Raw genomic sequence first — 57,671 nt, forward strand, 5'->3', positions numbered from 1 at the left:
AAAGTATGACCATCTTTAGTAAGCTGTTTAGCACCACTGCTACCATCGGCAGGAAATTGCCAAATTTCCTGTTGGCCGCTCATATCGCTGATGGCGTAAACCGACTTGCCGTCCTGACTCAGAATGGCATTGCGTACACGATAAGTGCCAGGAAGCGCGACTTGCACTAACCGCGAGCCATCAGTCCCAGCAATCGCCACATGACTGCGGGCGGTAATCACCACTTTATCGCCAGCAAGGGCAAGATTAGCGGAGGTCGCATAATCCATCGGATCTTTTACCCAATGTTCGCGACGTTGGGCAAAATCGGAGGTTAATTCAATATCTAATAATGAGTCTTTGGCGGAGGCGATATCAAAAACATGAATATCTGCGCCCTGCTGGAACACCACTTTGCCTTGATCCATACGGGCAGCGCGCATTTGCCAATCTTTATACTGAGTCAACTGTTTAGCATCACTGCCATCAAGCGCCATTGACCAGAGATTGTCATTACCATCGCTATCGCTAATAAAATAGAGTCTGTCTTGCCATAGCATAGGTTGGCGGACCGAGCCTTGGTGCTGCTTGCTAAGTAATTGTGCCTCGTCTTTACCACCCAGTTTAAAGCGCCATAATTCGCCCTTAGCACCGCCGCGATATACCTTTGCATTATCGCCCGTCACCTGCAGGCCGAAACGGGTAAAATAAACATACTGATTATTGGCATCGATCACCCCTTCCACCGCATCGGCTAAGGGCAGATCGGTTGTGGTTAAGCTCTCGGGATTGACAAGACGCAGCATCCAATTATTCGCTGGGCCAAAGCCAGTGTCGGTGGAATAAAGCACCTCTCCTTTACTGGTCCACCCTTGCACGCGCACTCGGCTGTTTTCGAAACTCACGCGTTTGGCCACACCACCAGCCACAGGTATCACATAAACCTCACTCGCGCCCTCATAATTGGCCACATAAGCCACCCATTTACCATCGGCAGAGATGGCTGCGCCGAGCTCTTCAGCAGGCAAGGTAGTTAAGCGCGTCGCCGCCTTTTGGCCTAGGGTTTGCGTCCACAGGTCCCCTTCAGCGGTAAACACTAAGGTCTGGTCATGCAACGCTGGCGCGCGGTAATAACCTTGATTGCTAGTCGATTGTGCTGCAAATACCTGTGCTGCAGACAAAGTGCCAAGGGCGAGCATGCAGCAGGCAACGGAGTGACGAAGTTTCATGTGTAATCTCTATCCTATTGTTATTGTTAGCAATGGACTTTCTAGTGGGCAAAATTCACCAATAATGACCCAAAGTCTAACCCAGTAACCCAACAAGCTAGCAGAAATTGATAGAGAGAGCAGTAACTTAAAATAAGAGATGTTTTAGCAAATGTGTCATAGACTTATCATTTTGCATACTCATTAGAATAGCGCTTATCTTGCTATATCAAACGTTAATAACCCAGCATACAAGCGATAAAATAGGCCATATTGATTGCTGATTTTCGATTGCTGTGCCAGCGAAATTTGCTGCCACTTATAGACAATTCGCGCAATTTCACCATTGATTGTTAACGCCTTAATGGCACGATTAAATTGCGCTAACTGTAGGGGAGACATACTCTGCTTACTAAGCATTAAGTGTATCGGATTATGGTCCAATATCGGTTTAAGTGCTGATAACCTGATCCCTTGGTGTTGACTAGCAATATAGGGCATCGCTATAGCATCCCCAATCATCAGATCCGCTCTGTCATAAGTGAGCATTTGCACTGATTTGTCGACATCAGGACTCAGTATCAATAAGTTTTCCAGTGCTAAACGTTCTCGAGTGTTCTCATAATCGGCACCATACCAACCACTGATTGGCACTAATAGCCGCAACTTTTGAGTAAAAATATCCTGCCATCGTTCTAACTTAACATTGTCTTTGTTTTCATCTAATACGAATAAGCGCACTTCTTCATCACGGTAGGGATCTGAAAAAAATGAATATTCTTCACGCTCGACGGTTTTTGTAGCACCCATCATTATATCTAGTGAGCCACTTTTCAGCATTTGATGTGAACGCTTCGCTGGGACATTGATAAAGTTAATCTCACATCCCAAAAACTCAGCAAACGCACGCAGTAATTCAACATCCAGTCCTTGAGCCTCCCCCTGCATATCTTGCCAGGCATAGGGAGGCCAATCGTTATAACCGACTTTAATGGGATTCGAACAAGCGGAAGAATTCGCCTCGGATGGAACACTCCAAGCGGGGAAAATAAAAATACATAACAGCAAGATATGGCTAAACTGAAAAATGCACTTTGGCATTATCGTTGCCCCGTCGCGAGTTATTCTTCGATGATTTTACGGCTTAATACTCAGTTTTTACGGCTTAATGCTATGTAAGTTACTACGGCTTATTTATGACTCGATCTAAGCTTAGTCGGCATCCCAACTTGATGCCATCAAGTTGCTCAGTACAGTCCATTGGTCGAACTAGCGTGAACAATAATAAAAACATCTATACAAAAGGAGTCAAACGACTCCCTTTGTATTTCATCTAGTTAGTATTTATCGTCGTTTACAAGATTAGGGCGTGTTGACGTTTCAGGGTTATTTTTGCAGCAATTAGGCTAATGTTTATGCAAGGCAAAGTCCGTGCTGTGTAGCATTCTACGTAAACGGACGATAACGCTGCAGAAACTTCAGCCAAGTGCTGCCCAAAGGGTTCGTCTGGCAGGCACTTGCTCTTTGTCACTTGTCACTTGTCACTCGCCATTTGAGTAGAATAACTACACTTCATTCCTCGCTTCGTGAGCATGAGCTTGCCAGAACGAACAAAATTTAATCTCGAAACGTCAACACGCCCTAGTTTAATACCGCAAATAAATGGTTTTTTAGCTGGGCAAAATCAGCTGGTAATTCAGCCGATAATATTGTTTTGTGCTCTACCACTTTTAATTCAGGCGGCAGAGGTAAGTTAAGGGCAAGCTCCCTATCAACCACATCCTTAAACTTAGCGGGATGGGCTGTGCCTAAAAAGATCCCCACTTCGTCAGGCACTAAATTCAGAGTTAACGCTTTAGCCGCAATTGCTGCATGGGGCTCAGACACATAACCCTTTGCATGTAACTCCGCCAGCGCCTCCGAAGTTTGCGCTTCCGACAGGCGAATCCCCACTAGGTCCGCCAATGGCCAACCGAGTTTCTCGCAAATGGCCTCGACGCGCGGCCAGTTACTTGGCTCACTGACATCCATCGCATTGGACATAGTTGCTTGAGTAGGATTAGGCTGCCAATCACCGCTCTCTAAATAGCGTGGCACAGTGTCATTCGCATTAGTAGCAGCAATAAAACGTTTAACCGGTAAGCCCATGGCTTTGGCAAACAAGCCTGCGGTGAGATTACCAAAATTACCACTGGGCACCGCAATTACAGGGTCTGCTTCATGGCGCTGTTTCGACTGAGCAACCGCTTCAAAGTAATAACAAATCTGTGCAAGTAAGCGGCTGATATTGATTGAATTTGCCGAGTTTAAATGCAAACCATCTCGTACATCGCTATCTTCAAAAGCCTGTTTGACCAAATGCTGGCATGCATCGAAGTCTGACGCCACCGCGACTGTGTGGATGTTCTCACCTAAAGTAGTGAACATTTTTTCCTGTAATTCACTGATTTTGCCCTTAGGATAAAGCACCACAACATTGACTTTATCAAGACCGTAAAAGGCATCGGCCACCGCCGCCCCAGTATCCCCTGATGTTGCCGTTAAAATGGTTAAGCGCGAGTCTTGAGCAAAGACATTGATGCATTGCGCCATAAAACGCGCCCCAAAATCCTTAAATGCTAAGGTGGGCCCATGGAAGAGTTCAAGGCACGAGCGCTGCTCATCGACCGCCACTAAGGGTAAATCAAAGTTAAAGGCACGCTCAACCAGTTGATCTACCGCGTCTTGCCCGAGCTCAGAGGCGAGCCAAGCACCGAGTACTTTTTTACTACGCTCGACAAAAGGCATCGCTAAAAGCGCCTCAATATCATGCAACACCGGGATTTGAGTTGGGAAAAACAGCCCTCTGTCTTTACCGAGTCCTAATTGCACCGCCTCTTTAAAGCTCACTGTCTGCGAAGGGTGTTTTAAATTATATAGTTCCATGCTCACTCGACCTTATTAGTGCCCAGCCTTTTAGGGCTAATGCGTTAAAAGTAAAAAATTAATCTACCCTGCGCGTACCTAGCTCATCGAGGCGGCAAACATGGGCAAAGCCGCCCGCCTCGGTCAGATAATTGGCCTCTAACCATGCTTTGGCAGCATTGGCGGTGGCGAGATCGTCGGTCACCGAAAACAGGGTTGGCCCGCTACCGGAAATACCTGTGGTTAACATGCCTAATTCGGCGAGTGCTGCTCTGGCATTGTCATAACCCGGAATCGCCGCTGCGCGGTAAGGTTCGGCTAGCACATCCTTTAATACTTGAATCGCAAGCTGGGCATTTTGCTGATAAGAGGCATGTACAAAAGCACTTAAATAACGGCCAAAATCGATGACCACAGACTTATCGTATTGTTCTGGCATGAGTTTACGCATCATGGCCGTAGAGAGTGAAATCCCGGGGTACGCCACCACCCAATACCATTGTTTAAAACTGGGGATCGCCTCGCAGATAGCACCAGGCACATTGAGCATCAGCTGCATGCCGCCTAAATAACAGGGTGCAACGTTATCGTAATGCACACTACCGCTGATCTTGCCCTCAAACTCACCCATCAGCTCAAGCAGTGCTTGCTTATCGTAGGGGCGACCAAAATGTTCGTTCAGCGCGTAAAGCGCTGCAACCACAGAGCTGGCACTCGAGCCTAAGCCACTGCCGACGGGCAAGTTTTTCTCTAGGGTTAATGCCACACCTTGGTTTTCTTTCCCAAGGGCTTTTAAGAAAAACACCGCGCATTGATGGACGATATTCTCCTCGGGATTGCTGGGTAACTTATGCGCCCACGCTCCCACTTGAGTGAGGCTCACCCCAGCATCCGCTGCAGCAATCGTGACTCTATCGCCCAGTAAACTGCCATCGATGGGCGCAAGTGCTGCGCCCAATAAATCAAAACCCACACCCACATTACCCATAGAGGCGGGAGCGTAAACGGTCAAACTCATACACTCACCTCACGAGTCCAATTTAAGGTTCTTAATACATCGGCAAAGGCACCTGCCGCAGTCACTTCTGTGCCCGCACCATAACCACGTAGCACAAAGGGAATCGGCTGATAATAACGGCTGTAGAATGCCAAGGCATTTTCACCGCCTTTTACGCTATAAAGTGGATCGGTAGCATCGACTTCGGTGATACGCACATAGCACGCGCCTTCTTCAATCTGCCCCACATAACGCAGCACTTTACCCTGCGCTTTCGCCTCAGCCACTCGCGCCGCAATCGCCGCATCAGCCTCGGGTAAACGCGCCATAAAACTTTCCACATCGCCTGAATCATCAAAACCTACGGGTAAGACTGAGTCGACAACAATATCATTTAGTTCAAGTTTCAAACCCACTTCACGGGCCAAAATCAGTACCTTACGCGCCACATCCATGCCACTTAAATCATCGCGAGGATCAGGTTCAGTAAAGCATTTTTCCCGCGCCAGTTTAGTCGCCTCAGAAAGTGACATCCCCTCATCGAGTTTACCGAAGATAAAGGATAAGGAGCCTGACAAAATGCCATTAAACTTGTGCAATTTATCACCGGCGAATAACAGTTTTTTCAAGTTATCGATAACGGGTAATCCTGCGCCCACGTTGGTCTCATACAGAAACTGCCGACGTTGCTTTAATGCTGTTTGACGCAAAGCTTGGTAATAGGCGTAATCGCGAGTGTTAGCCTTTTTATTCGGCGTCACCACGTGCATGCCCGCGTTCATCACCTCTAAATACTGGTTCGATACTTGATCGCTTGAAGTACAATCCACCAGCACAGGGTTTAATAACTGTTGCTCTTTCACCCACGCCAATAGCGCATGTATATCGCTTGGCTGCTGGCTATCGGCAAGCAGGTTTTGCCAATTGTTTAAATCGATACCTGCACTATCGAGTAACATCTTGCTTGAATTCACGATACCGCAGACACGGATGCTAATGTGCTGCTCTTTTAGCACGCTCGCCTGTTGTTTGATCTGCTCCAGTAAGCCTGCGCCAACGTTACCGCAACCCACTAAAAACACATCTAAATACTGCTGCACATCGAAAAAGCCCTGATGACAGGCGGCAACCGCATGTTTGGTCTTACGCTGTTCGATCACAGTTGAAATAGAACGTTCAGAAGAGCCTTGGGCAATCGCGATAATATTCACACTCGCCTGTGCTAATGCTTGGAAAAACCGCGCCGCCACACCTTTATGGGTACGCATGCCATCGCCAATTAACGAGACAATGGCTAAGTCATGGCGCATTGCAATCGGTTCTAGCAAGTCACTTTTAATTTCTAACTCAAACTCTTGCTCAAGCGCCGATTTCACCTTGGCGGACTCACTGGTCGCCACACAAAAGCTGATGCTGTATTCACAAGAACTCTGGGTGATGAGTGACACGGAAACACCACTACGGGAAATTGCCGCCAGCGTGCGGCTCGCCATGCCGACCATGCCCTTCATGCCGGGGCCTGATACATCAAACATGGTTTGATTATCCAGATTAGAAATGGCCTTCACCTGCAAACCGCTTTCATCGGCCTGATTCGATACTAGAGTACCTGGCGCATCGGGGTTAAAACTGTTCTTGATATAACAGGGAATATGAAACTGGGCGATAGGTGCAATGGTTTTAGGATGCAGCACCTTAGCCCCAAAATAAGACAGCTCCATCGCCTCTTGATAACTGAGCTGTGACAACAATTTAGCATCGGTGACAACCCGAGGATCGGTGTTGTATACGCCGTCAACGTCGGTCCAGATCTCACAACTTGAAGCATCTAAACAAGCGGCCAGCACGGCAGCGGAATAGTCAGAACCGTTACGGCCTAAGGTCACGACCTTGCCGTCTTCATCGGCGGCAGTAAAGCCGGGCATCACCCAAACCCGTTTTTCATTGAGGGCAAGATTTTTGAATCGCGGTTTACTGACGGCAATATCCACCACAGATTCGAGCGGACGACCACGGCCTAAAAACAGCTCACGCGGATCTAGCTGCGCCGAAGTGATGCCTTTTGCCAGCATGACTTGCTCCATCAAAGCAGCAGACAAACGCTCACCCGCAACAACGATCTCGGCGCGTACTCCGTCAGGGCATTCCTGCAGCAGCGTAATGCCGCGTAATCTGTCCTGCCAACGCGCAAGCTGCGCACTCAGTCCGGCGAACAACACTTCGCTTTGACTGCTCGAGAGTCCAGAACTGACCGCATCCTGATAGAGCGAAGTAAACACCCGCTCAACATGTTGAATGACTGGCGAATAATCTTCCCCTTTCACCGCCACATCGACCATTTCTAGCAGAGCGTTTGTCACTGTTGCAGGCGCAGAGAGCACTGTCGCGACCGGCTCAGCTTTCGCTGCCTTGGCAACAATATCCGCCGCCATTGAAAATCGCTGCCAATTTGCAAGCGAGGTACCACCAAATTTCATCACTTTCATCTTGATCTCCTGTACCGCGCCCGACTAAGAAACATAAGCTAAAAACAAAAAAGCCCGCTTCTTTGTGGGAAGCGGGCTCGTCGTTAAAATTCTTTAGGGTGTATCAGCCCGCCCCCACTCTGGTTGTAGTGGTGGTTGTAATAATGGTAATTACTACGAAACCAAGGCTATGCATACGTTTAGACTTATCTATGTCAATGTGATGTTAAACAGAATTGCCTTTTTCACCTAACCTTGTCAACCCCCAAACTGGATTATTTATGCACAAATCTTTCACTTGAGTAAATTAGTGATTCAAGATTAATAAATATCAAGTTTTCATAGGCTAAAAATACGTTTTCATCAATACAAAACTGTTTACGTAAACGTAATGCCAGACAATTACACTCAATTTAACCTATTAAAAAATAAATAATTTATAATGATATTTTTTCATCATTCGAAAATTAAAGCATTTCAGTCTATTTCCGCACATAACAAAGGGCAACTCATAAAAAACCACAATTCATATTTTGTATCGTCTTAAATCTCAGTAAATCGAACTCACAAAAAGCTGTGCGATATCTAACATAAGCAACTTCAAATTATCGCCAGCACCCTAAAAGCGCGTTATTATGCGCGCACATTCCGAACCGGAGGCGATATGAAGATCACCCAACACAGCGCGGTAACCATTCATTACCGTTTATCAGATCAAGAAGGCAGACTTTTAGAAGACTCTTTTGATGCCGAACCAATGTTGTATCTGCATGGTACAGAAAACCTAATCCCAGGATTAGAAGCCGCATTAGAAGGTAAAATTAAGGGCGAAAAACTGGACGTGACGATCAGTGCCGAAGAGGCCTATGGTCCGTACCATGATGGCCTTCGCCAGGCAGTACCATTAGAAGCATTCGGTGATATCGAAGACATCGTGCCAGGTATGCGCTTTATTGCAGAAACCGAAATGGGCCAGCGTCCAGTTCAAGTCATCGAAGTTAAAGATGATGTTGTGATTGTTGATGGCAACCATCCATTAGCAGGCCAAGCACTCAGCTTTAGCATTGAAGTCATCGATGTACGTGAAGCGACAGCTGAAGAAATTGCCCATGGGCATATTCATGCACACGGCGGATGTGGCAGTCATGGACACAGCCATGAACATGACCATGGCGGCGGATGCTGTGGTGGCTCAGGTCATGATGTTGGTGGTTGCTGCGGGGGTTCTGATGACCATGGGCATCACCACCATGACCATGATCACGAAGCTTGTGACACACCTAAAGCGGGATGCGATGGCAACGGTGGCTGCGGCTGTCGCGGCTAATGTAGGTTCACAAGCCTAATAGCCCTCCCAGAGGAGCTGATAAAAAAGCACTTCCTTAAATAAGGAGGTGCTTTTTTTATCGCCAAATGATTATAATCAGCAGGTAAATAGGGAAGTTTAAAATCAAACAGCATTTTCAGCTAAAAAAACAATATTTTCAAATCGATATAAACATCACGCAACGGAGTGCATATGTTAGCAAAACCAGTATATGAAGTTTTACCCTTTGGCTATATGGTACTAGGCTGTTTAAGCTTTATGCTGCTAGAACCTGATTATGCGCTGATTGCTGCTCTTGTTGTGTTTGTTTTGGGCGCCAGAATTTACAATTTACGTTCTCAAAATCGCCGAACCGATCCTGTAAAACGTCGAAAATCTGGATATCTACCTAAGACAATTTACGATTTATTGCCTTTTATTTATCTCTTTTCTGCCTTAGCTATTTTTAAATTTTTCCCTAAAAATCTTTATCCTTTGTTGGCCATTATGTTACTCAGTTATAGTTTTTATATTCTCGTTAGACGCTCCATCCACCGCCGACATAAAATACCGACAACTCCCCAGTTTTAATCAAATATCTAGTCTAATGGAGACCCAATAATTAACTGATAAGCTGTTGGATTTTATCCCTATGGCTAGGTGCCATATTCTTTAAATAGTTAGAACAACGGGTAATAGTCGCAATACTCACCTGATACTCGGCAGCAATTTGTCTCTGGCTCATTTCTCCATTTAGCAATAGCTGGAAGACTTTTAGCCGACCGGCAATAGCGCTGCGCTCTTCCTCGGTCAGCAATAAATGAAACAATACCGACAGCTCTTCATAATTCCCATGGCTCAAAATTTTTTCTAATACTAAGTCCCAATTGGCTCGCATAATCGCCCCATAAGTATTGTTTAAGCATTACAACGGCAGTTTAGCAGATTTACTCTACCGGCAAATAACTTGTTACGTTTATCCCTCTTATCTAGACAAAAACTGACAAATTTGCTTCTAGTACATTGAGTTAATTTGTGTACAATAGCAGAGCAATGTCACACTTCGACGCTAATTTGTGAGAATACGATGAAAAAATTACTCCTAACTCTCGTTGCCGGTACCTTATTGGCTTCAACTGCTCAAGCACACAATTTTGAAGATGCAAAAGATGCGATTCAATATCGCCAATCTGGATTCAGCTTAATTGCTTATAACTTTGGTGATATGGGCGCCATGATGAAAGGTAAAAAGCCTTTCGATGCTGAAACCTTTGCGATGCGCGCAAAAAATGTCGCTGCGCTTTCACACATCCCTTTCGAAGGCTTTATTGAAGGTTCAGATAAAGGCGATACCGAAGCCCTAGCCAAAGTATGGCAAGACAAGGCTGACTTTGACGCTAAGATGAAAACCTTCCAAGAAAATGCTGCAATTTTAGCGACTGTTGCTCAGAAAGGTGACCAAGCTGAAATCAAGCAAGCCTTTATGGATACTGGCAAGAGCTGTAAAGGCTGCCATGACGTTTACAAAAAAGATTAATGTTCTCGTAATCTCTTGTAAAAAGCCTGCAATATGCAGGCTTTTTACTCCTGAGCATCCGCTAAAGCACTTGCACTACAGGCCACATCAAATAAGTAAATACAAGCCCTGCGATGATTAGCAGCAGGATTAATGCCAGCCACAGTGATTTAAAAACCAACTGAGACTCTAACTTTGCGTACTCAAGCTTAGATACACGCTTGTAACCGCTAACCATCGCACCTACTAACTTGTCACCTTTAAGCGCGTGCACAATAACTGCCAACACATGCACGGCAGTTAAGGCCAAGATCAGGTTAAAATTCATCTTATGTAACCAAGTGAGAAACGAACCTGTATCAGCACTCACATAGCTGTATAGCGGACCTTCGGTAAACACATCATCGGTAGCAAACAGTCCAGTGATTAGCTGTAAGCTAATAATGGCAATCAACACAATTACCATATAACCGCCCATCGGATTATGTCCTAATACCACAGACACGCCCTTTGTTCGAACTTCGTTTAAATACTCAAACACAACCCTAGGGTGGTGCACGAAGTGGCTAAATCTGGCTGTATCACTGCCAATTAAGCCCCACAAAAGACGAAAGCCAATCAAGATCAACAGACTATAAGCAAAGATCTGGTGCCATTGCATTTCGCCCACTTCGGCGCTCCACCACAATAAGGCCATTAGGGCCACCATGCCCCAGTGAAAAAAGCGTATGGGTAAATCCCAGACCTTAACTTTGATATGTTCGGTTTCCATAATACCTGCCACTCGACGAAACAATGAAATAAGTGAAGGTATTTTATCGGGATCTAATGAAAAACTTAAAGTAAAGATAGGTAAATGATAGGAAAGACTGCGGAGTTATCCCATCAAATATGGCCTGTTCTGATAGCCAATACAAGCCTTTTCGGCTAAGAATCACCGAGATTTGTCTAAGCGATCAAATATCCAACGAACAGTATCTAACCGGACAAAATATGTGATTTAGATCTCGTTTTTAAAGGTGTAGATTGGTAATCTGAAACTGAAGAAAATAAATAGAAGGTTCGACATATGCTAAAGATTACGAGCAAGCAATTAGAAGTAACTGCCCCAATCCGTGAACGCATTGAAAGCCGTTTGGAGAAACTTTCTAGACATGATGTGCAGTTGATTAATCCCCATGTCATTATTACCGAGGAGAAACCTGGTTTCAAAATTGAAGCGTCGGTTGGCATCCCAAATGGAGAACTTTTTGCTCAAGCTAAACACGATAATCTTTATGCAGCTATCACTGCTATGGGTCAAAAATTAGAGAAGCAACTTAATCGTTTAACCCACAAACCTGAAGCACAACGTTTTACATCCATTGCTCATCCCGAAGAGGCTATTAATGTCGAGGATGATTACGAGGAGGAAGATGCAGCTTAAGTTACTCGATGTTAGTGCGAGACCACATCACTTCGAGAGCATAAAAGTAGATAAGGTTTAATAGGTCACATTTTTTAGCAAAAGTTTGATAGGCTATCCTAATGGCCAGTAAAAAGAGTGTGAAGCTTTAAATAACTACTACACTTTACTAAGTGACAGCAGAATCGAAGTGATGTGAATTTCAGCTTAATAGCATTTAATACCACCACAAGAAGGAGTACGCCGCCATACAAAACTCACACTCAAAAACAGTGACACAGGTAGTCACATAAAGCATTAAAGCAGCCACATAAATTCGGTAACGCCAAGCTGTAATGTTTATGCGTTTCCCATCTGATTATCAAATGAGATGAGAGGTTACTAAAAGTACAAACCGATGACCAAAAACTAACGACAAATGCACTAAGGGGTGTTAACTCACGAGTCGATCATTAAGGAGTAACCTACTACATCATATTGCCAGTTTAAGTCTTACACACTCTTCAAGCCCAAATGTAACAACCAAGAGGAGGACGTTAGCAATAGAGCCACATAGGTACCATGAAAGGCCACTTTAGGTGAATTAGCTTCTTAACAGTCAAACAATATGAGGAGGTTAATAGCGTTATCGGTAATATGAGCAAGTGGGCATATTACAAATAGTGAGTAAAAAGAATTTAGATAACACGGAACAAGGCGAGCTGCTTAACAGCAAAATACCCAGTACCTTTTTGAGTACTAACTATCGGCCAGATTTCTTTATCTATGTTCTAAAGTGTAATCGTAAGTGAAAATGTAAGCGAAAGTTGTAAGTTGAAAAATGAGTTAACATGCTGAATAAACAAATCTAATGCAATATCTGTTTGTTTATTCACAAAGCGTCAATGAATCCTTTAATAACAATGCTCAATAACCTAGGAGGAATAGTTTGTTTGACCAGTCTTTCAACCAGCGCACCTTCGGGTGCGCTTTGCTTTTATACTCGATAGTCGTTCAACCATTTATATAAGCACTTAGTATTAAGCTTGTTCTCAAATTGGTGAACATTTCGCACAGTAACTGTTTAAGTGAGACACCTGTCCCCCGTAGCTTAATCTACCGCTAAAAACCCCAGAGCGAAGCGTTAACCCAGCTCGAGTTTTAGTGTAGACTTACCCGTTCGTCCATAACTCAAAGCAAGGCATTGAAATCATGACTCAAGCGCTGTTTTATCTACTGCCGCCGATGGGCGTGAACACGGCCTTTAGTGACATGTATCAATTGGCTTGCCGCTTGGCCCAACAGGGATTTATAAACCAGCAGCAGGTCTATATTCACTGTCAGGACAAGAACATCGCCTTCAAAATCGACGAGTTACTATGGCAGTTTGAACCCAGTGCATTTGTCCCCCATAACCTCAAAGGTGAAGGCCCAACCACGGGTTCCCCCGTTGAAATCGGTTTTGATCGACTTGGACCTAACAAAAGTCGTCAACTTCTGATTAATCTTGCAGACCAAGTACCGCCATTTGCGGTAAACTTTGGTCAAATCTTCGATTTTGTAGCTAATGACGACCAACATAAGGCGATAGCACGTGAACGCTACCGCCAATATCGTGGCTTAGGGATTGAATTAACAACCCAAAATTTAGCAACACATCCACTTAATTTAGCTTGAGACAGATACGTTCCCATGGAAAAAACATACGATCCTCAGTCCATTGAGCAGACTCTTTACCAAAACTGGGAAGAGCAAGGTTACTTTAAGCCCCACGGCGATGCCTCACAGGGCAACTATTGCATCATGATCCCACCGCCCAATGTGACGGGCAGTCTGCACATGGGTCACGCTTTCCAAGATACCATCATGGATACCCTGATCCGCTACCAACGTATGAAGGGTAAAAACACCCTGTGGCAAGTCGGTACTGACCATGCGGGTATTGCGACTCAAATGCTGGTTGAGCGTAAGCTTGAAGCCGAAGAAGGCAAGAGCCGCCATGATCTTGGCCGCGATGCTTTTATGGAAAAAGTCTGGGAATGGAAAGCGCAATCGGGCGGCACCATCACTAAGCAGCTACGTCGTATGGGCGCCTCTGTGGATTGGGACCGTGAGCGTTTTACCATGGACGAAGGCTTGTCTAAAGCCGTTCAAGAAGTGTTTGTCCGTCTCTATGAAGATGATTTGATTTACCGTGGTAAACGCTTAGTAAACTGGGATCCCAAGCTGCATACCGCGATTTCTGATCTCGAAGTGGAAAACAAAGAAAAGCAAGGCCACATGTGGCATCTGCGTTATCCATTAGCCGATGGCGAACTGACTGCTGACGGTAAAGATTACCTCGAAGTCGCCACCACGCGTCCAGAAACTATGTTAGGCGATAGCGCGGTTGCAGTTCATCCAGACGATGAGCGTTATCAAGCACTGATCGGCAAATTTATTCTGCTGCCTATCGTTAATCGTCGCATCCCAATCGTTGCCGATGACTATGTGGACATGGCTTTTGGTACAGGTTGCGTGAAAATCACCCCTGCCCACGACTTTAATGACTATGAAGTTGGTAAGCGCCATAAGCTGCCCATGTTCAACGTGTTGACCTTAGATGCGGCCATTCGCGCATCAGCCGAAGTCGTCAATACCGATGGCACCATCAACACCACCTTAGATGGCAGCCTACCTGAGCGTTTCGCAGGTTTAGATCGTTTCAAAGCCCGTGATGCAATCGTGGCAGAGTTTGAAACCTTAGGTCTGCTCGAAAAAATCGCGCCACACAGCCTAAAAGTGCCCTACGGTGACCGCTCAGGCGTAGTTATTGAGCCGATGCTGACCGACCAATGGTACGTTGCCGTTGCGCCTATGGCGAAAACTGCCATCGAAGCCGTTGAAAATGGCGATATTAAGTTTGTGCCGCAGCAGTACGAAAACATGTACTTCTCTTGGATGCGCGACATTCAAGATTGGTGTATCTCTCGCCAATTATGGTGGGGTCACCGCATCCCCGCTTGGTACGATGCGAACGGTAAAGTTTATGTGGGCCGCACCGAAGCTGAAGTGCGTGCTAAGCACAATATCGATGATGCTATCGCCCTGCGCCAAGATGAAGACGTACTGGATACTTGGTTCAGCTCTGCCCTGTGGACATTCTCGACCTTAGGCTGGCCTGACAATATTGAAGATTTAAAAACCTTCCACCCGACCGATGTGCTGGTCACGGGTTTTGACATCATCTTCTTCTGGGTTGCCCGTATGATCATGATGACCATGCACTTCATCAAAGATGAAGACGGTAAGCCACAGGTACCATTTAAAACCGTTTATGTGACTGGTCTTATCCGCGATGAAGCGGGTAACAAGATGTCAAAATCTAAGGGCAACGTACTTGACCCATTAGATATGATCGACGGTATCGATTTAGAAGCCCTCGTTGAAAAACGCACTGGCAACATGATGCAACCTCAACTAGCCGCCAAGATCGAAAAGAGCACCCGTAAAGAATTTGAAAATGGTATCGAAGCCCACGGTACTGATGCCCTGCGCTTTACCCTAGCGGCAATGGCCTCAACTGGCCGTGATATCAACTGGGACATGAAGCGTTTGGACGGTTACCGCAGCTTCTGTAACAAGCTTTGGAACGCGTCACGTTACGTGCTCATGAATACCGAAGGCCAAGATTGCGGCCCGAACTCACCGGATTACCAAGGCGGTGAGATGGAACTGTCACTGGCGGATCGCTGGATCATCGGTTTATTCAACCAAACCGTAAAAACCTACGACGACCACATGGCAAACTACCGCTTCGACCTTGCGGCTAACACGCTGTATGAGTTCACTTGGAACCAGTTCTGCGATTGGTACTTAGAGTTAACTAAGCCAGTGCTGCAAAACGGCAATGAAGCGCAAATGCGTGGCACCCGCCATACACTGGTCAATGTGTTAGAAGCGATGCAACGTCTGATGCACCCAATGATGCCGTACATCACTGAAACCATCTGGCAACGCGTTAAACCACTGACAGGCGCCCAAGGCGACACCATCATGCTGGCACCATTCCCAAGCTATGATGCTGCCAAAGTAGATGCGACCGCGATGGCCGATCTCGAGTGGGTTAAGCAAGTCATTGTTGCGGTTCGTAATATCCGTGCAGAGCTCAATATAGCGCCTTCTAAGCCATTAAATGCCCTACTGCGTGGCGTGAGTGCCCAAGACAAAGCCCGTGTTGAAGCTAACCAAGCCTTCTTCACAACGCTTGCGCGCTTAGAAAGTATGACAATTCTTGGTGAAGGTGAAACGGCGCCAATGTCGACCACAGGTCTGATTGGCGAAATGGAATTATTAATTCCGATGGCAGGTCTGGTGGATGTAGCGGCCGAAATGGCTCGTATCGACAAGCAGCTTGAAAAGCTGACTCAAGAGATTGCCCGTATCGAAGGTAAATTATCCAATGAAGGCTTCGTGGCAAAAGCACCGCCAGCCGTCATTGATAAAGAGCGCGCTAAGATGGCCGATCTCAGCCGTGATATGGACAAACTAAAAGAGCAAAAAGCCGAGTTTGCTAAGCTAGAAGCCTAATCACGACATCTACGCTAAAAAGGGCTGTATTTTACAGCCCTTTTTATTTCCCCTGTTCCATCCTAAATCGCGTTAACACTCTTCAAACCTCTCTCAGAACTCGCCCCCCTAAGACCCAAAGAAGCTCATCGATCCCTTGTTCCATGCTTATCTCCCCTTCTCTCTTTTACGGCAGATATTGCTAGCCCATTGCTATCTCTTTATCACACGTAAAATAGCAAGCCAGAGCGATAAACATCATCGCTTAAGGCGTTGGCATTTCAACAAGCATAACGTGGCGTAAAAGACGGGCTATCAATGCGTAAAGCTCAACAAGAGATAAGGATTGAAGCAATATAATCCAGAAAAATCCCATAAAAAAAGCCCTGCAATTGCTTGCAAGGCTTATCTAAATCTAACTAAGTAGATGGTGCGCGTGGAAGGATTCGAACCTCCGACCGCCTGGTTCGTAGCCAGGTACTCTATCCAGCTGAGCTACACGCGCTTAAAACACTTACTTGAAGCACTAATTACAAAATTTCGTCTGAAATTCAAACCTGATGAGTTAAACATAACTGATGCAGAAATGGTGCGCATGGAAGGAGTCGAACCTCCGACCGCCTGGTTCGTAGCCAGGTACTCTATCCAGCTGAGCTACACGCGCAGTTTTTTATTTGTAAGAAATGGCGGAGAAGGAGGGATTCGAACCCTCGATGGGAGATAAAGCCCATACTCCCTTAGCAGGGGAGCGCCTTCGGCCACTCGGCCACCTCTCCGTTTTCTTGGCGCACATATTACTGTTTGACGAAAATAAGTCAAACCCTTTTTCTGAAACCGATTCCATTTGAACTGTTTTTAATCACATTGCGGTTATATCAAGCCAATGTGTTGATTTACGCCAATCTTTCGGTTTCAAAAATAAAAAAGTCAGTTTAAAAACTGACTTTTTTATCTGACTAATACTCGCATAAGCTTCGTATTAAAAGTTACCGCCTTCTGAAGGCGTACCTGATTTTTCAGATTGAATGCGTTGATAGATTTCTTCACGGTGAACAGAAACCTCTTTCGGTGCATTCACACCGATACGCACTTGATTGCCTTTTACCCCTAGCACTGTAACTGTGACTTCATCACCAATCATCAGTGTTTCGCCAACACGACGAGTCAAAATCAGCATTCGATAGCTCCTTTATGTCTTAATTCAGCTTACACACGGCACTCATCCGGTAGATGGGCTTATTATAGGGTCAGCTGAGTACAAATTAATAGTATTCAATACTCAAACAGTTATTTAATTACACCTTATTTAGCTCGAATGCGTGATGCAACGCTCGAACTGCCTTGTGTAAGTCCCTTTCATCGATCACAGTTGACAATTTACTCTCCGATGTCGAAAGTAACTTAGCATGGATTGTTTCGTTACCCAATACATCTAACATCTTAGTCAATAATCCAACTTTTGCCTGTAAACCTTTGCCAACTAAGGACACTTTTGCACGTTGACGCTCAACATTCAATTGGCCTAGATCAAGACTTTCGCTTAAAACTTCAAGCTCATGCAATAAAACATCCACTTTCGTCTCGGCCAACATAAAGCTGACAGACTCCGCTGGTGACGTTTCATTCAATTTCAAAGGAGTAATAAACTCAACGTCTATCTCAAGCCGAGCCAAACAGGCTAATAAGGCTTGATAACGCTCACTGCTGGTAAATAACCCTTCAATGCTCAAGGTTGCTAAGGCCTTATTGATCGCTATTCCTTGTACGGATGCGGGCATCGCAAGCTCAGACTCATCACCAAATTGAATTAATGTGCCCTGACCAGCTTCAAAACTCGACAACACCCGCAGCGGTACTTTAAACCGTTGTGCATATTCGACCGAGTCAGGATGAAGCACCTTAGCACCGAGCTTAGCCATTTCGAGCATGACATCAAAACCAATCACATCGAGACGTCTAGCACTGCTGTCGATATTAGGGTCTGTCGTAAAAACGCCTGGTACATCGGTAAATATTTGACACTCATCGGCTCTTAACGCCGCCGCTAGCGCCACAGCCGTCGTATCCGAACCACCACGACCTAAAGTGGTGACATCGCCATTAGGATCGATCCCTTGAAATCCTGCCACAATAGGCACGATGCCTTGTTCCAGCAAGGAGGTTAAGTACTCCGTATCAACACTTTCAATACTCGCCCGACCAAATTGGCTATTTGTATGGATTTGCACTTGATCGCCTGTCAGGGATCTTGCCTTAATACCGCGGCGTTGCAACGCCATCGCCATTAACGCAATACTGATTTGCTCACCCGTAGAGACAAGCATATCGAGTTCCCGCGCACTTGCGCGGGGATCGATTTGCGCCGCAAGCGCAAATAGCCTATTTGTCTCTCCTGCCATAGCAGAAAGGACCAATACTTGCAGCTCACCACTGTGAGCGGACTTTGCAATCTGCTCAGCAACCACTTCGATGCGTTCAATCGAACCCACCGAGGTGCCGCCAAACTTCTTCACAAAAAGCTTGCTACCACTAAGCTTTCGTTTTTCGAGCACAGCAACCTCTTAAGCTAAACGCTCAGTAATCCAAGGTAATACTTGAGATAGAGCCGCATCCAGATTTTCTGGTTGGCTACCACCCGCTTGAGCCATATCTGGGCGACCACCACCTTTACCGCCCACTTGTGCAGCAACCATAGCAACCAGTTCACCAGCTTTGACTTTACTAACTAAGTCATTGCTCACACCCGCGATAAGGTTCACTTTGCCTTCCTGAGCAACACCGAGCAGGATAACGGCAGATTTCAGCTTTTGCTTTAACTCATCTTGCAGGCCGCGCAGTGCACCCGCCTCAACGCCTTCCAGCTTCTTAATCAGCACGTTAACGCCATTAACCACAACCGCATCACCCGCTAAATCCGCACTCGCTGCCGCAGCTAACTTATCTTTCAGTTGCTGCATGTCTTTTTCAAGCTGCTTCATTTTATCCAGCTGGGCTTTAAGCTTGGTCACAACGGATTGAGTATCGCCTTTAAGTAGTGCTGCCGCTTCCTCAAGTTGTGCCTGTTGCTGTGCCACATAGGCCATCGCTGCCGCGCCGGTTACCGCTTCGATACGGCGAACGCCCGCAGCGATACCCCCTTCAGAGGTAATTTTGAACAGACCAATGTCACCGGTACGGCCAACATGGGTACCGCCACACAATTCGATAGAGAAATCGCCCATGGTGACAACACGCACCTGAGCATCGTACTTCTCACCAAAGAGTGCCATAGCGCCTTTTTCTTTGGCTTCATCAATCGCCATTTCAGCGACTTTCAGCTCATGGTTGCGGCGAATTTGGGTGTTAACTAACTCTTCAACCTGTTTCAGCTCAGCAGGTTTGACTGCTTCGAAATGAGAAAAGTCGAAACGTAAACGCTCAGGGTCAACTAACGAACCTTTTTGAGTAACGTGAGTACCCAACACTTGACGCAGCGCAGCATGTAATAAGTGAGTCACAGAGTGGTTTAACTGAGTGCGGTGACGTAGCTTTTTATCCACTTTCGCTTCAAGTATTTGACCAACGCTTAAGCTACCAGCCATTAAGGTCCCTTTGTGGCCTGAAGCTTGGCCAAACTTTTGCGTATCGCTAACAGCAAACTCAATACCTTGAGCCACTAATACGCCCTTGTCACCGACTTGGCCGCCCGATTCAGCATAAAAAGGCGTTACATCGAGCACCACTACGGCATCATCACCCGCATTGATTGCAGGAACTGACTCGCCGTTCAGGTAAAGCGCGGTGACTTTAGCATTGCCAGTAAGTTCTGAGTAACCACAGAATGCGGTTTCAGCATCGATCTTAAGTGCTGCGTTGTAATCGGCGCCGAAGTTACCCGCGGCTTGAGCACGGCTACGTTGTTCAGCCATCGCCGCTTCAAAGCCCGCTTCGTCGACGATAATGTTGCGCTCACGGCATACGTCAGCGGTTAAATCCACTGGGAAGCCATAGGTATCGTACAGTTTGAAGACTGTTTCACCGTCTAAGGTGTCGCCCTGCAATTCGTTTAACGCGCTATCCAGAATGCCTAAACCACGCTCAAGCGTACGGGCAAACTGTTCTCTTCAGCTTTAAGGGCTTTTTCAACAATCACTTGAGTATCGGCTAAACCTTTAGCGGCATCGCCCATCACTTCGATTAGCGTCGGAACTAACTTGTAGAAGAAGGCTTCAGTTGCCCCTAACTTGTTACCATGACGCACGGCACGGCGAATAATACGGCGCAGTACATAACCACGACCTTCGTTCGATGGCATCACACCATCTGCAACTAAGAAGGCGCATGAACGAATATGGTCGGCAATCACGCGCAGTGACTTGTTAGATAAGTCTGTCACGCCGATGATTTCGGCTGCTTTGGCGATCAAGGCGCGGAAAATATCGATTTCGTAGTTTGAATGAACCCCCTGCATAATCGCAGCGATACGCTCAATCCCCATACCAGTATCGACTGAAGGTTTTGGCAGCGGCAACATCTCACCAGAGGCTTGACGATTGTATTGCATGAATACGATGTTCCAAATTTCGATGAAACGATCGCCATCTTCCTCTGGGCTACCAGGACGTCCACCCCAAATGTGGTCGCCGTGATCATAGAAAATTTCGGTACAAGGGCCACAAGGACCAGTATCGCCCATTTGCCAGAAGTTATCTGAAGCATATGGCGCGCCCTTGTTATCACCGATACGGATGATATTCTCAGCAGCAACGCCAATCTTTTTATTCCAAATTTCAAAGGCTTCATCATCTGTTTGATAAACAGTTACACACAGACGATCCTTTGGTAGCTTCAATACTTCAGTCAGGAAGGTCCAACCAAAACGAATCGCATCTTCTTTGAAGTAATCACCAAAGCTGAAATTACCCAGCATTTCGAAGAAAGTATGGTGACGCGCGGTGTAACCAACGTTATCTAAATCGTTGTGTTTACCACCCGCACGGACGCAGCGTTGGGCAGTGGTCGCACGTGTATAGCTACGTTTGTCCATGCCAAGAAACACGTCCTTGAACTGGTTCATACCGGCGTTGGTGAATAAAAGCGTGGGATCATTGCCTGGTACAAGAGAACTACTGTCCACAACTTGGTGACCATTGCTGCGGAAAAATTCGAGGAAAGCACTTCTAAGCGCTGCTGTCGTTTGATACATGAAATCGTCCTGAATTGGGTAAGCATGACCAGCTACACCATAAGGTAGCCGTATTTCTATTTGCCCAGCATTATAAGCAGACTGAAGAAAGACGACCAGCCTTGAATAGCGATATCGCGCTTCGGAGTCTAATATTTTCGATGAGTTTTCATCTAATACAGGGCTTATCACAACAACCCAAGGTGAAAGTGGTGAAAAAGGACTAATTCTGTGAGGGAGATGAACTGAGTTAAGAATGATAAGCACAAACTTACCAGGGCAAGTTTATATGATTACATTAGGTCGTGTTGACGTTTCAGGGTTATTTTTGCAGCAGTTTGACTGGCTTTTATGCAAGGCAAAGTCCGTGCAGTGTAGTTATTCTACATAAACGGACGATAACGCGGCAGAAAAGCCAGCCAAATGCTACCCTAAGGGTTCGTCTGGCAAGCCCTTGCTCTTACTTTCTGTCATAAGAGCCGCTCGTCATTTGAGTAAACTACACATCATTCCTCGTTTCGCGAGCACGAACTTGCCAGAACGAACAAAATGTAATCTCGAAACGTCTACACGCCCTAGTCATCATTATCTTCCAAAGGATCATAATCTAAGGCATAGGTGACTTGTTCGTAATTAAAGCCTTGGCTCAGTAAAAACCGTACTCGTTTGGCTTTTTCTTTTGCAATTTGCTCGCGGGATAGTGAGCCTTTTACTTCAAGCACTTTAGGGACCGTATACTTTTTGATTGCTTTCGTTTTTGCCAACTCAAACCAATCATGCTCATTTGCAGATAAGGCAGCTTCGATACAATCTTTAGTAAGCCCCTTTTGAGCAATAGCTTGACGAATGCGTATTGGTCCATGACCACGGGCAATGTGGCTTCGAACGAGAAGCTCGGCATAGCGCTTATCATTGATAAATCCTGACGCTTCACAATCATCAAGCACAGGATCGATATCAGCGACCTCAAAGCCTTTTTCGAGCAGTTTTGTGCGGATTTCTTGGCGGGAATAATCGCGGCGCGCTAACAGCGCGACCGCAATTTGACGGGCAGACTGGCTCAGAATACTTCGCCTGTTTCTAAATCAATATTCCCCTCGATATTATCATCATCGGATGCTGATGATGCCAGTGCACTTGGGTTACTCAATAATAACTCACGCAATGTCTTATCGATTTCAGCGGCAATGGCTGGGTTTTCAGTCAAATATTTACCCGCATTGGCACGGCCTTGACCAATTTTATCGCCCTTGTAGCTATACCAAGCACCAGCTTTCTCAATCAGTTTATGGGCTACCCCTAAATCGACTAACTCGCCAGTACGGTTGATACCTTGACCGTAAAGGATTTGAAACTCAGCTTGCTTAAATGGTGCAGCCACTTTGTTTTTAACCACTTTGACACGAGTCTCGTTACCAACCACTTCATCGCCTTCTTTGATAGCACCAGTACGGCGAATATCTAAACGAACAGAAGCATAGAATTTCAGAGCATTACCACCCGTTGTGGTTTCTGGGTTACCAAACATCACACCAATCTTCATACGAATTTGGTTGATGAAGATTAACAGTGTATTCGATTGCTTGAGGTTACCCGCTAACTTACGCATCGCTTGGCTCATCATACGCGCCGCTAAGCCCATATGTGAGTCACCGATTTCGCCCTCAATTTCTGCCTTGGGTGTTAATGCCGCGACCGAGTCAACGATGATCACATCTACCGCGCCAGAACGGGTTAACGCATCACAGATCTCAAGAGCTTGTTCACCGGTATCGGGTTGTGAACACAATAAGTTATCAATATCTACGCCTAACTTTTTCGCGTAGATAGGATCGAGAGCGTGCTCCGCATCGATAAAGGCACAGGTTTTACCTTCGCGCTGAGCAGCGGCAATCACTTCTAATGTCAGAGTTGTTTTACCTGATGATTCAGGACCATAAATCTCAACAATACGGCCCATTGGTAGGCCGCCCGCACCGAGGGCAACGTCAAGGGAAAGAGAACCAGTAGAAATGGTCTCAACATCCATAGAGCGGTCTTCGCCCAGCTTCATGATGGAGCCTTTACCAAATTGCTTCTCAATTTGGCTCAATACTGCAGCAAGTGCTTTCTCTTTGTTTGGATCGACCTTCATTCCTATTCCCTCATCTAGACAGCATCAGTACTGTCAAAAGTGATATTCAATTTAATAAAGCGGGTGATCAAAAAGCGAGGCTCTTTGTCGTAATCTGCTGACTAGTATACTGTACAATCATACAGTATCAATACCTGTGAATGAATTATTTTTCAGTCAGAAAATTTTTCCATTTAGACAAGCTTTTACCCACCCATCCTGCAGATTTATCAAGATATCAGTGAATATCCACGCTTTGAGGATCAATTTTCTGTAAATTGTTGCTAAGATTGGCGCCAATTGATTTTAGACAGTAATAGTGCAAATCAACTGATTTTATCTCCCATTACTGTATGACTTTATTCCCTATTTCAGGGCCGGCATAGCGGACGATAACGATTTAATGAATCCTATAGATACCGATGATTTAGAAAAACATACCCCGATGATGCGTCAATATTTGACCATGAAAGCAGAGCATCACGACATGCTGCTGTTTTATCGTATGGGTGACTTCTATGAACTCTTCTATGATGACGCCAAACGAGCCTCTGAATTATTGGGCATTTCCCTTACGGCCCGAGGCAAAAGTGGTGGCGACCCGATCCCGATGGCGGGTATCCCTTACCATGCAGTTGAAGGCTATCTCGCAAAATTGGTTCAAATTGGCCAATCGGTTGCGATTTGCGAACAGATTGGCGATCCTGCCACCTCAAAAGGTCCGGTTGAGCGTAAAGTCGTACGCATTGTCACCCCAGGAACCTTAACCGATGAAGCGCTATTGCAGGAGCGGCAAGACAATCTGTTGGCCGCGGTTTATCAAGGCAAAGTGGGCTTTGGCTATGCGACTCTAGATGTGTCTTCTGGCCGTTTCGTGATTGCCGAATTAGAGACGAAGGAGTCCCTCGAAGCCGAGTTGCAACGTACGAATCCGGTCGAAATTCTTTATAGCGAAGATTTTGGTGCACTGGAGTTATTGCATCATTTTAAAGGCAAACGTCGCCGCCCTGAGTGGGAATTTGATTACGATACCAGTATCAAACTGCTGTTGGCCCAGTTTGGCACTAAGGATTTACACGGTTTCGGCATAACCGATGCTCGCCTATCGCTGCAAGCGGCAGGCTGCTTGATGCAGTACGTAAAAGACACCCAGCGCACCGCCCTGCCCCATATCAATGCTATTACCCGTTTTAATCAAACCGATACGATTGTCTTGGATGCGGCAACGCGCCGCAACCTCGAGCTGACACAAAATTTGAGTGGTGGTCGGGATAACACCCTAGCAGCCGTGCTCGACAATACTGCCACAGCCATGGGCAGCCGTATGTTACAACGCTGGATCCATCAGCCGTTGAGGGACCATGCACAGATTTTTGCTCGCCAAACGGCGGTCAATGAGTTGCTCGCGACCGCGGCCCATGAGTCATTGCATGAGCAGCTTAAAGCCCTAGGTGATATCGAACGTATCATGGCAAGACTGGCGCTTCGTACCGCTCGTCCACGGGATTTTGCCCGCCTACGCCAAGCATTAAACCTATTGCCTCAATTACAGCAATCATTAGCACAGTTAAGTGCTCCCCATACGGTGAAACTAGGTCAACTCTTAGGCGAGTTTCCCGAAGAGCAACAACTGCTTGAGCGCGCTATTGTCGATAACCCGCCCATGCTTATCCGTGATGGCGGCGTAATCCGTGAAGGCTACAATGCCGAATTAGACGAATGGCGTGGCTTAAGTGAAGGTGCCAGCGATTATCTAGTACAACTCGAAGCGCGGGAAAAAGAACGCACTGGCATTGCTACGCTGAAGGTAGGCTACAACCGAGTCCATGGTTACTACATTGAAGTCAGCCGTCTGCAATCACAGCAAGTGCCATTAAATTACCAACGCCGTCAAACCCTTAAGAATATGGAGCGTTATATCACGCCCGAGCTTAAGGAATATGAAGAAAAAGTGCTGTCGAGCCAAGGTAAGGCGCTCGCTCTTGAAAAACAACTGTGGGACGAATTGTTTGATTTAATCCTCCCCAAATTGCATGAGCTACAAGCCTTTGCCAGAGCAGCCGCCGAACTCGATGTGCTCAGTAACTTTGCCGAACGTGCCGAAACCTTAGGCTATACCTGCCCAGAACTGAGCAGCGAAATCGGGGTAAAAATTGAAGCGGGTCGTCACCCTGTGGTTGAGCGTGTGAGTCAAACGCCTTTTATCGCCAACCCTGTCACTCTGCACAATCAACGCCGGATGTTGATTGTTACAGGTCCAAACATGGGCGGTAAATCGACCTACATGCGTCAAGTTGCACTGATCACCCTAATGGCACACATTGGCAGCTTTGTACCCGCAGATCGCGCCATTATTGGTCCTATCGATCGAATTTTTACCCGTATTGGTGCCTCAGACGATCTCGCCTCAGGCCGTTCAACCTTTATGGTGGAAATGACTGAAACGGCCAATATTCTCCATAATGCCACTGCGCAGAGTTTAGTCTTGATGGATGAAATTGGTCGCGGCACATCAACCTACGATGGCCTGTCATTAGCCTGGTCTGCGGCTGAGTATTTAGCACAGCAAGTCGGCGCGATGACGCTGTTTGCGACCCATTATTTCGAGTTAACACAGTTACCGGAACTCATGGCTGGGGTCTATAACGTGCACCTCGATGCGATTGAGCACGAAGACACCATCGCCTTTATGCACGCGGTGCAAGAAGGTGCGGCCAGTAAGAGTTACGGTTTACAAGTTGCGGCCCTTGCTGGTGTACCAGCTCGGGTGATTAAGGCGGCAAAACATAAACTACATCAGCTTGAGAGTCGCGACCATCAAGTAGAGGGCACAAAGGCACCGATTCAAACCTTGTTAGCCCTGCCGGAGCCAGTGGAGAATCCGGCCATAAGCAAGTTAAAAGCCATCAATCCAGATAACCTGACCCCAAAACAGGCACTGGATTTACTCTATGAGCTTAAACGCTTGAGTTAAATAGCTTTGTTCATCGTAACTTAATAATAAAAACGCCCACAAAGTGGGCGTTTTTTTATGGGTTGATTAAACAACCTTAAGCATTAGTTTCTAAATAAAGCCTCTACAGATAGCCCTTGCGCCCCCAGCAAATCGCGCATGCGTTTTAGGGCTTCCACTTGAATTTGGCGAACACGTTCACGGGTGAGGCCAATTTCAGCACCGACGTCTTCAAGGGTTGAGGGTTCATAACCTAACAAACCAAAGCGGCGCGCTAACACTTCTCTTTGCTTGGTATTGAGTTCGTTAAGCCATTTCACCACTGAGTTTGAAATGTCTTCATCTTGTACTTTGTAGTCAGGGCCTACGTTGTCGTCATCGGCCAGCACATCGAGTAACGCCTTGTCGTTATCGCCACCTAAGGGGATATCGACAGAGGTGATCTTCTCATTGAGCTTCAGCATACGGCTGACGTCAACACTGGATACTTGCAGTTTTTCGGCAATTTCTTCTGCCGTAGGTTCGTGGTCAAGTTTTTGCGCTAATTCCCGAGCCGTACGTAAATACACGTTGAGTTCTTTTACCACATGGATTGGCAAGCGAATCGTGCGGGTTTGATTCATGATGGCACGTTCAATCGTTTGTCTGATCCACCAAGTCGCATAGGTTGAGAAGCGGAAGCCTCTTTCTGGATCGAATTTTTCCACCGCACGGATCAAGCCAAGATTACCCTCTTCGATTAAATCCAGCAGCGCTAAGCCACGATTATTGTAACGACGGGCAATTTTAACCACGAGTCGCAGGTTACTCTCAATCATGCGATTACGGGATTTTTCGCAGCCTTTTAAGGCCTTACGGGAAAAGTAAACTTCTTCTTCTGCGCTAAGCAGTGGGGAAAACCCTATTTCACCTAAATAGAGCTGGGTGGCATCAAGATTTTTTTGCAGGTCATCTTGAACCTGTTGTTCGAGTCCTAGTTCTTGAACTAAATCAGCGGCAATATCCTCTTTATCGAGATCAAACTCTGCGGTATCTACGGAAAAATCTACTAGTTCTTCTGCGGCAGTGCTATTTATGCGGCTCATGATCAAATCTCCCAAACCTAATGTAAACTGCTTGAATTACTGCAATTTTTTATCCTCCATGCCAACAAGGCCCTAAACAATCATTGCTTAGGTAAATAGTTAAGTGGGTTAACAGACTGACCGTGGTAACGGATCTCGAAGCGAAGCATTACCTGATTAGTACCTGTACTGCCCATTTTTGCAACTGTCTGTCCAGCGAGGACATGTTGCTTTTCTTCGACTAAGATCTGATCTGCATGAGCATAGGCACTAAGGTAATCGTCACTATGTTTAATAATCACTAAATTACCGTAACCCCTAAGAGCACTACCTGCGTATACCACCCGCCCATCTGCAGCGGCTTTGATGATATCTCCGCGTTTTCCTGCGATCTTAATTCCTTTATTTCCCTGCTCATTGGCAGAGTATGTCCCAATCAATTTACCTCTTACAGGCCATTGCCACTGGCTTACACTATCGGGTAGTGTCGATGTCGGAGCAATTATTAAAGGGTTAATATTTTGTTGGGAACTTGTTGCAGAATACGCAGGCTTTGCTTTCTGATCAAGTGTTTTTTTCGGTGTTTCACTAGATACAGAATTCTGAGAAAAATCATCACTAACTGATTGTTTTTTATTTTTATTATGCTGATATCCACCTTTATTTACCGAATTAATTCCACCTAAAGTCGTAGAAGGTTTACTATTTTGATTATGGTCATATGTTAAATACAAAACCTGACCAGGATAGATGGTATACGATTTATCTAATTGATTAATTTTAGCAATTTCGGCGTAATCTTTGCCTGCAGCCCAAGAAATAGAGTAAAGAGTGTCGCCTTTCTTAACTTTATATGAATTGGATTTAATATTGCCTTTGTTGTGCTTTGAATAATTGTGGGAAAGACTTTCGACAGGTGCGGGGCGACTCGCCTGAAAGCTACAGCCCGCAAGCAACAACAGTAAACTGAGGTTTAAAAGTAAACCCGCATTCAACAATAAAAACTCCTTTTTGGGGCTATCTTACTGTTTTAGTAATTTATAAATCGATAAACGCGCTATGCAAGCTCACCATTTACTAAAGGAACAAATTTGACTGTCTCTATCACTTCAGAACTAAAACTATCCAAGTGACGCGTAATCCGCATCAATTGCTGCGTTTCTTCACCCACAGGGATAATTAATACACCGCCTTCGGCTAACTGGGATAATAACGCTTCAGGAACCTTTGCGGCAGCTGCGGTGACCATAATGCCATTATAGGGACTACGATTCTGCCAGCCCTGCCAGCCATCGCCATACTTAAAGGAAACATTATGCAGATCGAGCCGCTTTAATCTTTGCCTTGCTTGGATCTGTAACGTCTTTATACGTTCCACAGTGCAAAGCTCTGGTACTAATTGGGCGAGAATCGCCGCTTGATAACCTGAGCCCGTTCCAACTTCAAGCACCTTATGTGGCTGATGCTGCAGCAGTAACTCAGTCATTCGCGCGACGATATAAGGCTGAGAAATGGTTTGCCCTTGACCAATAGGTAAGGCTGTATTCTCATAGGCTTTATGGGCTAACGCATTATCAAGAAACAATTCGCGTGGTGTATAGGATATTGCCTTAAGCACGGCTGGATTGCGGATCCCCGCATCCTGAAGCTTTTTCGCTAAATTCACCGCCGATGTTAAGGCAACTCGAGTCATATTTTATCTACCCAATTTTGCAATATCGATAATTGTTTATACGCGGTCAAGTCTACGGTTAACGGAGTGATCGACACATAACCATGAGCAATGGCATGGAAATCGGTACCTTCACTCGCATCTTGTTCAACACCCGGTGGGCCGAGCCAAAAAATTTCTCGTCCTGCGGGATCTTGCGTACGCACAATGCCTTCAGCTTTATGCCGCGCTCCAAGGCGCGTCACTCTTATGCCTTTAATCTCATCCAACGGTAAATCCGGCACATTGATATTGAGGATCTGATCACTGGCAATCGGGTGCGCTAATAGCCCCTGCACGATTCGCCGCGCGTAAACGGCGGCAGTGTGATAATGCTTAAAGGCTTTGCCATTAAGCGAAATCGCTACCGCGGGGAAGCCTAAAAAACGCCCTTCCATTGCCGCCGCGACCGTACCCGAATATAAAGTATCATCCCCCATATTCGCGCCAGCATTGATGCCCGATACCACCATATCCGGCTCACCATCACAGAGCTCCCGTATGGCTAAGTGGACGCAATCTGTTGGTGTACCGTACACCGAAATATAACCATTATCTAACCTATTAATTCTTAATGGATTAGTCAAGGTTAAAGAGTTACTTGCACCGGAACAATTACGATCAGGTGCGACCGTCATCACAGTGGCGATTTCGGCAAGCGCCTCCGTTAAGGCTTTTATTCCCGGCGCATTCACCCCATCATCATTGCTGACAAGGATGCGGATCATAAAGTGGACTCGCCATTATCGATTAGATTGACCTCTGCAACATCGCTTTCAGTTGCAGTATTTGCCTCAGGAGCATTCGTATCCGGCGTAACTGTTGCTTGCCATTGCAGCTCTTTCACATCTTGATAATCAACCAGCTCTCTTAACAGCGATGTCGCAAAGCTACCCGCAGGTAAAATAAACTCGAGTACCAATCCATCCGCGGTTTGCTCGTATTTAAGTCCTTGAGGTTCCAGTAGCAATGGGCGGCGTTCCTGCTCAAGACCTGCGTGCTCAAGGCCGTAGCAATCGTCGCCCAGCTCAGCCATGGCTTGGGTTTCAACCTCGGCGGCTTCGCCCTGCGGCAGCATTTTTCCGCGACCCCAAAGTGGCGCAGAAAGTTGAATATCCTTCTCAATCAAACGTTTTAATACCACTAAATCCCATTCAGGCGTAACGAAAAAGCTTTTGCTGCCCGCCAGCATCACGCAATCCCCCGCTAAGGGTTTAGTGCCATAATTGGCTAAACGATAGGAGACAACGGTATTGAATAGATTGGAGCGCACCGCAGACAGATACATGCTGCGCTTATTACGGTCTTTCACCTTTTTGCCCGCCAACATTTGCCGTCCCATCACCAGGTTTTTACCATCATGCCCAAAACGCTGCTCACCAAAATAATTGGGCACACCTATTTGGCTGACTTTCTCGATGCGGCTGATAATGTCTTCCACGTTTGTGACATTGCGCAGGGTAAGGATAAAACGGTTGCCCAAGAGCGCGCCAATACGTAATTTTTTGCTGTGGCGACTACTGGATAATATGGTTAGACGGTCGCTATTAAGCTCACTCCATACTGGCGTTTCTTTACCAGGGATGCGAATACCGAACCATTGCTCTGTGATGGCATTTTTATCTTTTTGTCCTGCATAGGTCACTTCTTTGGGATGAACCTTAGCGAACTTTGCCAGCATTTCAGCCACTTGTACCGTGTTCAATCCATCCTTACGAATGTGGACTAAATGATGTTCGCCCTCGCCCGACGGGCTAAAAGGCAAAATCTCTTTGACGATAAAGTCGCTGTTAACGGTTCTTAAATCTGCGGTGCCCGTCGGTTTGCCGTACAGGTAATGTAGTTCGCTCATGGGTCTTTCTTATCTCTTAAAGTTGCAGGCTATTGGCGGCTGAGTAATACGACGGCTTCAACCGCGATGCCTTCTTTACGGCCGGTAAATCCGAGTTTTTCTGTGGTAGTGGCCTTGACGTTGATATCTGCAATATCAGCATTAAGATCGGCTGCCAGCACGTGGCGCATATCCTCGATATGCGGCGCCATCTTAGGCACCTGGGCAATAATAGTGACATCCAGATTACCCAGCTCAAATCCCTTCGCCCGCGCTAAGGCATAACAATGGCGCAGCAAAACGCGACTATCGGCGCCCTTATAGGCGGCATCGGTATCAGGGAAATGTTTACCTATATCCCCAAGGGCCATCGCCCCTAAAATGGCATCGGAGATGGCATGCAGGACAACATCACCATCGGAATGAGCTACCAGCCCCGTTTCGTAGGGTACTTCGACCCCGCATAAAATTAACGGGCGCGGTTCACCAAATTTATGAACATCAAAACCATGGCCGATACGGATTTTCATGACTTATTTCCTAACGTATTTAATAAATTGCGCAATTCACTCAGCTTGCCTTCAAGCCTTAGCACGCAGTAAAAAAAGTTCTGCTAACTCCAAATCATCGGGATGGGTCACTTTAATGTTATCCGCCCGCCCAGCGACTAATCCAGGGGAAATTCCCGCCCATTCCATTGCCGAGGCTTCATCGGTCACAACGGCCCCTGCGGCAAGCGCGGCTTTTAAATGCAATCGCAACAAGGAGGTTGGGAATAACTGCGGCGTCAAGGCATGCCAGAGATTATCGCGGCAAACGGTCGAGCTGATTTCACCTAAGCTATTGGCGCGCTTCATGGTATCGCGGACTGGCATCGCCAAAATGGCACCTTGGGGAAAGTGCACCCGCGAAGCCAGCAATTTATCTATGTCTTGCGCCGTTAAGCAGGGTCTAGCCGCATCGTGTACTAAAGCCCAACCATTGTCGGGCGCCTTATCGAGTGCCGCCAGCACTGAGTCGGCGCGCTCAGAGCCGCCAATAACAGTCACCAGCTTGGGATGCTTGGCCTGGGGTAACGCGGCAAACTCGGTATCCTCAGGATGCAACGCGACAATCACTTGGTTAATTTGCGGATGGGACAATAACTTGTCTAAGGTATGAGCCAGAATGCTTTGCCCCAACAAAGTTAAATATTGCTTGGGTTTACCCGCGCCCATGCGGCTGCCAATCCCTGCGGCTGGCACAATCGCAACCACATTAGGTGAAAAAGGATCCAGCTGAATAGCGACTTCTGTTTCAGTCTGTGGCGCGGCTTCTAAGACGATATCCATTTGTGCTCCGTTACTGCGAGGGACTCGATACTGCACGGTCACCGCCCACCACGCGATAGAAGGTTTCGCCCTCCTTCACCATGCCAAGCTCGTTACGCGCCCGCTCTTCAATCGCTTCGGTACCACTCTTAAGATCGATAATTTCTTCTTTAAGCACTTGGTTACGCTCATTGAGTTTTGCATTACCATCTTGCTGAGCCGCAATCTGTTTTTGCAGAACAAAGTATTCGGGCAGACTGTTATCGCCCGACCACAGCCGATATTGCAGTAAACCGAGTAGCACTATGAGTGCAATGACAAAAAATTTCATGGAGGAATTAGCGTCAATGTCTTGGATTAAAAAAAGATACTGCAGATAGTACAACAAAAAAGGCCACCAAGTGGTGGCCTTTTTACATCGGTCGGCTAAATTACGCCTGACCTTTGATTTCTTTCAAACCGCGATACGGTGCTTTTTCACCTAATTGCTCTTCGATACGTAGCAATTGGTTGTATTTAGCCACACGGTCAGAACGGCACAGTGAACCGGTCTTGATTTGGCCAGCCGCAGTACCTACCGCTAAATCAGCGATGGTGGCGTCTTCAGTTTCACCGCTACGGTGTGAAATCACCGCAGTGTAACCCGCCGCTTTTGCCATACGGATAGCCGCTAAGGTTTCAGTTAATGAACCGATTTGGTTGAACTTAATCAGGATTGAGTTTGCAATGCCGTTCTCGATACCACGGGTTAAAATCTTAGTGTTGGTTACGAATAAATCGTCGCCCACTAATTGGATCTTGTCGCCCATGATCTTAGTTTGGTATGCCCAACCATCCCAATCTGACTCGTCCAGACCGTCTTCAATAGAGACGATTGGATATTGTTCAGTCAGTGACTTCAGGAAGTCAGAGAAACCGTTTGAATCGAATACTTTGCCTTCGCCAGACAGGTCATATTTACCGTCTTTGTAGAACTCAGAAGCCGCACAGTCTAATGCTAGAGTCACGTCAGTACCCAGCTTGTAACCTGCTAATTCAACAGCTTCTTTGATTACCGCTAATGCATCAGCGTTAGAAGACAGGTTAGGTGCGAAACCACCTTCGTCACCCACAGAAGTGCTTAAACCTTTACCGTGCAGTACTTTTTTCAGAGTGTGGAAAATCTCAGCGCCCATACGTAAAGCTTCGCGGAAGTTTTTCGCGCCAACAGGTTGCACCATGAATTCTTGGATATCAACGTTGTTATCCGCGTGCTCACCACCGTTGAGGATGTTCATCATCGGTACTGGCATAGCATATTGGCCAGGTGTGCCGTTTAATTCCGCAATGTGAGCGTATAAAGGCATGCCTTTAAATGCCGCAGCCGCTTTAGCCGCCGCTAAAGACACAGCGAGAATCGCGTTAGCGCCTAACTTGTCTTTGTTTTCAGTGCCGTCTAAGTCGATCATGATTTGATCAAGTTCGGCTTGGGCAGTCGCATCTTTACCGATTAACGCAGCACGGATAGGACCGTTTACGTTAGCCACAGCAGTTAATACACCTTTACCTAAATAACGGCTCTTGTCGCCATCACGCAGTTCTAGTGCTTCGCGGCTACCGGTAGAAGCACCAGATGGCGCAGCCGCCATACCGATAAAACCACCTTCTAAATGCACTTCGGCTTCAACTGTTGGGTTACCACGAGAATCCATAATCTCGCGACCAATCACGTTAATAATCTTAGCCATATTACCCTCGATTTAAGTTTAAAAGAGAAAAGAAAAAACCAATACCAATGGGAATTAACAGATGTAGAGTACGACCAAAATCTTTAAATTCCGTTTACTATTTCCGTCTATACGCATGTCGTTTATACACATGGGTATGAGTTTTGACTCATGTTTACGCGGCCTGAGTGTAACAAAAGGCCGGGCCCACTGTCGCGGGTCCGGCCTTAAAATTTATTTCTTCAGATCACGTTTTTTGATGTGCACTCGCGGCAGCAACGAAACCTTCGAACAATGGATGACCATCGCGTGGGGTCGAAGTAAATTCTGGGTGGAATTGACCCGCTACAAACCAAGGATGATCTTTGAGCTCAATCATCTCAACCAGTTTACGGTCAGAAGATAAACCACTAAATACCAGACCCGCTTGTTCTAAACGTTCTCTGTACTTGTTGTTCACTTCGTAACGGTGACGGTGACGCTCAACACAAGTGTTACCTTTGTACGCTTGCGCCGCTTTTGAGCCTTCCAACAGGTGACATAACTGCGCACCTAAACGCATAGTGCCACCTAAATCAGAGGCTTCATGGCGTTGTTCAACATTACCTTCTTCGTCAACCCATTCAGTGATTAAGCCAACCACTGGGAATGGCGTTGCTTTATTGAATTCGGTTGAGTGAGCATCGGCCATGCCAGCAACGTTACGGGCAAATTCAATCAGTGCCACTTGCATACCTAAACAGATACCGAAGTATGGCAGGTTGTTTTCACGGGCAAATTTAGCCGCCTGAATCTTACCTTCCACACCGCGCTCACCGAAGCCCCCTGGGACTAAGATACCGTCTAAACCTTGTAAGACTTCATCGCCTTTGGCTTCTACGGTTTGTGAGTCGATATACTTGATAGTCACAGATACGCGGTTTTTCAGGCCTGCGTGTTTTAACGCTTCGTTGACTGATTTATAGGCGTCTGGCAGTTCGATGTATTTACCTACCATACCAATCACGACTTCGCCGTTTGGATTGGCTTCTTGGTAAATGACGTTTTCCCACTCAGACAAGTCAGCTTCGCGGCATTCTAAGCCAAAACGCTTAACCACTAAGTCATCTAAACCCTGTGAGCGCAGCAGCGCAGGGATCTTGTAGATGCTGTCGACGTCTTTTAATGAAATAACTGCACGTTCTTCAACGTTACAGAATAATGAAATCTTCGCACGCTCGTTGGCAGGAATCGCACGGTCGCCACGGCAGATCAATACGTCTGGTGCAATACCGATAGAACGCAACTCTTTTACAGAGTGTTGAGTCGGTTTGGTTTTCACTTCGCCCGCAGCGCCTAAGAATGGCACTAAGGTTAAATGCATAAACAGGGTACGATCGCGGCCCAGTTCAACGCCTAATTGGCGAATAGACTCAAGGAATGGCAGTGATTCGATATCACCCACAGTACCGCCGATTTCAACGATAGCCACATCGTGACCTTCGCCACCAGCTAATACTTTTTCTTTGATCGCGTTAGTGATGTGCGGGATCACCTGAATTGTCGCGCCTAAATAGTCACCGCGACGTTCTTTACGTAATACTTCTTCGTAAATACGGCCTGTGGTGAAGTTGTTGCGACGATTCATCTTCGTGCGGATGAAACGCTCATAGTGGCCTAGGTCGAGGTCTGTTTCTGCGCCGTCCTCAGTCACAAACACTTCACCATGTTGCGTTGGGCTCATGGTACCTGGATCAACGTTAATGTATGGGTCCAGTTTCATGATGGTTACATTGAGACCACGGGCCTCTAAAATTGCGGCTAATGAAGCGGCTGCAATGCCTTTACCTAGTGATGAAACCACACCACCAGTAACGAAGATATACCTTGTAGTCATGCTGAACCTGAGAAAATGAGTTTGAAAATACGTGCTTGTAAGAAAGCACTAGGACGGGGCAGTAGTATACCAAAGGTGTTGCCATTCGACAAACACCAATCCGGATAATTTGCCCTTTATCTTGGCTCGCCCTGTTTAACCTTATCCCAGTAGGCATCTAACTCTTCTAAGCTATGTTCTTCTAATGCTTTATTATTTTGTCTTGCAAATGCCTCTACACCTTTAAAACGGCGTTCAAATTTAACATTGGCTTGGCGCAGCGCTTGTTCTGGGTCCACCTTTAAATGACGCGCCAAATTCACCACTGCAAATAATAAGTCACCCATTTCGGCCTGAACTTTGGCTTGGTCGAGCGTTGGCTGGTTCACCTCCGCCAGCACTTCCTCAATTTCCTCATGGATTTTTGCGACAACGGGCTCAAGCTCAGGCCAATCGAACCCAACGCGCGCGACCCGCTGTTGAATTTTGATAGAACGGGATAACGCTGGCTGTGCGCGCGGAATATCATCCAGCACAGAAACCTCGCTTGGTGAAGTCACCCCAGCCGCTAATGCCTTTTGCTCACGCTCGCTGGCTTTGATTGCTTCCCAATTGACCTTCATTTGCTGACTACTAGCATCGGCCTCAAACGTGGCTTCGCCAAACACGTGGGGATGACGGCGGGTGAGTTTGTCGGTGATTTTATTGACGACAGTGCTGAAATCGAACCTGCCCTGCTCTTTACCTAGCTGGCAATAAAATACCACTTGGAATAATAAATCCCCCAGTTCATCGGGCAATTCGTCTAAGGCTAAACGTTCAATCGTATCGGCCACCTCATAGGCCTCTTCGAGGGTAAAAGGCACTATGGTTTGAAATGTCTGCGCCTTATCCCAAGGACAACCCGTTTGCGGATCGCGCAGCTTCTCCATAATCTTCAATAGTGGAGCGACATCGGTTGCTGAAACTGCTGCTGCGGGAAGCTTGTTTGGTGATGGCACTTTTGAAGAGAGTTCTTTTGTGGATAGCTCTGTTGCTGAAAGCTCAGTAGTAGAAGAAGGCGTGATATGGGAAGTCATGCTGATATCCTTTCAAGAGAGTCGACACAGGCCAATGCGCCGGATGCGTAAACAGGAATACACTCAAGCTGAGTCGCAACTAAGGCTGTAATAAGGGCAATAAAGCGCTAATGATAAAGTAGCCAAGCTCAAAGTGCTATTTTGAGTCTGATATTAGGCTTTAACGAAGAGGATATGCCCTAAAACTAGATAAGTATGTCGTCAGGTGTGTAGGATGAATTGTCATTGTTTCCCCAGTGACGCGCCGTGAATATGTCCCTATAGGCTCGACGGCGACATCCATGTCGCCAACGGTCACAGTTGCAACAATGACAATCTTTACGACCATCGAACTGTTCATCTGGCTAAAAGCTTTTTGCCCCAAAGTGTGTTTTGCAGTTCAAAAGGGAAATAGACCAAGTAAAGCTTTGCCTATAGAAAAGTTGATGGTTCGACTTAGAAGTTATGTATCCCATCTTTTTCGTAGTTTGAATACTTTAATCAAAATCAAAGTCGTGGGGCTTCCCCCCACACCCGACCAAGGAGGACTGCTCGTCCTATCCTCCTTGGATGCTCCAAGACGCCCCAACGGAGTTGAAAGCCCCTTGTGCTCATTGACAAATTTGCTATCGCTTCCGAAGGATGCGTCCCTGCACCTGCGAAAGCTAGCTCGCCATCCGTGGCGAGACTCACGCAATTTGTCTATTCGCCCGCGGCAACTCCGAGGGGAGGTGTATTCCTTGGAGTTTTGAGTCGTTAGATAGCGATTCATCTGCAAAAAATAAGCGTGAAAGAATGGAAAAAGGTAAAACGATATCAAGTAATTACCATCAAACTGTATATAAAAATCGCTACCGCAAAAAAGTTAATTCCTATAGCATCATTGATATCACTTGAAATGGATGTGGCAGCGGCCAAGTCCAACAAGCGATTTATGCCCTGCAAACAGTGCAGCGCATAAATACTAAGACGTTAGCCATACAAGGAAAATGCGTGCAGATTACAGTAAAAGGGCCAAGTTTCTGGTGTCAGGAAGATGAAGATAAGTTTTTTGAGTGGATTTACTCTCTGCCAAATTATCAGTCGGTAACTGGCCGCGGCTTGGATTTAATAATTGAGCTAAATGAGCCAGTATCGCAGAGTACAATAAACCAGTTGTTCGTATTATTTAAACGTTGGGAGCTAGATTTTAACTCTTTGGCTCCTCTAAAAAATGTCAACAAAAGCCATGTCGCTTGGATCAATGAGTTCTTCAAGTAAAGTATGGTTACCAAGGCTAGGCATGGCGACGTCTTTTTTCCTCCGACTTCGCCCCCAAGACAAAGCTGCTCATGCTGGCGGCGTTATCTCCATAGAATTTTTAATCCGAAACAAACTAGTTAGAGTTAAGGATTTAACTCGGGAATGTCCCAAAGCATGCTGTGTGTCTCTTTAAAACCTACAGCCAACAACGATGCTAGGAAGCTGAGCAATGGTGATTTGCGAGACGACCGTCCGCCCCACGGATGGGGCGGTCGAGCATCCAAGGACGGACTCGCTGCGCGTCGGGGAGCAAATGCCATTGCTCAGAATGGTGAACAGCCTCCGCCCCCCCAATCTATATCTCTTATCAAAGTTTTCCATATTGCTAATTTCGAGGCTAATCGCTTCGAAAGGTATTGCTAACCTTAAAGCCGTCTTGCTTCTATCACGCTATCAACTTGGGAGAGCTTAGATAACACCCGCGATAAGCCATCGAGATTATAAAGCTCTAATTCCAGCTCAATGGCTGCCGTTTGATTCTTAATATCCGATGACGAGCTCATGGCAAGTACATTGGACTTTTCGGCGGCGAGTACTGAGGTGAGATCCCGCAATAAGCCGCTGCGATCATGGGCTAATACGCGCAGACGCATACGATAACCGCCGGAGTAATTTTCGCCCCAAACCACATCGACGCCACGCTCTGGGTGAACGCGCATCAACTCTTTCACCTGCTCACAGTCGGAGCGATGCACCGAAATACCACGCCCTTTGGTGATAAAGCCTAAAATCTCATCCCCTGGCACGGGCTGGCAGCAACGGGCGATATGACTAAGTAAGTTACCCACGCCATTCACTTCCACCTGCCCACGGCTGTTGGTACCAGATTTGGGTTGGCTCTTCTTAACTAATTCTTCAACTGCATCTTCTTCGCTAGCCTCATCGAGGCGCAACTTACTTTGGATATGGTTAACGACTTGATGTAACCGCACATCACCGCCGCCAATTGCCGCAAGTAAGTCGTCCATACTCGCCATATTAAAGCGCTCAACGGCAATGGCTGCATCTTTGATTTTAAGGCTCACTCGCGCCAGCTCGGCTTCGAGCATTTCTTTACCGGCGATAATGTTTTTATCGCGGTCTTGCTGCTTAAACCAATGCTGAATTTTCGAGCGCGCCCGCGAGGTGCGGATATAACCTAAGTTTGGATTGAGCCAATCGCGCTTAGGATTAGGGTGCTTCGAGGTAATGATCTCGATACGCTCACCCGTTTCAACCTGATAAGTAAACGGCACAATGCGGCCATCGACCTTAGCACCGATACACTTATGGCCGACCTGCGAGTGAATATAATAGGCAAAGTCGAGCACGGTTGAGCCAAGTGGCAAGTCAACCACTTCACCGCTTGGGGTAAACACATAGACTCGGTCTTCAAACACTTGGCTGCGGACTTCTTCGACCAAGTTGCCGCTTTCGACCACGTCCTCCTGCCATTGCAGAATTTTTCGCAGCCAATTGATTTTTTCTTCGTAACCGCTTTGCTTACCGGAGTGATTACCTTCTTTATATTTCCAGTGCGCGGCAACCCCCAGCTCTGCATCTTCATGCATATCTTGGGTACGAATTTGAATTTCAACGGTTTTCCCCTCAGGCCCCACCACAACCGTATGGATGGATTGATAACCGTTAGGTTTAGGGTTGGCCACGTAATCGTCGAACTCGCGCGGGATATGGTGCCAAAGTGTATGCACCACCCCTAAGGCGCCGTAGCAGTCCTGCAAACGTTCGGTGACAATCCGCACGGCGCGCACGTCAAACAACTCATCAAACTTGAGGTGTTTGCCCTTCATCTTGCGCCAGATGCTGTAGATATGTTTTGGACGACCATACACCTTAGCGCGGATATGATCCTCATCGAGGCGTTGTTGCAACTGTTCAACAAATTTTTCGATATAGACTTCGCGGTCTAACCGCTTACCATCAAGCTGTTTGGCAATATCCTTGTAGGTATCTGGATGCAGATAACGGAAGGAAATATCTTCTAATTCCCACTTTAACTGACCAATCCCCAAACGGTTAGCGAGCGGCGCATAGATATCGGCAATTTCGCGGGCCAGCAAGACGCGGGTTTCTTCGTCGGCATTTTTCACGGCGCGCAGCAAACAAACACGCTCGGCCAGTTTTATCACCACGGCGCGCACGTCTTCGACCATCGCCAGCAACATGCGGCGGATATTGTCGATTTGCGGCTCGGTTGAGCGGCTATTGGGATTGATTTTTAACGCGCCAATGGCATCCATGGTCACCACGCTGGCGACTAACCGCGCCAGCGGCTCACCAAACTTTTCTTTGATCGCTTCTTCATCTAATAAACCGGCATCAAACACCACAAACAGTATGGCCGCTTGCAGCGTCTCAATGTCCATATTCAGCGGCGCGAGGATTTCAATCATCTCGCGGGCACGTTCGAGCAGTTCTCTTTTCGCGGCAGGACTCTTAGCGGGTAAAGCATCGACCTGCTCAATCAGGGCGAGTAAGGTTTGCGCCTCATCGACATGACTAACATAGCGAGCCACCCACTCTTCAAGATGAAAATCGGGATCATTAAAGTGCGCTTCGCGAACAGAGACCATCTTAATTTGTTTCCTTATTCGTGCTCAGAGAAAAGTGGCACCACCTCGGCACTCCTATCTTCAGCATTGGCACGGACTTGTCAAACCCAACGAGACGAAACTTCACATTTTTTACGTTATTCAAACGCTTTGCTTACTTTACACTCAAATAACGCGGGCAAGTGAGAAAACCTTGCCCCACCGATAAGCCTTATTTTGCAAGCTCAAACAACGCCATGGCTTCGATATGATGTGTCTGCGGGAACATATCGATTAAGCCTAACTTTTGTAACTTGTAGCCACGTTCGAGTAACACCGCACTGTCGCGGGCTAAGCTTGCCGGATTACAAGACACATACACCACTTGGCGGGGTTTCATCTTCTTAAGCCATTGCAAACTCTCAAATGCACCCGCGCGCGCAGGGTCGAGTAGCAATTTATCAATCTTACCCATCCAAGGCTCACAGGATAAATCGGCACTTAAGTCGCCATGGTAAAAGGTTAAATTGCTTAAGCCATTTGCCGCCGCGTTTTCACGGGCTTGGCTGACCATTTCTGGCACCCCTTCAACCCCAATCACTTCGGCGCCCAGTTTAGCTAAAGGCAAACTGAAGTTCCCCATACCACAGAAGAGATCGAGAATACGCTCACCCGGCTGCGGTGCTAACCAGTCTAACGCCTGCGCCACCATGGCCTTGTTAATTTGCGCATTGACTTGCACAAAGTTACCCGGGGTAAAGGTTAAGCTCACAGGCGTTGCATCGGCTTTATCATCAAGTAGCTGATAAACGGGCAATAACAGCGAGCCATTCACCCCATGGAACTCACCGTTGTTATCCTGCAAACAAATATGGATTTGATGCTGCTCGGCAAACTGCGCAAGCTTTGCCATGTCCTTATCATTTAAGGATTTAGTGATCCGAATTACCGCAAAATGGCCGTTGTCGGCATCAATTAATTCTACATGCCCAAGACTCGATTTGGCCGCCAGTTGATTAAGCAACTTAGCAAACGGGGCGATTAAATCCGCTAAGGGCTTAGCCAAGACTAAACAGCTATCAATAGGCACCACTTGGTTGCTGCTCGATGCACGAAACCCAAGGCTTAACTGCTTGGTATTTTTATCAAATAGGGTCGCAAGGCGTGCGCGGCGGCGATAGTGCCAACCTTCGCCGGTCAATGCAGGCACTGAGTTGCCTTCGGCGCCGGCAAACTTGGCCATAATATCAATCAAGGCCGCCGACTTATGCTCACGCTGGCCAGCTAATGACATATGCTGCAAATCACAGCCACCACAGCTTTGGTAATGTGGACATAACGGCGTGACTCGCTCAGCGCTTGGCGTCTCGATTTTAATCAGCTTGGCTCGGGCATAGTTTTTCTTTTGTTCGGTCAGCTGCGCCTGCACGGTTTCACTGGGCAAGGCCCCGGGGATAAATACGACTTTTCCCTGATGTTGTGCTATACCTGCCCCAAGGTGATCGAGCTGGTGCACGCTGAAGGATTGCTTCGCGGACAATTGCTTGGAACTATTTGGTTTTGCTTTAAAAAATTGTGCCATTTCGGCCTCTAAATCAATAAAAAACTGGTCAAGACAGCCCTTTTTCTGGCAGTCTTATAAAATTATATCGTCCCTAGAACTTAGGAAACTGCGCTGCGGCTATGAACCCTGTCAACAACATGACCAAATACAGCTTACGTTCCTGGGTTCTGGTGCTTGCGCTTGCGCCGACGATCTTAGTCGGTATTCTGCTGGGCAGCTACTTTACCATAAATCGCTTCTATGAACTCGAAGATACGCTGATTGAACAGGGCAGTAATATTATCGAGCCTTTAGCAATTGCCAGCGAAGTGGGACTGGTCGGTAATGATAGGGAAGCAACGAAAAGACTCCTTGCCGCAGCCCAACTCAATAAATCCACGCTGGTTAAATCGATTGCGATTTTTGATATCCATAATCAACTCTTTGTTACATCGCACTACCATAAAGATTTCGAGATCATGCGCTACAAAGAGGCGCTAACCAATCTGCATAAAACCGAAATTGAACATGTAGGCGACAGCCTTATTCTACGCACACCTATCTTTGCAACCGCTCAGCCGACGGGCGGCGAGCCTGCAAATTTTGATATCCAAACCGATAATGGCGAGCTGCTCGGCTATATTTCGATCATTATCAATAAAGAACGCGCCTTGCTAGAGCAACACAGAGCCGCCGTGGCCGCCTTTATTATCGTGTTGATTGGGGTGCAATTGAACCTGTTGTTTACCTTTCGTCTGGTTAAAAACGTCACCCAGCCGATTACCGAAATGGTGCGGGTGGTCGCCAAAATCCGTGAGGGTAAACTGGATGCGCGGCTCGAAGGTAATCTTATCGGCGAGCTAGATCTGCTAAAACGCGGCATTAATGCCATGGCAGGATCATTATCGGAATACCACGATGAGATGCAGCAAAATATCGATCAGGCGACATCGGATCTTCGGGAAACCTTAGAACAGATTGAGATCCAAAACGTCGAGCTCGATTTAGCCAAAAAACGCGCGTTAGAAGCCAGCCGCATTAAGTCAGAGTTTTTGGCGAATATGTCCCATGAACTGCGAACACCGCTTAATGGTGTGATTGGTTTTGCGCGCCAACTCGTTAAAACCCCGCTGCACTCGAGCCAAGTCGATTACATTAATACCATTGAGCGCAGCGCGACTAATCTACTGGCGATTATCAACGATATCCTCGACTTCTCGAAACTTGAAGCCGGCAAAATGGTGTTAGAAAACATGCCATTCGGCCTAAGGGAAACCCTAGGTGAGACAATCACTTTAATCTCCGGCAGTGCGCAGGCCAAAGGGCTTGAGTTAGTGGTTGATATTGCGCCGAATGTCCCCGACAACGTTAACGGCGATGCCATGCGTGTATGCCAAATTATCAATAATTTAGTGGGCAATGCTATCAAGTTTACCGACTCAGGCAGCGTACTGGTTAAATTAGAATTACAAGCGCAGACCGATGAACAAGTGGTACTGCGCTGTGATGTTATCGATACCGGGATTGGGATTGATGAAAGTCAGCAAGACTTCCTGTTCCAAGCCTTTGGTCAAGCGGACTCCTCGATTTCCCGCCGCTTTGGCGGAACAGGGCTTGGATTAGTCATCACCAAACGCCTCGTCAATCAAATGGGCGGCCAAATTGGCTTTACCTCTTCGGTGGATAAGGGCTCTAACTTCTGGTTCACCCTACCATTAGGCCTTGGTCAATTCCAAATTGGTGATTCACTACCGCTTGAAAAACTGAAAGATAAAACCGTGCTCTTTTATGAGCCCAGAGTACTCACCCATTCAGTGATTAGTCGCCAACTAACACAGTGGGATACTAAGGTCACTCATCATCAACATATTCCTAGTTTGCAGACAACCCTATCAACGACTGAGCATCCGTTTGATTATGTGTTATTGAGTTGCCATGGATTTAGCAATCCCAATCAATTGGTGAGTACGTTAAATCTAGCCAAGACAAAAACAGATTGTTTAGTCGTGCTATTCGACTGCCAAGAGCAAGACATGTTAAGTCAGTTTATTCGCCCCAATGCTGACGTGGTATTGTCTCTGCCAGTAAGCGAGCACCAACTGGCGCGTAATATGCTCTATCCACCAATGGAATATGACCTATTACCACCCGCAAGTATTACAGTTCCAGCGGCGCGCCAATCGCTTACCGTATTAGCGGTGGACGATAACTTCGCCAATTTAAAACTGATTGATACGCTGCTTAACGAACTAGTCACTACCGTTATCGCCGTCAATAGCGGTGAAGAAGCGGTAAAACAGGCGAAGACTCGCACTTTTGATCTTATCTTTATGGATATCCAGATGCCAGGCACCGATGGCATCAGCGCGACCAAGCAAATTCGCCAAGGGTCGATGAACCGCAATACGCCGATTATTGCCGTGACCGCCCATGCAATTGCCGAGGAACGTGAGCTAATTTTAGGTAGTGGCATGGATGGTTATTTGCCCAAACCCATAGATGAAGCCGCACTTAAAGCAGAGATTAACCGCTGGATTACTCGGCCCAAATTCACTCACTTTGATTTACATACCCTCAACTGGGATCTTTGCTTAACCCAAGCTAACCATAAGTCTGACCTAGCATTAGATATGCTACGCATGTTATTGGAATCGTTACCTCAAACGGTCTCGGCGATAGAGACGGCACTGAGTCAAAACGATCAAACCACGATGCTCAGCACTATCCATAAACTTCATGGCGCCAGTTGCTATTGCGGGGTGCCGACCACACAGCGATTATGCCAAGAGATTGAATCGGCATTGAAACGTGATGCCCGTGTCGAAGATCTCGAACCGGAAATACTAGAGTTACTTGATGAGCTAACTAAGGTAGAATCGGCGGCAAAACAAGTGCTATCACAGCTATCAGCGGAAATAACAGATGACCAAAAAAACGGGCTTCTTTAAGCGTTTAAAAGCGCTAGAACTACCACAGAAAAAACTCTTTGCCATTGCCCTTTGCCAACGAATGTTGCCTAACTATCAACTGTTTTCAGAGGTTTGTGAGTTTGGTGATCCTGCGGTATTAAGCACTGTGCTCGAGCTTCTTTGGCAATCCCAGTACGACAATAAGCTGAAATTCAACATCGATGTGCATCTGCAACGCTTAGAAGATAACACCCCAGATCCTGTCGATTTTGATAGCTATGGCGTATACCCAGCAATGGATGCCGTGGTTGCACTTTCCACTTTGCTTGGGGCGATTCAAACCAACCTTGAGGAAGATATAACCAATATCAGCAAGTTATCCTCAAGCACTGTGGCGAACTATATCGAGACTATCAGCGATGTAGAGTTAACCGATGATGCCTTAGATGACTACGTCTTCGCCCATGAAGTAATGGAAGAAGAGCGCGCGCTACAAAATACCCTGCTGGAAATTATCGAAGAAAACTCTAAGATCACTGCCGAATTAGTGAAGGGTTTACGCAAAGAGATTATCGAAGCGGGTGTATCGAATATCGGGATCAGCGTCGCATAATAAACCCGTTTAAGGTCTAGGGTTTATCTCTTCAGTTGCATTGAAAATCCGGTGATGTTACCTAACATTTTTACTGCTTAGGTAGCATCAGCGACGGGTTTGAATCACCGGAGGATAGAGTTAACTCTATAACCCATTCAATATGAAAAAAATTGTTTACCAAGGTTTTATTTTAACCAATAGCGAAGGCCTTACCGATACCTGGAAACTCACCATAGGCGGGCAAAACCGTATTGGCTCTCTATTTGAATTACGCCGTTTAGTGAATTATTACCGTGAGCTTGGGATTGTGCCCGCCACCCGCGCGAGCCTGCAAGATGCGAAGCAAACGCAAAACTCCATGAGCCAAAATACGTTAAAACCCCGTAAACGTTAATCTTAAGCCATTGAAAAAAGTTCGGGCGCTTTGGATTGCATAAACTCGATAAACACCTTCACTTTCAGCGGTTGCTGACTACGTTGGTGATATAGAATCGAAATCCTACGTTGTTCGCCAATCCATTCCGGTAAGAGCACTTTTAAACGCCCTTCTTTAATCTGTTGTTTTACAAATAATTCTGGCCCATACAGAATACCACCATGATCTAAGGTCGCTTGAATCGCGCCATGGAGATCCGTGAGCGTGAGTTTTGTTGGGCCATTAAAATAGAAAGACTCGCCATTAGGATGCTTTAAATGCCAATTAAACAGCGGCCAAACTTTGATCAACTGATGGTTTTCAAGATCATCGGGATGGATCAATTCAGGGGCATGGGCTAAATATTCCGGCGTCGCAAACAAACGATAATCAAGCTCACCTAAAGTACTCGACACCCAAGAAGAATCAGGCTGTGCACCACCGACAATCGCGACATCAATCCCTTTATCAATTAAATCCACTAACTCATTGCTTTGGGAAATGTGTAAACGAATATCGGGATATAAACGGCCAAACTCGTTTAATGCGTGAATAAAGATAATTGAAATAATTGAGATTGGCGCAGCTATCCGCAATGTGCCTTCAGGTTTATCGCTGCCAATGCCACTGAGCTCATCGAACTGTGCAATCGCACTCTGATATCGCTGAAATAACGCTAAACCTTCCTCGGTTAACCTCAGCTTACGGGTACTTCGCATAAACAATTGCTTATCGAGTTTTTCTTCAAGCTTGGCCAGCTTACGGCTCACGGTGGCGATAGGCATATCGAGCACTTTCGCGGCTTGAGAAAAACTGCCCGCATTCACCAAATGCACAAACAGATAAATTAACTGCAGCTCAGCGCCAACATCATCAGCCATGTTCAATCCCATCGTTTAGCGTGAGTGCCGCTCACAGGTATAAGGCACTAACTCATTGTGTTTTAAACGTAGAATTATTCATTTCTACGACCATAGCGCAATAGCTTCCAAGGTTAATCCTATGCTATTTTGCCAATAAGTTTACTGCGCTAACACCAATTATTGTCAATTACCCTAGGTATTATTCCCTGCTAGCGCACCCACAACGTCTTCTTGCGGGAAAGCAAAAACACAAAAGGATGAGTGAGGGATATGACCATTTTAACCCCTCTGTTTGCCGTCTTCGGGATCATGCTGCTCGGCACACTTGTACAAAAACTGCGTTTTCTCCCAGTAGAAACCGACCAAGTGCTCAATCAATATGTCTACTATATTGCGTTTCCTGCCATTCTCTTGATTGCACTGGCCCAGCAACCGATCCAAGAAATTCTGCAATGGGGATTTATTGCAGGCTATAGCGCCGCCATGCTGATGATTTATCTGATTTGTGTTGGTATATCCTTACTTTTCAATCCTAAACAGCATGCAATTGCCGCCGTGCGCGCCTTAAATGCCACCTTTGGCAATACCGCATTTATTGGTATTCCGCTGCTGGTGATTATATTTCCTGAACAACAAAGCGCCCTAGTTGCCGCCGCCATAGCCAGTTTATTGTCCGTGCTTATGTTTGCCGTGGCCTTGGTCTCGCTGGAGCTTACGACAAATACCCACAGACAACACCACGCCGTAGTGATCATGTGTTTAGCTGTGGTTAAAAATCCCATCGTTATCGGCTGCTTTATCGGCATTGCAATTTCGGCATTGGGGATAACACTGCCCTCTGGCGTAGCGATGATGATCCAACAAATTGGCAATACCTCAAGCCCCTGCGCTTTATTTGCCGTTGGCATGGTATTAGCCAAAGCCATGCGCTACCAAAAAGATAGCAAGGTATTTAGCCTGACGAATCTTATCGAACTTAGCCTTATCAACCTCTTTAAATTAATCCTACAACCCGCATTGGTTTTCTTCATGCTTAAAAGCGTGGGCGTTAGTGGAGATTACTTAGTGATGGGTGTAATCCTCAGTGCCTTACCTACGGCGGCCAGCGTCTATTTACTTGCTCAGCGCTATAACACCCAAGCCTCAACCAGTGCGCAGGGGATATTATTTGGCACTATAGTGACTTTTTTTAGCTTACCTATTTTAGAGCAACTTGTTAAAACCTATTCATAAACAAGCGATTAAACTCTAGCTTATTGCAATGTGTCGAATATTTACCCAAAGCCACTTTACTGTATATAAAATCAGTATATACTGTTTATCAATACAGTGATTTGGTAAGTTTTTCGACAGGAACTCATTATGCTTTGCCAACTCAGCATCAATAATTTCGCTATCGTCCGTTTTCTCGAACTGGATTTTCGTCCCGGTATGACCAGCATTACTGGTGAAACTGGCGCAGGTAAATCCATCGCCATCGACGCCTTAGGTTTGTGCCTAGGTAATCGTGCCGATGCCAGCAGCGTTCGCCCTGGTGCAAGTAAAACCGAAGTCAGTGCTCGATTTTCACTACACGATGTTCCCCTTGCCAAACGTTGGCTCGAAGATAACGATCTCGAACTCGATGATGAGTGTATTCTGCGTCGAACTATTGGCAGTGATGGCCGCTCACGCGCCTACATTAATGGCAATCCTGTGCCGTTAACTCAACTGAAATTACTCGGGCAATTGCTGGTCGGTATCCATGGTCAGCACGCCCACCATGCGATGCTAAAGAGTGAGCATCAACTCACCTTGCTCGACAGCTACGCCAATCACAGACTACTGATAGACACAGTGGCGGCAAGCTATCAACGCTGTAAACAAATCGAAGCCGAACTCAAACAATTAGAAGCTTCGCAGCATGAACGTATTGCCCGAAAACAGCTGGTGCAATATCAAGTTGAAGAGTTAGACGAATTCGACCTCAAGATCGGTGAATTTGAAGATATTGAGCAAGAGCATAAACGCCTCGCCAATGGCACTGAACTGGTGGATAGCTGCCAAGCCAGCCTATATTTACTCACAGATGGCGAAGAGAGCAATATTGAGTCACTGCTTAACAAGGCTGTAAGCCTTGCTGAAAATTTGCAAAGCTATGATCCCGCATTAACCAATGTCAGTACTATGTTGAATGAGGCCCTCATTCAAGTGCAAGAGAGCGCGGGCGAATTACAGCATTACCTGAGTAAACTCGAACTCGATCCCGCGCATTTTGCCTATTTAGAGGAACGACTATCAAAGGCTATGCAACTGGCCCGTAAGCATCATGTTAGCCCTGACAAATTAGCCGAACATCATTTGGCACTCAAAGCGGAACTCACAACCCTCGATGACGATGAAACTAAGTTAGAGGAAATCCAACTCCAAGTTGAAGCGAGTAAAACCGCTTACTTAGCGAACGCACAAAAACTGAGCCAGAGCCGCGACCGTTATGCGAAAGAACTGGATAAGTTAGTGACTCAATCCATCCATGAGCTGAATATGCCCAAGGGGAAATTCACTATTGAAGTGAATTTTAATCCCGAGATTATGTCGGTAAATGGCAGCGATAATATAGAGTTTATGGTCACAACCAACCCTGGCCAGCCTTTACAACCGATTTCACGGGTAGCCTCTGGCGGCGAATTGTCGCGTATCGGTTTAGGCATCCAAGTGATTACCGCGAAAAAGGTTGCCACTCCTACCCTAATTTTCGACGAGGTGGATGTCGGAATTTCAGGCCCGACCGCTGCTGTGGTTGGCAGAATGCTACGTAGTCTAGGAGAATCGACTCAAGTACTTTGTGTAACCCATTTACCTCAAGTTGCTGGTAATGGCCATCAACATATGTTTGTGAATAAATTCAACAAGGCGGGCAGTACAGAAACCACAATGATGCCTTTGGATAGGGAGCAACGTATCCAAGAATTAGCCAGACTTCTTGGTGGCGATACAATTACTTCTAACACTCTCGCCAATGCACGAGAACTATTACAGTAAAAATACAGTAAGCCACTGCAACGAAAATAAAGCTTTATAACCAATGCCTTATCTACAGCAGATAAGGCATTGGCATTTATATGGTAACGAACTTTAGTTTGGGTTAACTAAAGATATTATTGGCTAATAAAGACAATCACTTGCAGACAAATAAGTGCAAAAAATCCTGCTAATACATCGTCTATCATAATGCCGAAACCACCTTCAACTTTGGCGTCGAGCCAACGTATCGGCCAAGGTTTTAGGATATCGAATAGCCGAAACAGCACAAAACCGACAGCAAGCCACAGAATACCCGCAGGAGCGGCAATCATAGTGATTAATAGGCCTGCAACTTCATCCCACACAATCGCACCATGGTCATGTACGCCCATGTCCTTAGCGGCCTTATCGCAGATATAAATCCCCGCGAGTACGCACACTAAGGTCACGGCTAAATACCAACACAAGGGCAACTGGGCCAATAATAAATAGAGCGGGACTGCCGCCAAGGTACCAAAAGTACCTGGCGCCTTAGCCGCTAAACCACTGCCAAAACCGAGGGCTAAAAAATGAATAGGATTTTTAAGGGACAGGCGCGACAGCGCCTGATCTTGGGATAACAACTTCATTAAAAATGCTCAAAACCGTGGTACGGTGGCGTAAATAGCTCACCATTAAGTTGCAACTTAAGCTTACTGCCCGCACAGATTTGCCCAACACGGACAAACTTAGTACCTGCATGGCTGAGGGCGGTTTCTAACGCACCTTTTTGTGCCTCAGGCACGGTAAAGAGCAGTTCATAATCCTCGCCCCCCGTCAGCGCATAGCCTAATGCATGTTCTTCGCTCACGGTATCTTGCATCGCCCGCGACAAAGGAATCGCCCCCACATCGACTACAGCGCCAACCTTTGATGCCTTGAGGATATGCCCAATATCCGAGATAAAACCATCGGATAAATCGATGGCACTGGATGCCAAAGAGCGCAATGATTGCCCAGCCAATACTCGAGGAGTGGGTCGATAATGGCGATTAATTAAGAACTCTTTATGCTCCGCTCGCGCATGTTGCACGCCGCGGATCAAGTCCAGCCCTAACGCAGAATCACCAAGTGTACCCGTTACATAAATCCAGTCACCGGCCTTAGCGCCATGACGGGTCAAGGCTTTACCTTGCGGCACTTGTCCATGCACTGTGATATTAATCGCTCTGGGACCACGGGTTGTGTCACCACCAATTAAGGCAATACCGTAATAATCTGCCGCTTCAAACAGGCCTTCACTAAAACCACTTAGCCATGTCTCGTTAACCTCAGGCAAAGTGAGTGCAAGCGTCATCCACGCAGGCTCAGCCCCCATTGCCGCTAAATCAGAAAGATTTACCGCTAAGGCTTTGTAACCTAAGGCTTGAGGTGGAATATCGGGGAAGAAGTGAACATTTTCGACTAAGGTATCGCAGGAAATTGCGATCGACTTGTTTTCGGCGGGCTGCACAAGGGCGCAATCGTCACCAATACTTAATTTAACATCACGGCGCGTTGGGCCGCGGTGATTGAAATAACATTCAATAAGTTGGAATTCTTTCACTGTACAGTTTGGCGCGACTCACATCGGCCACCTTTGTTAGCAATGAAAAACGGTATCCTAAGATACCGTTTGTCCTTATTACTTACGTGCAACCAGTTTGTCGAGTAATCCATTAACAAACTTATGGCTTTCATCCGCACCGAAAGCTTTAGCCAATTCAATCGCCTCGTTAATGGCAACTTTAAATGGCACATCTTTACGGAAAGTCAGCTCATAGGCCGCTAAGCGTACTATAGCTTTCTCCACTGGAGACACCTCATCAATGGGGCGATCTAAGTGTGGAATGATCAACTCATCCAATTGGGTTTTCTTAGTTGCTACGCCTGCAAATAGCTCACGAAAATAAGCTACGTCTACACCATCGAGACTCTGTTCAGTTAAAAACTCATGCTCGACATCGGCAATATTATTCCCGCTTAGTTGCCATGAATAAATGGCTTGAACGGCTAAACGGCGGGCCTTGCGGCGCTCAGAAGGCTTCATTATTTTTCCTACTATTACAACTGTTGTTCAAGCTGTTGCAGAACGTTGACCATTTCAAGCAAGCTTAGCGCAGCTTCGCCGCCCTTGTTACCCGCTTTAGTACCTGAACGCTCAATAGCTTGTTCAATGGTATCTGTAGTCAATACACCGAAAGCAACCGGCAGATCGAACTCTAATGCAATTTGAGCTAGACCTTTGTTACATTCGCCTGCAACAAAATCAAAGTGAGGGGTACCACCACGGATTACCGCACCAAGTGCAATAATGCCGTCAAACTTACCACTTGCAGCAACACGACGTGCCGCCAGCGGTAACTCAACCGCACCAGGTACACGGACGACAGTGATGTTTTCATCACTGACTTGGCCAAAACGTTTCAGCGTGTCAAGTGCACCTTCAAGCAGGCTTTCTACTAAAAAGCTGTTAAAACGCGAAATTACAATCGCAACTTTGGCATTCTTCGCTTCGATATTACCTTGAACTACGTTCATTTTCTTACCTAATTTAGCTAAAGCACCCGGCTCGGGGCGAAAAGTGGCGACATGATACCACAGTCAATTGCCCACGGCCTTATGCAAATGATAGAAATGGTGAATTTTACCTTAGTGGAACCTATTAAAAGCTTAGCCTGTTACTCAGCTACGTACTCTGTCACTTCTAGGCCAAAGCCTGATAGTGAATGGTAACGCTTAGGCGAGCTTAAGAGTCGCATTTTGGTCACGCCTAAACTGGCCAGAATTTGTGAACCTACACCGACACGGCGTGAAGTACCTTGCCATTTGGCTGACACGGGCGTCTGACCTTGATCTTCCGCCTCAAAGGCTTTGACTTTAGCGAGGATTTCACTGGGATGTTCTTGATTGCCAAGCAATACTAACACACCACCTTCGGCAGAAATCCGCGCCATCGCTTTTTCGAGCGGCCAGCTGCGTTGCTGATCGCGCTCAGAATGGAGTAGATCGTTAAACGTATTCTGTAAATGCACCCGCACTAAACAGTCAGGTTTCACCTCGCCCTTCACTAAGGCAAAGTGCAATTGGTTGTCGATAGTATCCCTAAAGGTCACCATATCGAACTCACCAAAACGGGTTGGCAGTTTGCATTTTGCTTCACGCACAACGGTCGTTTCTTTGGTGTTACGGTATTCAATCAGCGCCGCAATAGTGCCGATTTTAACGCCGTGTTTTTCAGAGAAAATCTCTAAATCAGGACGGCGGGCCATGGTGCCGTCTTCATTGAGGATCTCAACAATCACGCCGGACGGCTCAAGCCCCGCTAAACGGGCTAAATCACAACCTGCTTCTGTGTGGCCAGCGCGGGTTAACACGCCGCCGTCCTGCGCCATTAATGGGAAGATATGACCCGGCTGTACTAAATCCGATGCCTTGGCATCTTTAGCCACGGCCGCTTTTACCGTTACGGCGCGATCGTGGGCCGAAATCCCGGTGGTTACGCCTTCGGCAGCTTCAATCGATACCGTAAAGTTAGTCGAGAACTGCGCATTGTTATTGGTTACCATCAAGGGCAGATTTAGCTGCTGGCAACGAGCTTTAGTCATGGTTTGGCAGATGAGTCCACGACCGTATTTCGCCATAAAGTTAATAGCTTCTGGCGTCACCATTTCGGCCGCCATAATCAGGTCGCCTTCGTTCTCTCTGTCTTCGTCATCCATCAAAATAACCATTTTGCCTTGACGAATATCCTCGATGATCTCTTCTATACTGTGCAGCGCCATTGTAGGACCTTTATGATTTTACTGTTGTTATGAAATTCTATACCTAAGTGAGCTAAGTGCCAGTGCCCTAACGCACAAAGCCAGCACGGGCTAACATTTCCATGGTCACCCCACCGCCTTGGGTTTCTTTAGTATCAAAGCGCATTAAACGCTCTAAATAGCGGGCGATTAAATCCACTTCAATATTCACCTTATCGCCGGCTTTCAAATCCACCAATGTGGTTTCACCCGCGGTATGGGGCACTATGGTTAATCGGAAACGATGACCATCGACTTCGTTTACCGTTAGGCTCACACCATCGATGGTGATAGAACCTTTATGAGCAATATAACGTGCCAGCTCCGTAGGCGCCGCTAACCAAAACTCAATCGCTTGGCCCCGCGCCAAACGCTGCTCTACGGTGGCAATGCCATCCACATGTCCGCTGACCATATGTCCGCCTAAACGTGTAGTTGGGGTGACGGCCTTTTCAAGATTAACCTTAGTGCCGACTTTATAGTTAGCAAAGCCTGTGAGACTGACAGTTTCAGCCGACACATCCGCCACATAGCCATCGGCTAATTGCTGCACCACAGTCAAACACACACCATTGGTGGCGATACTGTCGCCTAAACGCACATCGCTTAAATCCAGTTTGCCACTGGCGACCGTCAAACGGATATCATCGCCTTTGCGTTCAAGCTTTCGCAGCGTGCCAACGGCCTCAATAATCCCAGTAAACATGGTTAACTCACTTATTCGCTAAAGATGGATTGAACGTGAGCCTTAAGGTGAAACGCTTATCCGCGCCCACTTTACGCTCATCGACCAGTTTGAGGGTCGGAATATCGGCCATCATTTGATAATCGGGTAATTCGAGTAGATTACGTCCCTGTGCCCCAAGGATTTTCATCGCTTGATATAGCACTAACTCATCGGCTAATCCCGCGCCGATAAAGGCACCTGCTAAGGTCGCGCCCGCTTCGATAAGCACCTGATTACAGTTTTTGCCTAAATAGCTTAAGAGTGTGGGCAGCGAGATGCGACCATCAATCGCCGGTAATTGAAGACAAGTCACATGGGACGGCAACTGCGCCATAAAGGCTGGCGAGTATGGCTCAGTTGAGACTAATAAAATCGGCGATTCAATCGCAAGCAAAGCTGCCTTAATCGGCATGCGGCAGCGACTGTCTAAAATCACCCGTAGCGGTTGTAAAATTTGCGCCTCACTCAATAGTGAGTTAAGACTGCCAAGCTCTGAGTAGCGCACATTGAGGGATGGATCATCGGCCAGTACGGTTTCAATCCCAGTGACCAGTGCGCAGGCGCGCAAACGTAAGCGCTGCACATCGCGGCGAGCTTCGGGGCCTGTAATCCACTTAGAGACACCATTGGATAATGCGGTTTTACCATCGAGACTCGCGGCAAGCTTTACCGTCACCCAAGGTAGGCCCGACTCCATGCGCTTCATAAAACCAAGATTTAAAGCATAGGCCTCATCGCGATGTAAACCGACATCCACTTGAATGCCCGCATCGCGCAGCATTTGAATACCGCGACCACCGACCTGAGGATTGGGATCTTCAACCGCCACCACCACACGTTTTACACCTATGTTGATCAACGCCAAGGCGCAGGGCGGCGTACGACCATAATGGCTGCAAGGCTCTAAGGTGACATAGGCGGTCGCGCCACGGGCAAGCTCGCCAGCCATGCGCAGTGCATGCACCTCGGCGTGGGGCTCGCCGGCTTTTTGATGATAACCTTCACCGACAATCTGATTATCTTTTACGATAACGCAGCCCACACTGGGATTGGGGCGAGTGGTATAAAATCCTTTGCGAGCCAGTTGTATGGCTCGGCTCATCATCTGGTTGTCGAGTTCTGAGCAATTCATATAAACCCTATGAAATCTTGAGGAAGCGTACCGAATGCAGCGCAAAACGAGGCTCGAACCCAAGCACTAACCTAAGATAATCCACCTTACTTTTGCAGTTTCGCAATCGCCTCTCCAAATTCGGAGACATCTTCAAAGGCGCGATAAACCGAGGCAAAACGAATATAGGCAACCTTGTCTAGGCTCATTAACTGTTCCATCATCAAGTTGCCTATCATCTCGGATGGCACTTCACGCTCGCCAGTCGCCCGCAGCGTTGACTTGATTTTACTTAAGGCCTGCTCGATTTCATCCATGGACACGGGGCGCTTTTCGACCGCGCGTAACATACCTGCTTGCAGCTTTTCTTCATCAAAGGGTTGACGCGTACCATCGCGTTTAATCACCCGTGGCATGACTAATTCGGCCCCTTCGAAGGTAGTAAATCTTTCATGGCATTCGGTGCATTCTCGGCGACGACGCACTTGATGGCCTTCCGCCACTAATCGGGAATCGATCACCTTAGTATCTGTCGCGCTGCAAAATGGACAATGCATTGAGCCTCCTGCCGTGAATGGAATAAAGCCTATGGCTTTCGCTGTATCTAGCTTAAACCGAGCGGGTTTAAGTCTACGATTTTAGCAATAAAAATGGCCGCTTAATGCGGCCATGGGATTTTATCCTATTTATCGGCTGAGGTTAACCACCTAAGAGTGACACCCTAAGCAGTTGTGAACTCAGCCGCCATATCTGGATAAATTAACGAATTAACCGTAAACAGGGAAACGGGCGCACAGAGCCAATACTTGGCCTTTTACGCGCTCGATGACCGCTGGATTGTGAGCATCGTCGAGGATGTCACAGATCCAACCGGTTAACTCTTTCGCTTCAGCTTCTTTAAAGCCACGGCGAGTGATCGCAGGCGTACCGATACGTACACCAGAGGTCACGAATGGAGAACGTGGATCGTTTGGCACAGAGTTTTTGTTTACTGTGATGTTCGCGCTACCTAAAGCGGCATCGGCTTCTTTACCCGTCAGGTCGCGACCGATTAAGTCCACCAGCATTAAGTGGTTGTCAGTACCACCAGAAACGATCTTGTAACCGCGCTCTAAGAACACTTCAACCATGGCTTTAGCGTTCTTAACCACTTGTTGTTGGTAAGCTTTGAACTCTGGCTCTAAAGCTTCTTTGAAGGCTACCGCTTTACCTGCGATAACGTGCATCAAAGGACCGCCTTGACCGCCTGGGAATACCGCAGAGTTCAGCTTTTTGTATAACTCTTCATCATCGGCAGCAGACAGAATGATACCGCCACGAGGACCGGCTAAGGTCTTGTGAGTGGTTGAGGTCACAACGTGCGCGTGTGGCACTGGGTTTGGATACACGCCAGCGGCGATAAGACCCGCAACGTGTGCCATGTCGACAAACAGGTAAGCACCGATTTTATCTGCGATTTCGCGCATTCTTGCCCAGTCAACGATGCCAGAGTATGCAGAGAAACCACCGATCATCATCTTAGGCTTATGTTCAACCGCCAGACGTTCCATTTCGTCGTAGTCAATTTTGCCTGATTCATCGATGCCGTAAGGAATGATGTTGTACAGTCTACCGGAGAAGTTAACAGGTGAACCGTGGGTCAAGTGACCACCGTGAGCGAGGTTCATACCTAAAACGGTATCGCCTGGTTTTAACAATGCCATGTAAACGGCGCTGTTTGCTTGAGAACCTGAGTGAGGTTGTACGTTTGCGTAAGTCGCGCCAAACAGTTGTTTTGCA

Annotated in this window: 46 protein-coding genes, 3 tRNA genes and 2 pseudogenes (1 of these 51 running past the window's edge); 13 read left to right on the forward strand and 38 right to left on the reverse strand. The window is 46.8% G+C overall.

Annotated features, from left to right (window positions below; genetic code table 11):
* The 5 genes and pseudogenes from SHEWPOL2_RS03600 to thrA form a co-directional block, all read right to left on the reverse strand.
* Nucleotides 1–1,208: pseudogene (locus tag SHEWPOL2_RS03600) on the reverse strand (PD40 domain-containing protein); the annotation flags it as partial.
* A gap of 195 nt (nt 1,209–1,403) precedes the next feature.
* Entirely contained in the window at nt 1,404–2,288 is an 885-nt protein-coding gene (locus SHEWPOL2_RS03605) for a transporter substrate-binding domain-containing protein (protein WP_037426186.1), read from the reverse strand.
* A 540-nt stretch (nt 2,289–2,828) separates the two neighbouring features.
* A complete protein-coding gene (gene thrC / locus SHEWPOL2_RS03610) occupies nt 2,829–4,112 on the reverse strand; it encodes a threonine synthase (RefSeq protein ID WP_037426188.1) in 1,284 nt (427 codons plus the stop codon).
* A 58-nt stretch (nt 4,113–4,170) separates the two neighbouring features.
* A complete protein-coding gene (gene thrB / locus SHEWPOL2_RS03615; protein WP_037426190.1) occupies nt 4,171–5,109 on the reverse strand; it encodes a homoserine kinase in 939 nt (312 codons plus the stop codon).
* Nucleotides 5,106–7,574 (reverse strand): bifunctional aspartate kinase/homoserine dehydrogenase I, encoded by a 2,469-nt coding sequence (thrA, locus tag SHEWPOL2_RS03620; protein WP_037426192.1) that lies wholly within the window; start codon nt 7,572–7,574, stop codon nt 5,106–5,108. The genes thrB and thrA overlap by 4 nt, the downstream gene beginning before the upstream one ends.
* Before the next feature lie 643 nt (nt 7,575–8,217).
* Between thrA and slyD the strand changes: the two genes are divergently transcribed.
* The gene (slyD, locus tag SHEWPOL2_RS03630; RefSeq protein ID WP_037420923.1) at nt 8,218–8,880 is read left to right on the forward strand and encodes a peptidylprolyl isomerase; all 663 of its coding nucleotides are present in this window, start codon (nt 8,218–8,220) and stop codon (nt 8,878–8,880) included.
* 192 nt (nt 8,881–9,072) lie between these two features.
* Complete coding sequence (locus SHEWPOL2_RS03635; protein ID WP_037420926.1) at nt 9,073–9,450, forward strand: hypothetical protein; 378 nt, start codon at nt 9,073–9,075, stop codon at nt 9,448–9,450.
* Between the two features lie 31 nt (nt 9,451–9,481).
* Here SHEWPOL2_RS03635 and trpR read toward each other — a convergent pair whose 3' ends face one another.
* The gene (gene trpR / locus SHEWPOL2_RS03640; RefSeq protein ID WP_011073277.1) at nt 9,482–9,757 is read right to left on the reverse strand and encodes a trp operon repressor; all 276 of its coding nucleotides are present in this window, start codon (nt 9,755–9,757) and stop codon (nt 9,482–9,484) included.
* A gap of 189 nt (nt 9,758–9,946) precedes the next feature.
* Here trpR and SHEWPOL2_RS03645 point away from each other — a divergent pair, with 189 nt between their 5' ends.
* Entirely contained in the window at nt 9,947–10,396 is a 450-nt protein-coding gene (locus SHEWPOL2_RS03645; RefSeq protein ID WP_037420929.1) for a cytochrome c, read from the forward strand.
* A 61-nt stretch (nt 10,397–10,457) separates the two neighbouring features.
* On the opposite strand, the gene SHEWPOL2_RS03650 is transcribed toward SHEWPOL2_RS03645, so the two are convergent.
* Nucleotides 10,458–11,147: a cytochrome b/b6 domain-containing protein gene (locus SHEWPOL2_RS03650; RefSeq protein ID WP_037426194.1), complete on the reverse strand. Its 690-nt coding sequence runs from the start codon at nt 11,145–11,147 to the stop codon at nt 10,458–10,460.
* Nucleotides 11,148–11,444: 297 nt separating this feature from the next.
* Here SHEWPOL2_RS03650 and raiA point away from each other — a divergent pair, with 297 nt between their 5' ends.
* The 3 genes from raiA to SHEWPOL2_RS03665 all read left to right on the forward strand — a co-directional run bounded on the left by raiA (nt 11,445) and on the right by SHEWPOL2_RS03665 (nt 16,328).
* Nucleotides 11,445–11,801 carry a ribosome-associated translation inhibitor RaiA gene (gene raiA, locus SHEWPOL2_RS03655; RefSeq protein ID WP_037420938.1) on the forward strand — a complete coding sequence of 119 codons (357 nt, stop codon included), beginning with the start codon at nt 11,445–11,447 and terminating at the stop codon, nt 11,799–11,801.
* A 1,170-nt stretch (nt 11,802–12,971) separates the two neighbouring features.
* Nucleotides 12,972–13,436, forward strand: a complete 465-nt coding sequence (locus tag SHEWPOL2_RS03660) for a DNA polymerase III subunit chi (protein WP_037426197.1) — start codon at nt 12,972–12,974, stop codon at nt 13,434–13,436.
* 15 nt (nt 13,437–13,451) lie between these two features.
* Nucleotides 13,452–16,328, forward strand: a complete 2,877-nt coding sequence (locus SHEWPOL2_RS03665) for a valine--tRNA ligase (protein WP_037426198.1) — start codon at nt 13,452–13,454, stop codon at nt 16,326–16,328.
* Between the two features lie 407 nt (nt 16,329–16,735).
* Here SHEWPOL2_RS03665 and SHEWPOL2_RS03670 read toward each other — a convergent pair.
* The 8 genes and pseudogenes from SHEWPOL2_RS03670 to recA form a co-directional block, all read right to left on the reverse strand.
* Nucleotides 16,736–16,812 (reverse strand) — tRNA-Arg (locus SHEWPOL2_RS03670).
* An 82-nt stretch (nt 16,813–16,894) separates the two neighbouring features.
* Nucleotides 16,895–16,971: transfer RNA gene (locus SHEWPOL2_RS03675), tRNA-Arg, on the reverse strand.
* Nucleotides 16,972–16,991: 20 nt separating this feature from the next.
* Nucleotides 16,992–17,083 (reverse strand) — tRNA-Ser (locus SHEWPOL2_RS03680).
* A gap of 203 nt (nt 17,084–17,286) precedes the next feature.
* A complete protein-coding gene (gene csrA, locus SHEWPOL2_RS03685; protein ID WP_006082602.1) occupies nt 17,287–17,484 on the reverse strand; it encodes a carbon storage regulator CsrA in 198 nt (65 codons plus the stop codon).
* A gap of 118 nt (nt 17,485–17,602) precedes the next feature.
* Nucleotides 17,603–18,859 carry an aspartate kinase gene (locus SHEWPOL2_RS03690; protein WP_037426201.1) on the reverse strand — a complete coding sequence of 419 codons (1,257 nt, stop codon included), beginning with the start codon at nt 18,857–18,859 and terminating at the stop codon, nt 17,603–17,605.
* Nucleotides 18,860–18,868: 9 nt separating this feature from the next.
* A pseudogene (alaS, locus tag SHEWPOL2_RS03695) lies at nt 18,869–21,492 on the reverse strand (alanine--tRNA ligase).
* Nucleotides 21,493–22,046: 554 nt separating this feature from the next.
* Nucleotides 22,047–22,457, reverse strand: a complete 411-nt coding sequence (locus SHEWPOL2_RS03700; RefSeq protein ID WP_037426204.1) for a regulatory protein RecX — start codon at nt 22,455–22,457, stop codon at nt 22,047–22,049.
* A gap of 74 nt (nt 22,458–22,531) precedes the next feature.
* On the reverse strand, nt 22,532–23,605 hold the full coding sequence (gene recA / locus SHEWPOL2_RS03705; protein ID WP_037420979.1) for a recombinase RecA: 1,074 nt from the start codon (nt 23,603–23,605) through the stop codon (nt 22,532–22,534).
* Nucleotides 23,606–23,987: 382 nt separating this feature from the next.
* Here recA and mutS point away from each other — a divergent pair, with 382 nt between their 5' ends.
* A complete protein-coding gene (gene mutS / locus SHEWPOL2_RS03710; RefSeq protein ID WP_037426206.1) occupies nt 23,988–26,558 on the forward strand; it encodes a DNA mismatch repair protein MutS in 2,571 nt (856 codons plus the stop codon).
* A gap of 83 nt (nt 26,559–26,641) precedes the next feature.
* On the opposite strand, the gene rpoS is transcribed toward mutS, so the two are convergent.
* The 11 genes from rpoS to mazG all read right to left on the reverse strand — a co-directional run bounded on the left by rpoS (nt 26,642) and on the right by mazG (nt 37,093).
* Nucleotides 26,642–27,622, reverse strand: coding sequence for an RNA polymerase sigma factor RpoS (rpoS, locus tag SHEWPOL2_RS03715; RefSeq protein ID WP_037426208.1), 981 nt, complete (start codon nt 27,620–27,622; stop codon nt 26,642–26,644).
* An 80-nt stretch (nt 27,623–27,702) separates the two neighbouring features.
* Entirely contained in the window at nt 27,703–28,599 is an 897-nt protein-coding gene (locus SHEWPOL2_RS03720; protein ID WP_037426210.1) for a peptidoglycan DD-metalloendopeptidase family protein, read from the reverse strand.
* 59 nt (nt 28,600–28,658) lie between these two features.
* Nucleotides 28,659–29,294, reverse strand: a complete 636-nt coding sequence (locus SHEWPOL2_RS03725) for a protein-L-isoaspartate(D-aspartate) O-methyltransferase (RefSeq protein ID WP_037421172.1) — start codon at nt 29,292–29,294, stop codon at nt 28,659–28,661.
* Entirely contained in the window at nt 29,291–30,040 is a 750-nt protein-coding gene (gene surE / locus SHEWPOL2_RS03730; RefSeq protein WP_037426213.1) for a 5'/3'-nucleotidase SurE, read from the reverse strand. Before surE ends, SHEWPOL2_RS03725 begins: the two co-directional genes overlap by 4 nt.
* Nucleotides 30,037–31,164, reverse strand: coding sequence for a tRNA pseudouridine(13) synthase TruD (locus tag SHEWPOL2_RS03735; RefSeq protein WP_037426216.1), 1,128 nt, complete (start codon nt 31,162–31,164; stop codon nt 30,037–30,039). The genes surE and SHEWPOL2_RS03735 overlap by 4 nt, the downstream gene beginning before the upstream one ends.
* Nucleotides 31,165–31,193: 29 nt before the next feature.
* On the reverse strand, nt 31,194–31,673 hold the full coding sequence (gene ispF, locus SHEWPOL2_RS03740; protein WP_037426219.1) for a 2-C-methyl-D-erythritol 2,4-cyclodiphosphate synthase: 480 nt from the start codon (nt 31,671–31,673) through the stop codon (nt 31,194–31,196).
* A 51-nt stretch (nt 31,674–31,724) separates the two neighbouring features.
* A complete protein-coding gene (ispD, locus tag SHEWPOL2_RS03745; protein ID WP_037426221.1) occupies nt 31,725–32,474 on the reverse strand; it encodes a 2-C-methyl-D-erythritol 4-phosphate cytidylyltransferase in 750 nt (249 codons plus the stop codon).
* A 10-nt stretch (nt 32,475–32,484) separates the two neighbouring features.
* Nucleotides 32,485–32,784 (reverse strand): cell division protein FtsB, encoded by a 300-nt coding sequence (ftsB, locus tag SHEWPOL2_RS03750; RefSeq protein WP_086023979.1) that lies wholly within the window; start codon nt 32,782–32,784, stop codon nt 32,485–32,487.
* A gap of 100 nt (nt 32,785–32,884) precedes the next feature.
* Complete coding sequence (gene eno / locus SHEWPOL2_RS03755; RefSeq protein ID WP_011621904.1) at nt 32,885–34,180, reverse strand: phosphopyruvate hydratase; 1,296 nt, start codon at nt 34,178–34,180, stop codon at nt 32,885–32,887.
* Between the two features lie 226 nt (nt 34,181–34,406).
* Complete coding sequence (locus SHEWPOL2_RS03760; RefSeq protein WP_037426224.1) at nt 34,407–36,035, reverse strand: CTP synthase; 1,629 nt, start codon at nt 36,033–36,035, stop codon at nt 34,407–34,409.
* A gap of 116 nt (nt 36,036–36,151) precedes the next feature.
* Nucleotides 36,152–37,093 (reverse strand): nucleoside triphosphate pyrophosphohydrolase, encoded by a 942-nt coding sequence (gene mazG, locus SHEWPOL2_RS03765; protein ID WP_037426227.1) that lies wholly within the window; start codon nt 37,091–37,093, stop codon nt 36,152–36,154.
* A 972-nt stretch (nt 37,094–38,065) separates the two neighbouring features.
* On the opposite strand from mazG, the gene SHEWPOL2_RS03775 reads away from it, so the two are divergent.
* Complete coding sequence (locus tag SHEWPOL2_RS03775) at nt 38,066–38,332, forward strand: hypothetical protein (protein ID WP_011073503.1); 267 nt, start codon at nt 38,066–38,068, stop codon at nt 38,330–38,332.
* 407 nt (nt 38,333–38,739) lie between these two features.
* Here the strand turns inward: SHEWPOL2_RS03775 and relA are convergent, their stop codons facing one another.
* A complete protein-coding gene (relA, locus tag SHEWPOL2_RS03785) occupies nt 38,740–40,947 on the reverse strand; it encodes a GTP diphosphokinase (protein ID WP_037421144.1) in 2,208 nt (735 codons plus the stop codon).
* 190 nt (nt 40,948–41,137) lie between these two features.
* The gene (rlmD, locus tag SHEWPOL2_RS03790; protein ID WP_037426233.1) at nt 41,138–42,487 is read right to left on the reverse strand and encodes a 23S rRNA (uracil(1939)-C(5))-methyltransferase RlmD; all 1,350 of its coding nucleotides are present in this window, start codon (nt 42,485–42,487) and stop codon (nt 41,138–41,140) included.
* 101 nt (nt 42,488–42,588) lie between these two features.
* On the opposite strand from rlmD, the gene barA reads away from it, so the two are divergent.
* The 3 genes from barA (at nt 42,589) to SHEWPOL2_RS03805 (ending at nt 46,346) form a co-directional block, all read left to right on the forward strand.
* Entirely contained in the window at nt 42,589–45,396 is a 2,808-nt protein-coding gene (barA, locus tag SHEWPOL2_RS03795; RefSeq protein ID WP_037426236.1) for a two-component sensor histidine kinase BarA, read from the forward strand.
* Nucleotides 45,371–45,970 carry a YjaG family protein gene (locus tag SHEWPOL2_RS03800; protein WP_037426239.1) on the forward strand — a complete coding sequence of 200 codons (600 nt, stop codon included), beginning with the start codon at nt 45,371–45,373 and terminating at the stop codon, nt 45,968–45,970. The genes barA and SHEWPOL2_RS03800 overlap by 26 nt, the downstream gene beginning before the upstream one ends.
* A 142-nt stretch (nt 45,971–46,112) precedes the next feature.
* Nucleotides 46,113–46,346: a DUF3319 domain-containing protein gene (locus tag SHEWPOL2_RS03805; RefSeq protein WP_037421131.1), complete on the forward strand. Its 234-nt coding sequence runs from the start codon at nt 46,113–46,115 to the stop codon at nt 46,344–46,346.
* Between the two features lie 2 nt (nt 46,347–46,348).
* Here SHEWPOL2_RS03805 and lldR read toward each other — a convergent pair whose 3' ends face one another.
* Nucleotides 46,349–47,248: a LysR family transcriptional regulator LldR gene (gene lldR / locus SHEWPOL2_RS03810; RefSeq protein ID WP_037426242.1), complete on the reverse strand. Its 900-nt coding sequence runs from the start codon at nt 47,246–47,248 to the stop codon at nt 46,349–46,351.
* A 252-nt stretch (nt 47,249–47,500) separates the two neighbouring features.
* Here lldR and SHEWPOL2_RS03815 point away from each other — a divergent pair, with 252 nt between their 5' ends.
* A complete protein-coding gene (locus SHEWPOL2_RS03815; RefSeq protein ID WP_037426245.1) occupies nt 47,501–48,463 on the forward strand; it encodes an AEC family transporter in 963 nt (320 codons plus the stop codon).
* Between the two features lie 129 nt (nt 48,464–48,592).
* Nucleotides 48,593–50,251: a DNA repair protein RecN gene (gene recN / locus SHEWPOL2_RS03820; RefSeq protein ID WP_037426247.1), complete on the forward strand. Its 1,659-nt coding sequence runs from the start codon at nt 48,593–48,595 to the stop codon at nt 50,249–50,251.
* Between the two features lie 116 nt (nt 50,252–50,367).
* Here the strand turns inward: recN and SHEWPOL2_RS03825 are convergent, their stop codons facing one another.
* The 9 genes from SHEWPOL2_RS03825 to glyA all read right to left on the reverse strand — a co-directional run.
* Entirely contained in the window at nt 50,368–50,862 is a 495-nt protein-coding gene (locus SHEWPOL2_RS03825; RefSeq protein WP_037426249.1) for a phosphatidylglycerophosphatase A, read from the reverse strand.
* The gene (gene thiL, locus SHEWPOL2_RS03830; RefSeq protein ID WP_037426252.1) at nt 50,862–51,818 is read right to left on the reverse strand and encodes a thiamine-phosphate kinase; all 957 of its coding nucleotides are present in this window, start codon (nt 51,816–51,818) and stop codon (nt 50,862–50,864) included. The genes SHEWPOL2_RS03825 and thiL overlap by 1 nt, the downstream gene beginning before the upstream one ends.
* A 78-nt stretch (nt 51,819–51,896) precedes the next feature.
* On the reverse strand, nt 51,897–52,301 hold the full coding sequence (nusB, locus tag SHEWPOL2_RS03835) for a transcription antitermination factor NusB (protein WP_011073312.1): 405 nt from the start codon (nt 52,299–52,301) through the stop codon (nt 51,897–51,899).
* A 14-nt stretch (nt 52,302–52,315) separates the two neighbouring features.
* A complete protein-coding gene (gene ribE, locus SHEWPOL2_RS03840; RefSeq protein WP_011073313.1) occupies nt 52,316–52,792 on the reverse strand; it encodes a 6,7-dimethyl-8-ribityllumazine synthase in 477 nt (158 codons plus the stop codon).
* A 140-nt stretch (nt 52,793–52,932) separates the two neighbouring features.
* Complete coding sequence (gene ribBA / locus SHEWPOL2_RS03845; protein ID WP_037421112.1) at nt 52,933–54,036, reverse strand: bifunctional 3,4-dihydroxy-2-butanone-4-phosphate synthase/GTP cyclohydrolase II; 1,104 nt, start codon at nt 54,034–54,036, stop codon at nt 52,933–52,935.
* 67 nt (nt 54,037–54,103) lie between these two features.
* Nucleotides 54,104–54,760: a riboflavin synthase gene (locus tag SHEWPOL2_RS03850; RefSeq protein ID WP_011716201.1), complete on the reverse strand. Its 657-nt coding sequence runs from the start codon at nt 54,758–54,760 to the stop codon at nt 54,104–54,106.
* A gap of 7 nt (nt 54,761–54,767) precedes the next feature.
* Nucleotides 54,768–55,913 carry a bifunctional diaminohydroxyphosphoribosylaminopyrimidine deaminase/5-amino-6-(5-phosphoribosylamino)uracil reductase RibD gene (gene ribD / locus SHEWPOL2_RS03855; RefSeq protein ID WP_037426254.1) on the reverse strand — a complete coding sequence of 382 codons (1,146 nt, stop codon included), beginning with the start codon at nt 55,911–55,913 and terminating at the stop codon, nt 54,768–54,770.
* An 86-nt stretch (nt 55,914–55,999) separates the two neighbouring features.
* On the reverse strand, nt 56,000–56,449 hold the full coding sequence (gene nrdR, locus SHEWPOL2_RS03860; protein ID WP_011073317.1) for a transcriptional regulator NrdR: 450 nt from the start codon (nt 56,447–56,449) through the stop codon (nt 56,000–56,002).
* A 210-nt stretch (nt 56,450–56,659) separates the two neighbouring features.
* Nucleotides 56,660–57,671 carry the 3' portion of a serine hydroxymethyltransferase gene (glyA, locus tag SHEWPOL2_RS03865; RefSeq protein WP_011625551.1) on the reverse strand. Its footprint extends 242 nt past the window's final position, so 1,012 of the gene's 1,254 nt are visible here — the last part of the coding sequence; its start codon lies off the right edge, out of view — the gene reads right to left on this strand; its stop codon occupies nt 56,660–56,662.

This window comes from Shewanella sp. POL2 (genome assembly GCF_000282755.1).
GTDB classification, from domain to species: Bacteria; Pseudomonadota; Gammaproteobacteria; order Enterobacterales; family Shewanellaceae; genus Shewanella; species Shewanella xiamenensis.

What these genes read in the sequence shown, in the direction of transcription:
- SHEWPOL2_RS03605 (WP_037426186.1), bottom strand. Translation starts at nt 2,288, where the DNA reads ATGCCAAAGTGCATTTTTCAGTTTAGCCATATCTTGCTGTTATGTATT.
- thrC (WP_037426188.1), bottom strand. Translation starts at nt 4,112, where the DNA reads ATGGAACTATATAATTTAAAACACCCTTCGCAGACAGTGAGCTTTAAA.
- thrB (WP_037426190.1), bottom strand. Translation starts at nt 5,109, where the DNA reads ATGAGTTTGACCGTTTACGCTCCCGCCTCTATGGGTAATGTGGGTGTG.
- thrA (WP_037426192.1), bottom strand. Translation starts at nt 7,574, where the DNA reads ATGAAAGTGATGAAATTTGGTGGTACCTCGCTTGCAAATTGGCAGCGA.
- slyD (WP_037420923.1), top strand. Translation starts at nt 8,218, where the DNA reads ATGAAGATCACCCAACACAGCGCGGTAACCATTCATTACCGTTTATCA.
- SHEWPOL2_RS03635 (WP_037420926.1), top strand. Translation starts at nt 9,073, where the DNA reads ATGTTAGCAAAACCAGTATATGAAGTTTTACCCTTTGGCTATATGGTA.
- trpR (WP_011073277.1), bottom strand. Translation starts at nt 9,757, where the DNA reads ATGCGAGCCAATTGGGACTTAGTATTAGAAAAAATTTTGAGCCATGGG.
- SHEWPOL2_RS03645 (WP_037420929.1), top strand. Translation starts at nt 9,947, where the DNA reads ATGAAAAAATTACTCCTAACTCTCGTTGCCGGTACCTTATTGGCTTCA.
- SHEWPOL2_RS03650 (WP_037426194.1), bottom strand. Translation starts at nt 11,147, where the DNA reads ATGGAAACCGAACATATCAAAGTTAAGGTCTGGGATTTACCCATACGC.
- raiA (WP_037420938.1), top strand. Translation starts at nt 11,445, where the DNA reads ATGCTAAAGATTACGAGCAAGCAATTAGAAGTAACTGCCCCAATCCGT.
- SHEWPOL2_RS03660 (WP_037426197.1), top strand. Translation starts at nt 12,972, where the DNA reads ATGACTCAAGCGCTGTTTTATCTACTGCCGCCGATGGGCGTGAACACG.
- SHEWPOL2_RS03665 (WP_037426198.1), top strand. Translation starts at nt 13,452, where the DNA reads ATGGAAAAAACATACGATCCTCAGTCCATTGAGCAGACTCTTTACCAA.
- csrA (WP_006082602.1), bottom strand. Translation starts at nt 17,484, where the DNA reads ATGCTGATTTTGACTCGTCGTGTTGGCGAAACACTGATGATTGGTGAT.
- recA (WP_037420979.1), bottom strand. Translation starts at nt 23,605, where the DNA reads ATGAAGGTCGATCCAAACAAAGAGAAAGCACTTGCTGCAGTATTGAGC.
- mutS (WP_037426206.1), top strand. Translation starts at nt 23,988, where the DNA reads ATGAATCCTATAGATACCGATGATTTAGAAAAACATACCCCGATGATG.
- rpoS (WP_037426208.1), bottom strand. Translation starts at nt 27,622, where the DNA reads ATGAGCCGCATAAATAGCACTGCCGCAGAAGAACTAGTAGATTTTTCC.
- SHEWPOL2_RS03725 (WP_037421172.1), bottom strand. Translation starts at nt 29,294, where the DNA reads ATGACTCGAGTTGCCTTAACATCGGCGGTGAATTTAGCGAAAAAGCTT.
- surE (WP_037426213.1), bottom strand. Translation starts at nt 30,040, where the DNA reads ATGATCCGCATCCTTGTCAGCAATGATGATGGGGTGAATGCGCCGGGA.
- SHEWPOL2_RS03735 (WP_037426216.1), bottom strand. Translation starts at nt 31,164, where the DNA reads ATGAGCGAACTACATTACCTGTACGGCAAACCGACGGGCACCGCAGAT.
- ispF (WP_037426219.1), bottom strand. Translation starts at nt 31,673, where the DNA reads ATGAAAATCCGTATCGGCCATGGTTTTGATGTTCATAAATTTGGTGAA.
- ispD (WP_037426221.1), bottom strand. Translation starts at nt 32,474, where the DNA reads ATGGATATCGTCTTAGAAGCCGCGCCACAGACTGAAACAGAAGTCGCT.
- ftsB (WP_086023979.1), bottom strand. Translation starts at nt 32,784, where the DNA reads ATGAAATTTTTTGTCATTGCACTCATAGTGCTACTCGGTTTACTGCAA.
- eno (WP_011621904.1), bottom strand. Translation starts at nt 34,180, where the DNA reads ATGGCTAAGATTATTAACGTGATTGGTCGCGAGATTATGGATTCTCGT.
- SHEWPOL2_RS03760 (WP_037426224.1), bottom strand. Translation starts at nt 36,035, where the DNA reads ATGACTACAAGGTATATCTTCGTTACTGGTGGTGTGGTTTCATCACTA.
- mazG (WP_037426227.1), bottom strand. Translation starts at nt 37,093, where the DNA reads ATGACTTCCCATATCACGCCTTCTTCTACTACTGAGCTTTCAGCAACA.
- relA (WP_037421144.1), bottom strand. Translation starts at nt 40,947, where the DNA reads ATGGTCTCTGTTCGCGAAGCGCACTTTAATGATCCCGATTTTCATCTT.
- rlmD (WP_037426233.1), bottom strand. Translation starts at nt 42,487, where the DNA reads ATGGCACAATTTTTTAAAGCAAAACCAAATAGTTCCAAGCAATTGTCC.
- barA (WP_037426236.1), top strand. Translation starts at nt 42,589, where the DNA reads ATGAACCCTGTCAACAACATGACCAAATACAGCTTACGTTCCTGGGTT.
- SHEWPOL2_RS03800 (WP_037426239.1), top strand. Translation starts at nt 45,371, where the DNA reads ATGACCAAAAAAACGGGCTTCTTTAAGCGTTTAAAAGCGCTAGAACTA.
- SHEWPOL2_RS03805 (WP_037421131.1), top strand. Translation starts at nt 46,113, where the DNA reads ATGAAAAAAATTGTTTACCAAGGTTTTATTTTAACCAATAGCGAAGGC.
- lldR (WP_037426242.1), bottom strand. Translation starts at nt 47,248, where the DNA reads ATGGCTGATGATGTTGGCGCTGAGCTGCAGTTAATTTATCTGTTTGTG.
- SHEWPOL2_RS03815 (WP_037426245.1), top strand. Translation starts at nt 47,501, where the DNA reads ATGACCATTTTAACCCCTCTGTTTGCCGTCTTCGGGATCATGCTGCTC.
- recN (WP_037426247.1), top strand. Translation starts at nt 48,593, where the DNA reads ATGCTTTGCCAACTCAGCATCAATAATTTCGCTATCGTCCGTTTTCTC.
- SHEWPOL2_RS03825 (WP_037426249.1), bottom strand. Translation starts at nt 50,862, where the DNA reads ATGAAGTTGTTATCCCAAGATCAGGCGCTGTCGCGCCTGTCCCTTAAA.
- nusB (WP_011073312.1), bottom strand. Translation starts at nt 52,301, where the DNA reads ATGAAGCCTTCTGAGCGCCGCAAGGCCCGCCGTTTAGCCGTTCAAGCC.
- ribE (WP_011073313.1), bottom strand. Translation starts at nt 52,792, where the DNA reads ATGAACGTAGTTCAAGGTAATATCGAAGCGAAGAATGCCAAAGTTGCG.
- ribBA (WP_037421112.1), bottom strand. Translation starts at nt 54,036, where the DNA reads ATGGCGCTGCACAGTATAGAAGAGATCATCGAGGATATTCGTCAAGGC.
- SHEWPOL2_RS03850 (WP_011716201.1), bottom strand. Translation starts at nt 54,760, where the DNA reads ATGTTTACTGGGATTATTGAGGCCGTTGGCACGCTGCGAAAGCTTGAA.
- ribD (WP_037426254.1), bottom strand. Translation starts at nt 55,913, where the DNA reads ATGAATTGCTCAGAACTCGACAACCAGATGATGAGCCGAGCCATACAA.
- nrdR (WP_011073317.1), bottom strand. Translation starts at nt 56,449, where the DNA reads ATGCATTGTCCATTTTGCAGCGCGACAGATACTAAGGTGATCGATTCC.